The organism is Acidobacteriota bacterium (assembly GCA_016712445.1).
Classification (GTDB): domain Bacteria; phylum Pseudomonadota; class Alphaproteobacteria; order Caulobacterales; family Hyphomonadaceae; genus Hyphomonas.
In genome coordinates this window covers 2,219,496-2,275,357 of the sequence record JADJRB010000001.1, presented here as the reverse complement: position 1 = coordinate 2,275,357, position 55,862 = coordinate 2,219,496, and the positions used below count along the sequence as shown (strand labels likewise).

Annotated in this window: 55 protein-coding genes and 2 tRNA genes (2 of these 57 cut by a window edge); 23 read left to right on the top strand and 34 right to left on the bottom strand. The window is 63.7% G+C overall.

The features are described from left to right. The 4 genes in view from IPK75_11570 to IPK75_11555 are tightly spaced (at most 34 nt apart) and all read left to right on the top strand, a layout consistent with a single transcriptional unit that may run on beyond the window. Positions 1-841, top strand: the 3' portion of a protein-coding gene (locus IPK75_11570; GenBank protein ID MBK8198994.1) for a TrbI/VirB10 family protein. 404 nt of this gene lie to the left of the window's left edge; only the last 841 of its 1,245 coding nucleotides appear in the window; its start codon lies beyond the left edge, outside the window; its stop codon occupies positions 839-841. Beyond that, the gene (locus IPK75_11565) at positions 838-1,074 is read left to right on the top strand and encodes a DUF2274 domain-containing protein (GenBank protein ID MBK8198993.1); all 237 of its coding nucleotides are present in this window, start codon (positions 838-840) and stop codon (positions 1,072-1,074) included. Before IPK75_11570 ends, IPK75_11565 begins: the two co-directional genes overlap by 4 nt. A gap of 3 nt (positions 1,075-1,077) precedes the next feature. Next, complete coding sequence (locus IPK75_11560) at positions 1,078-1,398, top strand: DUF736 domain-containing protein (protein ID MBK8198992.1); 321 nt, start codon at positions 1,078-1,080, stop codon at positions 1,396-1,398. A gap of 34 nt (positions 1,399-1,432) precedes the next feature. Continuing rightward, positions 1,433-1,621, top strand: coding sequence for a hypothetical protein (locus tag IPK75_11555; GenBank protein ID MBK8198991.1), 189 nt, complete (start codon positions 1,433-1,435; stop codon positions 1,619-1,621). Positions 1,622-1,836: 215 nt separating this feature from the next. Here IPK75_11555 and IPK75_11550 read toward each other — a convergent pair whose 3' ends face one another. From IPK75_11550 to IPK75_11535, 4 genes are all read right to left on the bottom strand, one after another. Next, on the bottom strand, positions 1,837-5,505 hold the full coding sequence (locus IPK75_11550; GenBank protein MBK8198990.1) for a toll/interleukin-1 receptor domain-containing protein: 3,669 nt from the start codon (positions 5,503-5,505) through the stop codon (positions 1,837-1,839). A gap of 241 nt (positions 5,506-5,746) precedes the next feature. Next, positions 5,747-7,141 (bottom strand): integrase, encoded by a 1,395-nt coding sequence (locus IPK75_11545; protein MBK8198989.1) that lies wholly within the window; start codon positions 7,139-7,141, stop codon positions 5,747-5,749. A gap of 126 nt (positions 7,142-7,267) precedes the next feature. Next, positions 7,268-7,342: transfer RNA gene (locus IPK75_11540), tRNA-Gly, on the bottom strand. A 107-nt stretch (positions 7,343-7,449) separates the two neighbouring features. After that, positions 7,450-7,914, bottom strand: a complete 465-nt coding sequence (locus IPK75_11535; protein ID MBK8198988.1) for a helix-turn-helix transcriptional regulator — start codon at positions 7,912-7,914, stop codon at positions 7,450-7,452. A gap of 132 nt (positions 7,915-8,046) precedes the next feature. On the opposite strand from IPK75_11535, the gene IPK75_11530 reads away from it, so the two are divergent. From IPK75_11530 to IPK75_11520, 3 genes are all read left to right on the top strand, one after another. Continuing rightward, complete coding sequence (locus IPK75_11530; protein MBK8198987.1) at positions 8,047-9,141, top strand: esterase-like activity of phytase family protein; 1,095 nt, start codon at positions 8,047-8,049, stop codon at positions 9,139-9,141. 250 nt (positions 9,142-9,391) lie between these two features. Next, positions 9,392-10,015, top strand: a complete 624-nt coding sequence (locus IPK75_11525; protein MBK8198986.1) for a 5-formyltetrahydrofolate cyclo-ligase — start codon at positions 9,392-9,394, stop codon at positions 10,013-10,015. A gap of 64 nt (positions 10,016-10,079) precedes the next feature. Beyond that, the gene (locus tag IPK75_11520) at positions 10,080-11,072 is read left to right on the top strand and encodes a family 16 glycosylhydrolase (GenBank protein ID MBK8198985.1); all 993 of its coding nucleotides are present in this window, start codon (positions 10,080-10,082) and stop codon (positions 11,070-11,072) included. A gap of 11 nt (positions 11,073-11,083) precedes the next feature. On the opposite strand, the gene IPK75_11515 is transcribed toward IPK75_11520, so the two are convergent. Continuing rightward, positions 11,084-11,413, bottom strand: a complete 330-nt coding sequence (locus tag IPK75_11515; protein ID MBK8198984.1) for a DUF1476 domain-containing protein — start codon at positions 11,411-11,413, stop codon at positions 11,084-11,086. Between the two features lie 179 nt (positions 11,414-11,592). Here IPK75_11515 and IPK75_11510 point away from each other — a divergent pair, with 179 nt between their 5' ends. The 4 genes from IPK75_11510 to IPK75_11495 all read left to right on the top strand — a co-directional run bounded on the left by IPK75_11510 (position 11,593) and on the right by IPK75_11495 (position 14,246). After that, positions 11,593-12,369 (top strand): phosphoribosylaminoimidazolesuccinocarboxamide synthase, encoded by a 777-nt coding sequence (locus IPK75_11510; GenBank protein MBK8198983.1) that lies wholly within the window; start codon positions 11,593-11,595, stop codon positions 12,367-12,369. Next, on the top strand, positions 12,369-12,614 hold the full coding sequence (purS, locus tag IPK75_11505) for a phosphoribosylformylglycinamidine synthase subunit PurS (GenBank protein ID MBK8198982.1): 246 nt from the start codon (positions 12,369-12,371) through the stop codon (positions 12,612-12,614). Before IPK75_11510 ends, purS begins: the two co-directional genes overlap by 1 nt. Before the next feature lie 188 nt (positions 12,615-12,802). Beyond that, complete coding sequence (locus tag IPK75_11500) at positions 12,803-13,414, top strand: TetR/AcrR family transcriptional regulator (GenBank protein MBK8198981.1); 612 nt, start codon at positions 12,803-12,805, stop codon at positions 13,412-13,414. A 25-nt stretch (positions 13,415-13,439) separates the two neighbouring features. Next, the gene (locus IPK75_11495) at positions 13,440-14,246 is read left to right on the top strand and encodes a 1-acyl-sn-glycerol-3-phosphate acyltransferase (GenBank protein ID MBK8198980.1); all 807 of its coding nucleotides are present in this window, start codon (positions 13,440-13,442) and stop codon (positions 14,244-14,246) included. Here the strand turns inward: IPK75_11495 and IPK75_11490 are convergent. From IPK75_11490 to IPK75_11450, 9 genes are all read right to left on the bottom strand, one after another. After that, complete coding sequence (locus IPK75_11490; protein ID MBK8198979.1) at positions 14,231-14,731, bottom strand: DNA-deoxyinosine glycosylase; 501 nt, start codon at positions 14,729-14,731, stop codon at positions 14,231-14,233. The genes IPK75_11495 and IPK75_11490 overlap by 16 nt on opposite strands. Further along, the gene (locus tag IPK75_11485; GenBank protein MBK8198978.1) at positions 14,728-15,087 is read right to left on the bottom strand and encodes an iron-sulfur cluster assembly accessory protein; all 360 of its coding nucleotides are present in this window, start codon (positions 15,085-15,087) and stop codon (positions 14,728-14,730) included. The genes IPK75_11490 and IPK75_11485 overlap by 4 nt, the downstream gene beginning before the upstream one ends. A gap of 35 nt (positions 15,088-15,122) precedes the next feature. Continuing rightward, complete coding sequence (locus IPK75_11480) at positions 15,123-15,506, bottom strand: SUF system Fe-S cluster assembly protein (GenBank protein MBK8198977.1); 384 nt, start codon at positions 15,504-15,506, stop codon at positions 15,123-15,125. 8 nt (positions 15,507-15,514) lie between these two features. Further along, positions 15,515-16,738 carry a cysteine desulfurase gene (locus tag IPK75_11475; protein MBK8198976.1) on the bottom strand — a complete coding sequence of 408 codons (1,224 nt, stop codon included), beginning with the start codon at positions 16,736-16,738 and terminating at the stop codon, positions 15,515-15,517. Further along, positions 16,728-17,942 (bottom strand): SufD family Fe-S cluster assembly protein, encoded by a 1,215-nt coding sequence (locus IPK75_11470; GenBank protein MBK8198975.1) that lies wholly within the window; start codon positions 17,940-17,942, stop codon positions 16,728-16,730. The genes IPK75_11475 and IPK75_11470 overlap by 11 nt, the downstream gene beginning before the upstream one ends. Beyond that, positions 17,939-18,700: a Fe-S cluster assembly ATPase SufC gene (sufC, locus tag IPK75_11465; protein ID MBK8198974.1), complete on the bottom strand. Its 762-nt coding sequence runs from the start codon at positions 18,698-18,700 to the stop codon at positions 17,939-17,941. Before sufC ends, IPK75_11470 begins: the two co-directional genes overlap by 4 nt. Before the next feature lie 250 nt (positions 18,701-18,950). Continuing rightward, positions 18,951-20,495 carry a Fe-S cluster assembly protein SufB gene (gene sufB / locus IPK75_11460; protein ID MBK8198973.1) on the bottom strand — a complete coding sequence of 515 codons (1,545 nt, stop codon included), beginning with the start codon at positions 20,493-20,495 and terminating at the stop codon, positions 18,951-18,953. Positions 20,496-20,512: 17 nt separating this feature from the next. Continuing rightward, positions 20,513-20,737, bottom strand: coding sequence for a hypothetical protein (locus IPK75_11455; protein MBK8198972.1), 225 nt, complete (start codon positions 20,735-20,737; stop codon positions 20,513-20,515). After that, positions 20,737-21,882: a cysteine desulfurase gene (locus IPK75_11450; GenBank protein ID MBK8198971.1), complete on the bottom strand. Its 1,146-nt coding sequence runs from the start codon at positions 21,880-21,882 to the stop codon at positions 20,737-20,739. The genes IPK75_11455 and IPK75_11450 overlap by 1 nt, the downstream gene beginning before the upstream one ends. Positions 21,883-21,992: 110 nt before the next feature. Between IPK75_11450 and IPK75_11445 the strand changes: the two genes are divergently transcribed. After that, entirely contained in the window at positions 21,993-22,712 is a 720-nt protein-coding gene (locus IPK75_11445; GenBank protein ID MBK8198970.1) for an alpha/beta hydrolase, read from the top strand. Between the two features lie 4 nt (positions 22,713-22,716). Further along, entirely contained in the window at positions 22,717-23,193 is a 477-nt protein-coding gene (locus IPK75_11440; protein MBK8198969.1) for a GNAT family N-acetyltransferase, read from the top strand. On the opposite strand, the gene IPK75_11435 is transcribed toward IPK75_11440, so the two are convergent. Beyond that, positions 23,190-24,368, bottom strand: coding sequence for an anhydro-N-acetylmuramic acid kinase (locus tag IPK75_11435; GenBank protein ID MBK8198968.1), 1,179 nt, complete (start codon positions 24,366-24,368; stop codon positions 23,190-23,192). The two genes, IPK75_11440 and IPK75_11435, sit on opposite strands and share 4 nt — an antisense overlap. Between IPK75_11435 and IPK75_11430 the strand changes: the two genes are divergently transcribed. After that, positions 24,367-25,617, top strand: a complete 1,251-nt coding sequence (locus tag IPK75_11430) for a tyrosine--tRNA ligase (GenBank protein MBK8198967.1) — start codon at positions 24,367-24,369, stop codon at positions 25,615-25,617. The genes IPK75_11435 and IPK75_11430 overlap by 2 nt on opposite strands. A 3-nt stretch (positions 25,618-25,620) precedes the next feature. Here IPK75_11430 and IPK75_11425 read toward each other — a convergent pair whose 3' ends face one another. Beyond that, positions 25,621-29,007, bottom strand: a complete 3,387-nt coding sequence (locus IPK75_11425; GenBank protein ID MBK8198966.1) for an AsmA-like C-terminal domain-containing protein — start codon at positions 29,005-29,007, stop codon at positions 25,621-25,623. A gap of 94 nt (positions 29,008-29,101) precedes the next feature. Between IPK75_11425 and IPK75_11420 the strand changes: the two genes are divergently transcribed. The 3 genes from IPK75_11420 (at position 29,102) to IPK75_11410 (ending at position 31,480) form a co-directional block, all read left to right on the top strand. Beyond that, on the top strand, positions 29,102-29,581 hold the full coding sequence (locus tag IPK75_11420; protein MBK8198965.1) for a peroxiredoxin: 480 nt from the start codon (positions 29,102-29,104) through the stop codon (positions 29,579-29,581). Positions 29,582-29,775: 194 nt separating this feature from the next. Further along, positions 29,776-30,984 carry a peptidoglycan DD-metalloendopeptidase family protein gene (locus tag IPK75_11415; protein MBK8198964.1) on the top strand — a complete coding sequence of 403 codons (1,209 nt, stop codon included), beginning with the start codon at positions 29,776-29,778 and terminating at the stop codon, positions 30,982-30,984. Then, a complete protein-coding gene (locus tag IPK75_11410; GenBank protein MBK8198963.1) occupies positions 30,968-31,480 on the top strand; it encodes a polymer-forming cytoskeletal protein in 513 nt (170 codons plus the stop codon). The genes IPK75_11415 and IPK75_11410 overlap by 17 nt, the downstream gene beginning before the upstream one ends. A 176-nt stretch (positions 31,481-31,656) precedes the next feature. Here the strand turns inward: IPK75_11410 and IPK75_11405 are convergent, their stop codons facing one another. The 7 genes from IPK75_11405 to IPK75_11375 all read right to left on the bottom strand — a co-directional run bounded on the left by IPK75_11405 (position 31,657) and on the right by IPK75_11375 (position 37,431). Then, a complete protein-coding gene (locus IPK75_11405) occupies positions 31,657-33,066 on the bottom strand; it encodes a hypothetical protein (GenBank protein ID MBK8198962.1) in 1,410 nt (469 codons plus the stop codon). A 138-nt stretch (positions 33,067-33,204) separates the two neighbouring features. Then, positions 33,205-33,810: a TonB family protein gene (locus tag IPK75_11400; protein ID MBK8198961.1), complete on the bottom strand. Its 606-nt coding sequence runs from the start codon at positions 33,808-33,810 to the stop codon at positions 33,205-33,207. 29 nt (positions 33,811-33,839) lie between these two features. Further along, positions 33,840-34,250 carry a biopolymer transporter ExbD gene (locus tag IPK75_11395; protein MBK8198960.1) on the bottom strand — a complete coding sequence of 137 codons (411 nt, stop codon included), beginning with the start codon at positions 34,248-34,250 and terminating at the stop codon, positions 33,840-33,842. An 18-nt stretch (positions 34,251-34,268) separates the two neighbouring features. Beyond that, on the bottom strand, positions 34,269-34,685 hold the full coding sequence (locus tag IPK75_11390; GenBank protein ID MBK8198959.1) for a biopolymer transporter ExbD: 417 nt from the start codon (positions 34,683-34,685) through the stop codon (positions 34,269-34,271). Then, positions 34,685-35,194 carry a MotA/TolQ/ExbB proton channel family protein gene (locus IPK75_11385; GenBank protein MBK8198958.1) on the bottom strand — a complete coding sequence of 170 codons (510 nt, stop codon included), beginning with the start codon at positions 35,192-35,194 and terminating at the stop codon, positions 34,685-34,687. The genes IPK75_11390 and IPK75_11385 overlap by 1 nt, the downstream gene beginning before the upstream one ends. A 36-nt stretch (positions 35,195-35,230) precedes the next feature. Continuing rightward, positions 35,231-36,628, bottom strand: coding sequence for a MotA/TolQ/ExbB proton channel family protein (locus IPK75_11380; GenBank protein ID MBK8198957.1), 1,398 nt, complete (start codon positions 36,626-36,628; stop codon positions 35,231-35,233). A 35-nt stretch (positions 36,629-36,663) separates the two neighbouring features. Then, positions 36,664-37,431, bottom strand: a complete 768-nt coding sequence (locus IPK75_11375) for a DUF3450 domain-containing protein (GenBank protein MBK8198956.1) — start codon at positions 37,429-37,431, stop codon at positions 36,664-36,666. Positions 37,432-37,656: 225 nt separating this feature from the next. Between IPK75_11375 and IPK75_11370 the strand changes: the two genes are divergently transcribed. Next, positions 37,657-37,854, top strand: coding sequence for a hypothetical protein (locus IPK75_11370; protein MBK8198955.1), 198 nt, complete (start codon positions 37,657-37,659; stop codon positions 37,852-37,854). Between the two features lie 22 nt (positions 37,855-37,876). On the opposite strand, the gene IPK75_11365 is transcribed toward IPK75_11370, so the two are convergent. Beyond that, positions 37,877-37,950, bottom strand: a tRNA-Gln gene (locus IPK75_11365). A 215-nt stretch (positions 37,951-38,165) separates the two neighbouring features. Between IPK75_11365 and sppA the strand changes: the two genes are divergently transcribed. Together sppA and IPK75_11355 are read left to right on the top strand one after the other, a co-directional pair. Further along, positions 38,166-39,944, top strand: a complete 1,779-nt coding sequence (sppA, locus tag IPK75_11360) for a signal peptide peptidase SppA (GenBank protein ID MBK8198954.1) — start codon at positions 38,166-38,168, stop codon at positions 39,942-39,944. 155 nt (positions 39,945-40,099) lie between these two features. Further along, entirely contained in the window at positions 40,100-41,104 is a 1,005-nt protein-coding gene (locus IPK75_11355; protein ID MBK8198953.1) for an NAD-dependent epimerase/dehydratase family protein, read from the top strand. On the opposite strand, the gene IPK75_11350 is transcribed toward IPK75_11355, so the two are convergent. The 3 genes from IPK75_11350 to IPK75_11340 are packed head-to-tail and all read right to left on the bottom strand — an operon-like array spanning position 41,089 to position 44,004. Continuing rightward, entirely contained in the window at positions 41,089-41,820 is a 732-nt protein-coding gene (locus tag IPK75_11350; protein MBK8198952.1) for an RluA family pseudouridine synthase, read from the bottom strand. The genes IPK75_11355 and IPK75_11350 overlap by 16 nt on opposite strands. Then, complete coding sequence (locus IPK75_11345) at positions 41,817-42,704, bottom strand: aminoglycoside phosphotransferase family protein (GenBank protein MBK8198951.1); 888 nt, start codon at positions 42,702-42,704, stop codon at positions 41,817-41,819. Before IPK75_11345 ends, IPK75_11350 begins: the two co-directional genes overlap by 4 nt. Further along, the gene (locus IPK75_11340) at positions 42,694-44,004 is read right to left on the bottom strand and encodes a replication-associated recombination protein A (protein MBK8198950.1); all 1,311 of its coding nucleotides are present in this window, start codon (positions 44,002-44,004) and stop codon (positions 42,694-42,696) included. Before IPK75_11340 ends, IPK75_11345 begins: the two co-directional genes overlap by 11 nt. A gap of 62 nt (positions 44,005-44,066) precedes the next feature. On the opposite strand from IPK75_11340, the gene IPK75_11335 reads away from it, so the two are divergent. Continuing rightward, complete coding sequence (locus IPK75_11335; protein MBK8198949.1) at positions 44,067-44,909, top strand: TauD/TfdA family dioxygenase; 843 nt, start codon at positions 44,067-44,069, stop codon at positions 44,907-44,909. Positions 44,910-44,972: 63 nt separating this feature from the next. Next, complete coding sequence (locus IPK75_11330; GenBank protein ID MBK8198948.1) at positions 44,973-46,229, top strand: cytochrome P450; 1,257 nt, start codon at positions 44,973-44,975, stop codon at positions 46,227-46,229. On the opposite strand, the gene IPK75_11325 is transcribed toward IPK75_11330, so the two are convergent. The 3 genes from IPK75_11325 to IPK75_11315 all read right to left on the bottom strand — a co-directional run bounded on the left by IPK75_11325 (position 46,230) and on the right by IPK75_11315 (position 49,854). Next, positions 46,230-47,360 carry a hypothetical protein gene (locus tag IPK75_11325; GenBank protein MBK8198947.1) on the bottom strand — a complete coding sequence of 377 codons (1,131 nt, stop codon included), beginning with the start codon at positions 47,358-47,360 and terminating at the stop codon, positions 46,230-46,232. A 158-nt stretch (positions 47,361-47,518) separates the two neighbouring features. Further along, positions 47,519-47,905, bottom strand: a complete 387-nt coding sequence (locus IPK75_11320; GenBank protein ID MBK8198946.1) for a hypothetical protein — start codon at positions 47,903-47,905, stop codon at positions 47,519-47,521. Positions 47,906-48,105: 200 nt separating this feature from the next. Beyond that, positions 48,106-49,854 carry an NAD(P)/FAD-dependent oxidoreductase gene (locus IPK75_11315; GenBank protein MBK8198945.1) on the bottom strand — a complete coding sequence of 583 codons (1,749 nt, stop codon included), beginning with the start codon at positions 49,852-49,854 and terminating at the stop codon, positions 48,106-48,108. Positions 49,855-49,969: 115 nt separating this feature from the next. On the opposite strand from IPK75_11315, the gene IPK75_11310 reads away from it, so the two are divergent. Further along, positions 49,970-50,068, top strand: coding sequence for a hypothetical protein (locus IPK75_11310; protein ID MBK8198944.1), 99 nt, complete (start codon positions 49,970-49,972; stop codon positions 50,066-50,068). Here the strand turns inward: IPK75_11310 and IPK75_11305 are convergent. From IPK75_11305 to IPK75_11290, 4 genes are all read right to left on the bottom strand, one after another. Continuing rightward, a complete protein-coding gene (locus IPK75_11305) occupies positions 50,046-51,518 on the bottom strand; it encodes a Do family serine endopeptidase (GenBank protein ID MBK8198943.1) in 1,473 nt (490 codons plus the stop codon). The genes IPK75_11310 and IPK75_11305 overlap by 23 nt on opposite strands. 88 nt (positions 51,519-51,606) lie before the next feature. Next, positions 51,607-53,061 carry an MFS transporter gene (locus tag IPK75_11300; protein MBK8198942.1) on the bottom strand — a complete coding sequence of 485 codons (1,455 nt, stop codon included), beginning with the start codon at positions 53,059-53,061 and terminating at the stop codon, positions 51,607-51,609. Positions 53,062-53,129: 68 nt separating this feature from the next. Then, positions 53,130-54,578: an MFS transporter gene (locus tag IPK75_11295; protein ID MBK8198941.1), complete on the bottom strand. Its 1,449-nt coding sequence runs from the start codon at positions 54,576-54,578 to the stop codon at positions 53,130-53,132. A gap of 70 nt (positions 54,579-54,648) precedes the next feature. Continuing rightward, positions 54,649-55,862: the 3' portion of an acyl-CoA dehydrogenase family protein gene (locus IPK75_11290; protein MBK8198940.1), read on the bottom strand. Its footprint extends 10 nt past the window's final position; only the last 1,214 of its 1,224 coding nucleotides appear in the window; its start codon lies off the right edge, out of view — the gene reads right to left on this strand; its stop codon occupies positions 54,649-54,651.

The following is a 55,862-nucleotide window of genomic DNA, read 5'->3' as shown; positions in this document are numbered from 1 at the left end:
CGCGCGGCTTGAAGCCGCCGTCCAGGCCGACGAAGCCGCTCGCGCACCGCTCCAGTTCCGCCTGAGCGGCGCCGCGGCGCTGCAAGCCCCGGCGCAGCCTGCAGCCGAGGCCAGCTTCGACCTGTCGTCCGAACTCCTTGCGCTTACAAGGGGTTCACCCAATGCGGACACCAGCCTTGAGCCTGACCCCAATCTCCAGTCCCGCAAGACCGCATTCGCCAGTGAGCAGAAATCAAACCCCGTCTACAATCCCGACCGGGTGCAGGACCCGCTTTCGCCTTACCAGCTGATGGCAGGCTCCCTCATCCCGGCAAGCCTGATCACCGGCATCAATTCCGATCTTCCGGGTACGGTTATCGCGCAGGTCACAGAGAGTGTTTACGACACGGTGCGCGGCCAACATCTGCTGATCCCCCAGGGCAGCCGCCTCATCGGTCGCTACCAGTCGGAAGTCTCCTTCGGCCAGGACCGCACCCTCGTTGTCTGGGACCGGATCCTGATGCCGGATGGCAGCTCGGTCACCATTTCCGAGCCCGGCACTGACGCGTCCGGTTACGCTGGCCTGGAGGACCGGACCGACCACCACTGGGACAAGGTGTTCGCGGCCGCGGGTCTCGCAACCCTTCTTGGGATCGGCGCCGAGCTAGGCCCTGACGAAGACGACGACATCGAGCGCGCGATCCGCCGCGGCACTACGGACACGGTCAACGAAGCGGGCCAGCGGGCGGTTGATCGCAGCCTCGGCGTACAGCCCTCGATCAAGGTGCGTCCCGGCTGGCCGGTGCGCGTGATCGTGACCAAGGATCTCGTCCTTCGTCCCTTTCAGGAGACAGCCCCATGAACCTTCGCCTTGGAAAACTCGCCGATCGCACTCCGGTACGGCTCACCCTTGCGCTTGATCCTGAGATCGCAGCCGCGCTGCAGGATTACGCCGCCATCTACCAAAGAACTTATGGCGAAGCCGAGCGCAGCGAAACGCTCGCCGCTGCCATGATCGACATGTTCCTGGCGTCAGACGCCGGGTTCAGACGGGCCAGGAGAGCCTTGCCCAGCAATGCCAGCAAAGGAGACTGACCCGTGGCACATATCGGCGCATTTACCCTCAAGGATGGGACCTGGACAGGAACCATCCGTACCATGACGATCAATGTCAAAGCCCAACTCGTCCCGAACAAGGAAAAGGGAAAAAGCAAGGAGGCACCCGACTACCGCCTCTATGCCGGGGGCGCAGAACTTGGCGCTGCCTGGCGCCAGGCCGCGAAAGATGGCGAGACGCCTTACCTTGCCGTAAAGCTCGATGATCCGAGTTTTGTCCAACCGATGCGCGCTGCCTTCTTCGAAAACGAACAGGAAGGCACCGGCATCCTGGTCTGGAACCGGGCCAAGGCGCAGACCTGACCTCGAAACCGAAGACAAGGCGAGACGAACGCTCATGGACAAGGGCCAGCAGGTCACTGAACAGGACATCGAGAACTGCCTGAGCAGCCTTGCCCGTCTGATTGACCGGTACGGCGACGCCTACTGGCCCGTCTTTGAGCGCCTCGAGAAAGAGCTGCACCTGCGCAGGGAGCGCAAGAGACGTGTCTCGGCCCAGTTACGTGGCCGCCAACACTACCCCTGACGGAGGAGGCCGTATCAGCTACAGTGGGGCTGATTCACACAGTCACCCGAGATTGATACCGACCCACCCTCCTGGTCCGGGCCGTTCATTTGGAGACTCCGTTGCCGTTGCACTTAGACCCAAGTCTGGACCATTCCAGATTAGAGCTTTCCGACGAATTTCTACAGAAAGACCCTTCAGGACGAAAAGATACTCTCGCCAGAAATATGCAGCTATCATTTCTCAGTTGGCATCGCAGGTTGGTCGAACCCTTCCCACCTGCGCCCTGTACAGACGTCTGTATCTCTCTTCCAAGTCTGCTTCACCAAGGTGTCTCCCCCGAATTCCCTGAGGTTCAAGATACGGTCAAGGCCGACAAGACGCGAGGCGCATGCTTCTCGCTTCAAAGCCTCAAAATCCCTCGCCGGAGTTGGGACACTCCAGCTGTATCCACGATACCCAAAATCTTCACCTTGGGTAAGCCAGGCGACTGTGGTGCCATCAGAGGAGAAATCGAGAGCGCCGACGGGAGGAAGGGGCCGTCCAATACTGAAATGATAGCCCGGTCGGATTTCAGGCATCAGATACTGCGCTATCGGCTTTCCAGTATCAGAATTCACTACAATCAATGTGAAGTGTAGGTTGGTGAGGTTCCCATCTAAGTCGGACTCCGACAATCGTGGCTGTTGCTGCAACTGGCTAACGAGGACAGCAGCTCTTTGGCCTGCCGGGGATGGATGAACAGAGACCAGCTGCGTATCGCCGTCGAACAGTGATCGCACATCGAAAATGTACTCAAACTCATTGGCTAAGACATTGAAAGCACCGAACCTGTAATTGTCGGAAAATGTACCGAGCAGCATTCGGCTGTCAGAACTGAAGCCAGTCGCTTCAAATCTGATCCCTCTGCCTCGCTCATCCGCATCGAGGTCCAACAGCGCAGCAACGACATCTGGTGTTGCTACGGGAACAATAAAAGTCCCACGTCCGTAGACTGTCATTTGAAGGTATCGGCCGTCCGGAGAAAAACTGATGAAAGGCATCGAGTGCGCATCTCGCGCTCCGAAGCCATTAGCTACTTCTTTGCTTTTCGGAATCTCCCGGGAAAAATCGACCAGGTATCCGAGCCCCTCACCCCCTGAAAGGACGAACATGCGCGAACGCCGGAAATCTACCGCGGCGACCAGCGGGTCTTCAAATCCGCTATCCCAATGTAAGCTGCGCTCACCCGTCTGCATATTCCAGACTTCGATAACGCCACCCGGATAAGATAACGCCATCCCTCCGCCTTCGCGGTCGATTGCTTGTGAACCGCCGTCAGGCACCTGGAGGAGCACGGACTTTAGTTCAGTCTCGGTATTGCCATTGCGGATCGAGAAGGTGGCAGGCCCGATACGAAGTAGCCCGTCCGATCCATGGACATTTACCCTTCCTTTTCCTGTTGACCACCAGCCGCCAGTACCACTGCCCGCATTCTGTTGCGCATCAGTCTGACTGATGGCGGCCACGATCCATTTGGGAAGACTTTGGGTTGGCCAACCTAAGATGATTAAGGCATAGTCCTTCATCGAGTCGAGCTCTCCGCAGCCTTTTGCATCCCACGCCAGAAAATGCGGACCACTCCAGTAGCCGTAATACCTGCCATCAGGTGAAACCTCGAAACCATCGATGCGGTATCGTTTGTCGGTTAGAGTACACCGCTTCGGGCCCGCCGGTTGCGGATCGAAAACAGTCACACGGCCAACTCGGTCCAAGTACGCTACTTTGCCGCTGCCGAGCTCCAGAAAAAATCCTTCGCGGTCCAGCAGGACGTTCAGTCGGGACACGGATTCTGGAGCCCTTCTCGACCAGGTATACAGTCTGTCGTCAATCTTCATCAGCACACGGCCAGATGGCCACGCCGAAAGATAGGTTACAGACGAAGACTCCCTTGCAAATTTCCGGAAGACGCCATCGACCTCTGCCCGGAACTCTATGGACTGCAAGGCCCAGTAGACAGCGCGTTGGCGGCCGTAGTCCAACTCAAAGGGTTCGTCCCAATCGAAAAGGGAGTATGTATTTTCCCAATCCTCTACCCGGTAGCTCGATGCTTCTTCAAGTGGCGGCGGGTCCACCTTGGAAACCTGCAGGTATGAGGACTTATCCTCATAATGTTCACTGGCTTGCCAGATTTCTCCGGATTCATCAAAGAAAGCGCCGCCTTCGAACCAATCGTCAGCCTCATCTTCAATACCGTTTATAATGCGGAAGCTTGCCGCATGCAGGTCCACCAGCGTGGAGGTTCTGATTTGCCTTGGTGCAGCGCCAGCTTCGCCGCTCAAGATCGTTTCTGTCCCTATCAGAACTCTTTTTTTGTCGGGTGACACAAGAAAGTTCTGCCACGTCGAGAACTCGTAAATGGACGTTTTCAAACGGTTTAATACAGTCCCGGTCTTTGCATCAATGATCTCAATCTCGCTGTTTGCCGGATCACCAGACCTCGGCTCATCCGGAATCCCTCGGATTGAGAGGATACGGTCGGGTTGAGGCCACAAGAGCTTGAGCGTCCCGGGTTTGTTTGCCGCGATGAGGCTGGACCAAACGGTTGCGCCGCTTGCAATGTCTACCAGCCTCCTCTGCGCGCTGGTCTGCAAAAGTATCTGATCTCCCGCAGGGGAGATTTGAGCCGCGATGACCTGGTCGGCATCTGCCGCAGCGAAGCTGCCGGTTTCCTGCCCAGTCTCCACACTGAGAAGCGTGATTTTTTGTGGTCTCGAAAGAGCAATCTGTCTGTTGGGACCGTGGCTCGCAACGGCAACAATTGCGCCCTTGCCGATCAACGAGTAGGATTTCGCGCTCCCTCCGGCGGCATCCATCGCTTGATTGAGAATGGCAATATGGTCCTGTGTTGGTCGACCCGCCACCTGAGCGCCTACGATAGCGAGTCGCATCGCACTCAGAGGCTCAAGAGCCCTTACTGCAGCCCACCCCCGCTCGGCATACATGTCGCCAAGGGTACGCTTGGCAGCGTCGCGTTGCTCTTCGGCGACGGCTTCGGCAGCTTCAGCGGCGAGCTTCTGGATCTTCTCTTCTTCTCGGGCCAGAGCCTCGGCTTCGCGCGCAGCAGACTCTGCGGTCCGGGCAAGGGCCTCCCGATCTCGGGCGGCAATCGCTTCATTGCGTTGCTGTTCGGCAACGGCCGTCTGAACGTTTGCACGTGCCTCTGCGATCGTCGCCCGATAGGCAAACCACGTTGCCGCGACCGCCACACCAGCAAAGAGTAAAGCTACTGAGGTGAGGCTTGCCAGAAGCAGACGGAGACGTTGACGTTCACGGCGGATCAAGGCGTCCAGGGGGACCTTCAGAAGCCCGGCGATCAGCTTCAGACGTCCGGTTTCTTTCCCGTCTCCGACAGACTTACCCGATGGACCCTTGCCCTCCCTAAGGTCAGCAGCCAGCAGTCCAAGTCCGCGAATGGCGGGCGGAAAGAATTCGGCTTCCGGATTGGCGGAGTTCCCGAGGCCGCTTGCGATGACCGGAAACACATTCTCCGGTCCATGCTGTTTCATGAACAGTTGGCACTCACGGTCGACCCATTCGCTTGCGGCGGCGGCTGGACTGCAGAGAACTATCAGGACTTCGCTGTCCGACAGTGCTGCCTCAATGCGATTTGAAAGCCGTCCGCCGCCCGACAGGTCAGTGCGGTCCCTGAAAATTGGGCCGAGCCTTGCCGGAACGCTTGCTGCAAGTTCGCCTGACGTTCGGAGTGCACGAGGCGTTCTGAATTGTTCGAGGGCGGTGTGAAGCCACTGTGCGCAACGATGATCCTTTCGCGCATAGCTTAGGAAAGCGCGATACCTCAACGTCTCCCCCCGGCAAGCCTCAACAACCGAACCGAGTTTATGCCACTCCGGTCCGTCGGACAATGATTTGGCCTATGCCATTCCGGATCGGTGATGGTTTGATTGCCGGACACCGGGAAGGCGTCCGCGAAAACCTGCGCGAAAGCGCATTTCTTCGGGAGAAGGCACGTGTATCGTTCAAGTGAACGAAACGGCGCCGCCGCTCAACCATTCGTCCGGATAAGTGTGTCGCGCTCCATTGCTGATCTTTCTGAACGCGCTTGGTGCATACGCTGGACAGCGTGGCCCGCATACGAGCAAAATCTCAGGCTTGAAGTCCTTTCCCCCACACTTCCGGCACCGGATGCGCAATCTTCATCAGCTGATCACGCCGGTACTCCATGGATCCCCCATCCCCGTAAGCCGGCCTTGAGTTCGCATGCCCCATGATCATGCAGCGGAAACCATAATCGAGCTCGGCCTCCTGCATGCGCTTCTCGAACGAATGGCGCAGCGAGTAGACCTTATGCGCCGGCGTCGGAAACAGGCCGCGTGATTTCAGCGCCGTCATCAGGTTTGCAGACAGAAGATCCGGTTTGTCGCGGTAGTGCGGGAACCCTTTCGGCGCGCGCCGCATCGCCTCGAAGGCAACCCCGACAAGCGGGATGTCGCGGATCGAGGAGACGGTCTTGATCTCCCGGTCCTTCTTCGGCCGGATCGAAATGTAAGGCACATTGGCCTTGAGGTGGATATCCTCTTCCAGGAGGTTTGCGATTTCACCGGGCCGGCAACCGGTCTCGATCAACGTATAGAGGATAAGGTCTGCGCCGCCGACAAGGCCCGAAAGTGCGCCCGGTGCGAGGATCCGTGAGCGCACCCAGGCATCCTCGAACGGCGGCACATCTGTGGACGGACGGTCCTTGAATGCAAGGTTGCGGAACGGGTTCGGCCGGTCTTCTTCGCCGATGTACTTGAAGTAGGCGCTGTATAAGAGACGCATATTGCCGACGTCGCGGTTCGCCGTCTTGGTACTCAGCGCTTCGCGGCCCGGATTCGGCACGACGCGGTCTTTCCACCAATTGTAATACTGCTGGGCGTCATGGCGGGAGATGTCGCGCATGTTCCGGTCGCCGACGACATCGATGAAGTACTGGATGCCCCGCCGTTTGGTCTTCTTCCAGGCCCGGATCTGGGCTTCGGATTTGCCGATGAGTTCGCTGGCGGCGATGTCCGAGCAATAGATCTCGAACGCGCCGGAGACGGTGACCGGCGGCGGCGGGACAGTCCCCAGGAGGGCGTCCGCCTCAGCCTTCTCGGCGGGGCTCGGCCGGCCTTTGTCAGCCGTGTCGATCCGCCGGACACGGGCCATGAGTTCAGCAAGGTCTGCCTCGGTCGCCAGCTGCTCGACCGGGGCATAGACGAACCCGCGGGCGAGCGCGCGCGTCTGGGCTGCCTTGTAGCGGCGCTGGGCCTGGTCCAGCTGGGCAGCGAGGGTTTCAGGGGAGCTGGCATCTCCGGCAGTGCCCGCCAGCATCCGCCAGTAGAGGTCATCGGACTCTTCCATGGCGTCGCGCCGCATCCGCGCGATCTCGAGGGATCTGGTATGCAGGGAACATTCGATCACGCCGCGCGGATCGAAGGGCGCGAAGCGTTTCGGGACGCGGCGCTGGTAGTGCCAGTGCCCACCTTTTTGCTTCAAATGCCGGTTAACTCTGTCCACCACCCAAGCCTACTTGTAGGAAATTTCGTAGGCATTTTTGTAGGGAAAAAATCAGGAAAAGTCAAACCAACGCAAGTCAAAAGCCCCGAAGGGCTTTGATTTTGTTTATCTTTTCGTGAGTTGTTCTGGAGCGGGCGAAGAGATTCGAACTCTCGACCCCAACCTTGGCAAGGTTGTGCTCTACCACTGAGCTACGCCCGCATCCGGAAGAATTTTGCTGCCGCCAGCGGCAGAGCGGTCGGAATAATCGGAAGGCTGCCGCTTTGCAAGGGCGAAAAACAAGTCAGCCTGCATGCAGGCGCCAGGCCCTATCCGCGCAGCACCGCGCGGATCTGGTCCGGGCGCACTTCCCGGCCCTCGGCATCCACGAATCCGGCGCGGATCGCCGCTTTCGAACCCGCCTTGGTGAAACTGATCGGCGGTGGCTCGCCCTTGCCCAGCCACACATCGCCCCATTGCGTCAGGCCGATCAGGATCGGGCGCAGCGACAGGCCCATGGCCGACAGCACGTATTCGGGCCGCGCGCGCTTGCCCGGCACCTTGTAGGCCTTGCGGGTCAGGAGCCCCTCATCGACGAGCAGCTTGAGGCGGCCGGACAGCACGGTACGCGGGCAGCCCAGCTCCGCCTGGAAATCGTCAAACCGGCGCACGCCATACAGCGCTGCACGCAGAATCAGCAGCGTCCAGCGGTCGCCGACGATCTCGATCGTGCGGGCAAGGTTGCAATTCTCGGGCGGAATTGGCGAACGGCGGGCGAGAGGAATCTGACTCATGCGTAAGTTTTGAAAGAGTTCGGATTCTAAATCCAGCGCCCCTTTCACGAAAACGTCAGGACTTTGCCTTTCAGTGGTCGCGGTCGAGTGCGAAGCGGCAGGCTGCTTTTCTCCGTAAAACAAGGACATCCGATGAACCGCGCGCTGCTGCTGCTGACCGTCTCACTGCTCACCGGGCTGCCCGGCTGCGCCGCGCCCGGCGAAGACACGCGGCCAGCCGCGGCGAGCGCGTCCGTGACGGCGCCCCCGGCGCAAGACCTGTGGAATTTCGACACGTCAGCCGATGCCATCCGCGCCGCCTCTTGCGGCGACAGCACCGATCCGGCGAGCGGTCTCGCGCCGCTCGATTTCTCGGCACAGCCGCTGAACGCCAAACAGACCGAAGTCCTTTCCGGCCGGCTTCCCGAAGGCGCAGACCTTGCGGGCGCCTGGGTGCTCGGTGCCACGGATCCCAATTTTGGTGGCCTGTCGGGCATCAGTGTCGTCGACGACAACACCTTGCTGGCCATTTCCGATTCGGGCGGCTGGGTGTCGCTTTCGCTTGAGAACGGCGCCCCTTCTGGCGCCAGCCTCGGTTACATGCGCGGCGCCGACGGAAAATTCCTCAACGGCAAGTTCGAGAACGATGCCGAGGATGTCGCCTATCGGGACGGCATCGCTCTCGTCAGTTTCGAGCGCGACTTCCGCATCGAAGCCTTCGCGACCGGCACATGCGGGGCGGCGGCAAAGGCCGTCAGGGTCGCCAAGCTGCCGGTTTCGAACGATGGCCGCGCCATCGACCAGAATGAAGGCCCGGAAGCGATGGCGCTGACGCCAAGCGGCACTTTGCGGTTCGGTTATGAGGGGGCATCCGACAGCCTGTCACCGCTGGGCCGCGTGCTCGCCAACGGTGCAGGTGAGTGGTCCGGCGGGGCAGCCCCCAATCCCGAAGGCTTTGCGCTGGTCTCGATGGCCACGGTCAGCCTGCCCTCGCTCAGCGAACCGGAGCGCACCGTGTATCTCTACCGCGCCTTCGATCCCCTGCGCGGCGCCCGCTCGGTGCTGGTCTGGGGCGACGGCGCAACCCAGAAGCTCACGCTGTCGCGTCCCGTGATGACCGACAATTTCGAAGGCATGGCGGTTCAGCCGACCGGGCCCGATACCGCCCGCATCTGGCTCGTCTCCGACGACAATTTCACCAAACTGCAGCGCACCCTGCTTTACGCCGTCGATGTGACCTTCGACTGAACGCCTCTTCCCAGCAGCCCCGCGGCCCCTTACATAGGGGGTTCACAAGGGCTGCGACGCGCGCAGGGACTGATCTCCAGCGACCTTACTTACCGTCCGGGAGCTGGCATCCTGGTCGGGGCCGTGGCCCCGGCTCATCCGGCACCCACCTAGTCTCTAGGTCGACGGGAGTGAAATGTGCCCGGCGGCGATTGCGGTTCTTGTGTCCCTTCTTCGGTGACGGCGGCGGAAAGCCTCGCTAGAAGGCGCCATGAGCATCGAAGACGACAAGACGAACCTGCGCCACCGCATGCGCACCCTGCGCGCCGAAGCGGCCGCGCGTGATCCGGACGGCGCCGAAAAGCTCGCGGCCATCTTCCCCATGAAGCTGCTGGAGCGGTACGGCCCGGTCGTGTCAGCCTATGTGCCGATCAACGAAGAACTCAACCCCATGCCGCTGCTGGAACGCCTCTCGCGTGCAGGCGCCGAGACCTGCCTGCCCCGGATGACGAGCAAGGGCATCAGCTGGCGCCTCTGGTCGCCGGGCGAGCCGCTGGAGCGGCGCGGCTTCGGCCTGTCCGAGCCTCCGGAAGATGCGCCCGAAGCCGTGCCCACCCTGGTGCTCACCCCGCTGCTGGCGTTCGACACGCAGGGCAATCGCCTCGGCTACGGCCGCGGGCATTACGATCAGGCGCTGTCGGTCCTGCGCGCCAAGGGCCGCGCATTTGCCTGCGCCATCGCCTATGCGGCGCAGCAGATCGACAAGGTGCCGGCCGAAGCCCACGACCAGCCGCTCGACTGGGCCGTCACCCCGATCGGCTCCGTGCCACTGTTCATGATGCGCAATCGCGCCGCCCTGACCGCGCCGGCGCCGGATGACGGCTCGGCCGCCTGAATTTCTCCCTCCCGTTGGCGCGGAATTTGCTGGTTAGCGAAGCGTTAACACGAGGGTACCGGGCTTGCCGGAGCATCAACCATCTTTTCCGGCTGGCCCGCAGACCGCCGATCGCAGCGTCGATTTGCTGGTGATCGGCAGCTGGCTGGCTGTGCTCGTGGTTACTTTCGCGCTGCTTCGCCCGCCGGCGCCGCCGAAAGCCCCGCTGCCTGCACCTGTTCCAATTGTGGCCATCGCCGCCGCGCCGGACTTTTACCCCTGGGTGCGCCCCGGCCAGGCCGCAACCACGCGCGCCGGTGTGTTGCCCTGGCAGGCCCCGCCCAAGCCCCGCACCGGCGGCTTCCTGACCCGGCTGGCAAATCCGCAGCAAGACCCGGTTTTCAATGCCTCCAACTACGGCAATGCAAACAGCTTCTACGGCGGCGACTGGCTGCCGGAGAACATCGCCCCCCGCGGTGGCGGCGCCTTCCTCGAAGTCAAACGCGAGCAGCATGGCGGCCTGCCCTATACCGCTGCCGAGATGCAGTCCGGCGGCAAGTATCATTACGGGCGCTACGAAGCCGTGCTGCAGCCCGCGCGCGGGTCGGGCGTCGTGACGGCATTCTTCACCTATACGGGCCCGTGGTTCGGCGATCCGCATGACGAGATCGACATCGAATTCCTCGGCGCTGACACGACCAAGATCCACTTCAACTATTTCCGGAACGGCAAGAGCATCAAGCCCGCCTCGTTCGACCTGCCGTTCGACGCCTCCGCGGCGCCGCACCTCTATGCGTTCGAATGGCGCCCGGAAGGCGTCACCTGGTTCGTTGACGGCGTACCCTATTACGCAACGCCGGTGGGGGATCCGTCATTGCCGGTGTCTGCGGGCAAGGTGATGTTCAGCGCCTGGACCGGCAAGCCTTCGATGGAAGGCTGGCACGGCAAGGCGCTATTCAGGGATGGCACGGGTGCACAATTCAACTGTGTGTCGTTCACCCCGCTGGGCCACGACACACCTTCCTGCGGCACCACCTACCGCAGCGGCGGCAGCGGCGCGGCCTCCAGCGCCAACTGACAGGCGGGCTGTCAGCCCTTGGCTTCGCGGTTGATTTCGTCGCGCGCGACCGGCAGCAGGCGGGCGAGTTCTTCCTTCACCAGCAGTTCCGTGGCGCTGACGCCAGCCGCGGAAAGGTCCGCAAGCACCTTGCGGATCACGTCATTGTCGCCGGCTTCCTCGAGATCGGCGATCACGACCGACTTGGCGTAGGCCTCGGCCTGGTCGCCGCTGATGCCCATCAGGCCGGCTGCCCAGAGCCCAAGCAGCTTGTTGCGACGCGCGGTAACGCGCATCTGCGTTTGCTGGTCGAGAGCATAGCGGGCTTCCTCGGCACGTTCACGATCATCGAAGGAGCTCATGGAAATACCCTTTTCTGCGGCAGGAGTTAGCGATTCCGGGGTCATATAGGTCTGCGGGGGCTGTGTTCGCAATAATTGTTTCTGCCCGCGACTTGGCGTAACAGTCGCGCCTTCAGGGGCGTCGGCTGGTGATTCCGCCGGGACAGGTCGCCCCATTGCTGCAGGAAGGGCCGGTCACAATGAGCAAACGGCGCATCGTCTATGAGGGAAAAGCCAAGATCCTCTACGAGGGTCCGGAGCCGGGCACCCTGATCCAGTATTTCAAGGACGACACGACCGCCTTCGACGCGCAGAAGAAAGCCGTGCTTGACGGCAAGGGCGTGCTGAACAACCGCATCAGCGAGTTCATCATGACCCAGCTGAGCGCCATCGGCATCCCGACGCACTTCATCCGCCGCCTCAACATGCGCGAGCAGCTGATCCGCAAGGTCGAGATCATCCCGCTGGAAGTGGTCGTGCGCAACATCGCCGCCGGTTCTCTGTCGACCCGTCTTGGCATGCCGGAAGGCCAGCAGCTGCCGCGCCCGCTGGTCGAATTCTACTACAAGAGCGACGCCCTGCATGACCCGATGGTTTCGGAAGAACACATCGCCGCGTTCGGCTGGGCCACGCCGCAGGAATATGACGACATCATCGCGCTCGCCCTGCGCGTGAACGATTACATGTCCGGCCTGTTCGCAGGGGCCGGCATCCGGCTGGTCGACTTCAAGATCGAGTTCGGCCGCTATTTCGAGAACGATCACGACATGCCGCGCATCCTGCTGGCTGACGAGATCAGCCCGGACAGCTGCCGCCTCTGGGACTACAAGACCGGCGAGAAGCTGGACAAGGACCGCTTCCGCCGCGATCTCGGCGGCGTGACGGAAGCCTACGCGGAAGTGGCACGGCGCCTTGGGATCATCAAGGAATCGGGCGACACGGACAATGTCGTCAGCTTCACCGGGGGCAGCAAGTGATGAAGGCCGTTGTACACGTCTCGCTGAAGTCCGGCGTGCTCGACCCGCAAGGCAAGGCGGTCGCCGATACGCTCGCGCGCATGGGATACGGCGAAGTCGCCGCTGCCCGGGTCGGCAAGGTGATCGAGCTTGAGCTGGAAGACGGCCTCGCGAAGGCCGATGCCGAGAAGCGCGTGAAAGAAATGTGCGAGAAGCTGCTCGCGAACACCGTGATCGAAAGCTACCGGATCGACGTGCTGGCCTGAGCGAGAGGCATTTCGTGACAAGACAGGAAGCGCCGCTTGCGGCGCTTTTTTGTTTCGCAGAACCCGCCGCCGCGAACGGACATGGTTTACCGGGGATTCACAAAAAACCAATTTAGTGAGCGAATGATCACTTGCAAAATCCGGCTGCCTGCATTAATTTGACGGTGCAGAACCTGGAGACCAGCCCGATGGCAAAGCCTGCCGCCACCCCGCGCGCCGAACCTGACAAGAAGCCGCGCGTGCGCAATGCCAAGCCGAAGATCGAGCGGGCGGCGCTCAAGCTGTTCATCCATGAAGGCGTCGACGCCGCTACGACGCGCGAAATTGCCGACAAGGCCGGCGTGTCCGAAGGCGCGCTGTATCGCCATTACAAAGGCAAGGACGAGTTGGCCCTGGCCCTGTTCCAGGCGACCCATGACAGGCTGTCGAAGCTGTTGGCCGAAGCACTGTCAGGCAAGGGCAGCCTCGAGACGAAGGCGCATGCGGCGGTCCTCGCCTACTGCACGCTCGCCGACGAAGACTTCCTGCTGTTCTCGTTCCACCTCGTCTCGATGAATCGCTACCTGCCCTATGACAAGCGCCGCGAGGACGACCCGGTCTCGATCACCGAGCGGATCATCAGCGGGCTGATGGACGCCGGTGCGATCCCGAAAGGCGATCCGGCGTTGAAAGCGGCGATGGCGCTCGGCGTCGTCATGCAGGCCGGCCAGAACAAGATCTACAACCGCCTGCCCGGCCCCCTGTCGCAACACGCCCCGGCCATGGCGCGCGCCATCCTCGCCGTTCTCAAGTCAACCTGATCCTTCGTTCACGGAGCGTCTTCCAATGCGTGGCACTCTCTTCCAGTTCGCCTACTGGCTGCTGTCGGTCCTCTACGTGCTCGTTTCGCTACCTTTCCTCGCCTGGCCGGGCCACGGTCCGGTGCGGGCGATCATCAAGAGCTACACGCGCGCCATGAACTGGGCGCTGCGCCTGATCGCGGGCATCCGCAAGGAAGTGCGAGGCCGCGAACGGCTGCCGGACGGCGCCTTTGTGATCGCCTCCAAGCACCAGAGCTGGGGCGACGGGTTCCTGGTCTATCCCGAAGTGACGAACCTCGCCTTCGTGACCGGCGACCACCTAGAGCGCTTCCCGCTCGTCTCGGGTATCCTGAAAAAGCTCGGCGCCATCGTCATCGACACTTGCGGCGGCGGTGAGAAGAAGGCGTCTTCGCTGGCCGAAGGGATGCAGAAGGCCAAGGACGACGGCCGGCGCGTGCTGATATATCCGGAAGGCCACCTCGCTCCGGTCGGCTATCATTTCCGCTACAAATCAGGCGTGTGGCACATGGCCGAGGCGATGGGCGTGCCGGTCGTGCCGGTCGCCACCAATATCGGCGTCTTCTGGCAGCAGCAGGAATCGCCGCGCCGCACCGGCAAGGCAATCATTGAGTTCCTCGAACCGATCCCGCCCGGCCTGCCGAAGGATGAGTTCATCGCGCGCCTGACGGAGGCCGTGGAATCGCGCTCCGCCGAACTGGTCGCCGAGGCCACCGGCGAACCGGTGAAGCGCGCGATCCTGATCCCCGACCCGCCGAACGGCATGGAAGCCAAGCCCACGCCCGACAACCTGGCCGCCTACGGCAAGGCGTGATCCAGCAAGGCTGCGCGCCACAGCGCGCACTTCTGCTCGAAGCTACGCGCGGCATGCGCCGGACTGGTGGATGGCAACGGGTGCACACGCGCCTGCTCCAACAGGAATTTGGCGCCATGCTTGCGGAAACTGGCCGCCGCCTTCCCGCCATTCAGGCCTATGATCCGGATACCTGGATGGGCGGCGAGGAAGGCCGGGAAGTCATTCGGCACTTCGGCGCGGATCGCGGTGTCGAGGCTGCCTTCGCGCTCGCAGGATTGCAGTACATCCCAGACCGCGACCTTGCGCTCCTTGAGACGGCCGACTCGCTCCGCATACGGCAGGTCCGGACCGGCGCCGAACAGGTCTCCCATGATCGGCCAGAACGCATTGCGCGGGTGCGCGTAATACTCGCCCGCCGCAAGGGAGGCGACACTCGGCATGCTTCCAAGGATGAGGATTTTCGCGTCCGGCGCCGCAATCGGCGCGAAACTGCGGACGATCATTCCGCCGCAGCGGGTACGATGGTGACGCTCTCGCCGCAGCCGCAAGCGTCGGTCTGGTTCGGGTTCCGGAACACGAACTTCTCGTGCAGGGGCGTCACTTCATAGTCGAGCTCGCTGCCCAGCAGGAACAGCACCGCCTTGGCATCGATCACGATGGTCACGCCGTTGTCCTCGACCACCTCGTCCAGCGCTTCCGGCGCCGACGCATAGTCCATGACATATTCCATGCCCGCGCAGCCGCCGTTCTTGACGCCCACGCGCAGGTAACCGAGCCCGCGCTCTTCCATGATCTCCCGCACACGCGCCGCAGCAGCGTCGGAGAGGCGAACTGGTTTCGGTCGGGGACGTCTGGCCATGGCTTGTAGATAGGGGCGCCGCCCCACTCCTGCAATCAGAGCATGTTCAGCGCGAGGCGCGCTTCATCGGACATGCGGGCGGGGGTCCAGGGCGGGTCGAAGGTGAGGCGCACTTCGACATCGTTCACGCCTTCGACGCCGCGGGCGGCATTCTCGACCCAGCCTGGCATATCGCCGGCGACCGGGCAGCCCGGCGCGGTCAGCGTCATCTCGATATCGACCTTGCGGTCATCGTCGAGGTCGACCTTGTAGATCAGGCCAAGCTCGTAGATGTCGACCGGTATTTCAGGGTCGAACACGGTCTTGAAGGCCGCGATCAGGTCGTCCGTGATCCGGTCCATCTCCGCCTGCGGAATCGCCGAAGACGCGGGCGAATCGGCCGCGTTCAAGAGGTCCCGGGAGGCAAGATCGTCAGCCATGAGCCTTCCTATACCAGCATTTTCCGCGCCTTGGCGAGCGCTTCGGCGAAGGCGTCGACCTCCGCTACCGTGTTATATAGGGCGAAACTGGCCCGCGCTGTAGCCGGGACGCCCAGATGCTGCATCAGCGGCTGCGCGCAGTGGTGCCCCGCCCGGATCGCCACGCCGTACTGGTCGAGGATCTGGGCGATATCGTGGGGATGCGCGCCCTCAAGGCTGAACGACAGGACGGCTCCCTTCCCGGGCGCCTCGCCATGCACCTTCAGGCCATTGATGCCGCGCAGCGACTCACGCGCGCGCGCATAAAGGGCATGCTCGTGCGCGGCGACTTCGGCAGCCTCGAACTGGCCCATCCAGCTTAGCGCTGCGGCGAGGCCGACGGCCTCGAGGATCGGCGGCGTGCCGGCTTCGAACTTGTGCGGGGCGGTGTTGTAGGTGACACGGTCGGTGGTGACGATCTCGATCATCTCGCCGCCGCCCTGATAGGGCCGCGCGCGGTCCAGCGCTTCGGCCGTGCCATAGAGCGCGCCGATTCCGGTCGGACCGTAGACCTTGTGTCCGGTGAAGACGTACCAGTCGCAGCCGAGCGCCTGTACGTCGACCGGCATGTGCACAGCGGCCTGGCTGCCATCGACGAGCACTTCGGCGCCGGCGGCATGGGCCAGTTTCGTGATTGCCGCGATATCAGTCACCGTGCCGAGCACGTTGCTCATCTGTGTGATGGCGACCATCTTCGTCTTCGGACCGAGCGCCGCAGCGAAGGCTCCCATGTCGAGCGAGCCGTCTTCGGTCAGCCCCACCCAGCGCAGCACGGCGCCGTGCCGTTCGCGCAGGAAGTGCCAGGGCACGATGTTGGAATGGTGCTCCATGATCGAGAGCACGATCTCGTCGCCGGGCTGGATGCGGCCTGCCAGCGCCGAGGCGACGAGGTTGATGCCCTCGGTCGATCCCTTGGTGAAGATGATATTGTCCGTGGACGGCGCATTCAGGAAGCCGCGCACGGTTTCACGCGCGCCCTCGAAGGCCGCCGTCGCCTCGTTCGCCAGCGTGTGCAGGCCGCGGTGAACGTTAGCATAGGCCGTGCGCGCCTGCTTCGCCATCGCATCGAGCACAGCATCCGGCTTCTGCGCGCTGGCGGCGTTGTCGAGATAGACGAGCGGATGGCCATTCACGTCCCGGGCGAGGATCGGGAATTCGGCGCGGATGGCGGCTAGATCGAACTTACGGGGCATTGGCCAACCAGCCGCTTGCCTGCGCGCGCAGCGCCTCTTCATGCACGCCTGCGTGCTCAAGCGCTTCGGCAATGAATGCTTCCGTCAGCATGGCGCGGGCCTGCACCAGCGGAATGCCGCGCTGGCGCAGATAGAACAACTGGCCCGCATCCAGCGCGCCGGACGTGTTGCCATGCGCGCACTGGACATCGTCGGCGTGGATTTCCAGTTCGGGCTTGGCGAACACTTCCGCGCCTTCCTCCAGCAGCAGCGCATTGTGCTGCATCGACGCGTCGGTCTGCTGGCCAGACGTGCGCGGCACGAGGAACTTGCCCTGGAATACGCCGCGCCCGCCATCAAGCACGGCGCCCTTGGTCGACTGGCGCGTGATGCAGGCAGTCGCGCCGTGACGCACGTGCGTCGTGATGTCGGCATGCCGGCCGCCGCCGGCGAGATAGGCGGCGTTCAGCGTCGCCCTGGAACCCCTGCCTTGATGCACGAGGCGCGTCTCAATACGGGCGAGCTTGCCGCCCATCGCCAGCACCGTCTGCGTGCTTTCGGCACCCTCTTCCTGTTCGACGAGCGCGGTCACAGCTTGCGCTTCTGCTGCGCCAGCGGACTGGTAAACCACCCGGCTCAGGCGTGCGCTCTTCTGCAAGGTGAATTCCAGCAAAGCTGCCGACAGCGCCGCACCGCCAAGATGGCTCTCAGACAGGCGAAGCTCCGCCCCCGGACGAACCAGAAATACGATGCGCGCGGCATTGATCGCGCCCGGACCAGAAAAAACCATGTGCAACTGGACCGGCGCGCCAGCGCTGACATCCGCCAGCAGCGTGCCCGGGGAAAGCGCAGCCGCGAGCGCGCCGAGCGGAGCATCCTCAGCGCCGCCCATGGCCTGCACATCGTCCTTCGCCAGAAGGCGCAGGCCGGGCGGCAAGGATTGGGGCGGCGTGTAGCCGGCGGGCGTGAACCGCAAGGTGACCGTGTCGTCCCGCGCCAGCGGATCAGCCGCTTGCGGCCCCTTCGAAGCCTCGAGCGAGGTGACGCCCGCCTTGAAGTCGCTCCAGCGCCAGCCTTCGATGCGCCGTCCGGGCAATCCGGTCTGCGCGAAGGCCTCGAACAGGCGTTCGCGGCGCGGATCTGCCTTCAGGGCAGCATAGCGGGCGACCAGTTCGAGTTCCGCAACCGTCGGATTACGGATGATATCCTTGAGCGCGGTGGTCACACCGCCTCCGCCAGCACGCCGTCATAGCCTTCAGCTTCCAGCCTGTGGGCCAGCTCCGGCCCGCCGGTCTTGATGATGCGGCCCTTGGCCAGCACGTGCACCTTGTCCGGTTTGATATAGTCGAGCAGGCGCTGGTAATGCGTGATCACCAACATGCCGCGCTCTGGCGCGCGCAGCGCGTTGACGCCCTCCGCGACGGTGCGCAGGGCGTCGATGTCGAGCCCGCTATCGGTTTCGTCCAGCACCATGAAACGCGGCTCCAGCATCATCATCTGGTAGATCTCGAGCCGCTTCTTCTCGCCGCCCGAGAAGCCGACATTCACCGGACGCTTCAGCATTTCAGGATCAAGGCTCAGCACCTTGGCGATCTCGCGCGATTTCTTGATGAACTCCGGGGCCGAAATCTCGGCTTCGCCGCGCGCCTTGCGCTGGGCATTCATGGCGGCGCGCACAAACGTCATCACCGGCACGCCCGGAATTTCGACCGGATACTGGAAGGACAGGAACACGCCCCTGGCGGCCCGGTCTTCCGGATCGAGCGCGAGCAGGTCATCGCCGTCGAGCGTCGCGGTGCCGCCGGTCACCGTGTACCCCTCGCGGCCGGTCAAAACGTAGGAGAGCGTCGACTTGCCCGCCCCGTTCGGGCCCATGATGGCGTGGACTTCGCCCGCAGGCACGGCCAGCGACAGGCCATTCAGGATGGTTTTCGCATCCTCGCCTTCGCCGACAGTCGCGGTCAGGTTTTCAATCTTCAACATGGCCCGCATTTAGGGCCCATCAGGCGTCAGGGAAAGCCCCTGCGACAGGATAGGAGCGTTCAGCCCAGCTATACCGGAATGCGTGTTTCCGGCTCAGCCGGCGGCGGCCACCAGCGGCACAACGAACAAAACGGCACAAATCACGGCCAGACCAATGGATTGTTTCAACATGTTGTCCTCTCGGACGGCCCCCTGTGGCCGTTTGAGGATCAACGCAGCAAGTTCCGAGCCGGTTGCCGGCTAACGCAAATTAACCAACGCTACCTTCAAGGCTCACTTCCAGCAGCTTCTGGGCCTCCACGGCGAACTCCATCGGCAGCTCCTGGAGCACTTCGCGCACGAAGCCGTTGACCAGCAGGGCAACCGCCTGCTCTTCGCCGATGCCGCGTTGGCGCACGTAGAACAGCTGGTCTTCGGACAGCTTGGTCGTCGTCGCTTCATGCTCCAGCTGCGCATCGGCGCGGCGGTTCTCGACATAGGGCACGGTATGTGCGCCGCAGGTCTGACCGATCAGCAGACTGTCGCACTGCGTGAAGTTGCGCGCCTTCTCGGCGCGTTTGTTGATGGAGACGAGGCCCCGGTAAGTATTGTCGGACCGGCCGGCGGAGATGCCCTTCGAGATGATCCGGCTCTTCGTGCGCTTGCCGAGGTGGATCATCTTGGTGCCGGTATCGGCCTGCTGGCGACCGTTGGTCACCGCGATGGAATAAAACTCGCCGACCGAGTCGTCGCCGCGCAGGATGCAGGACGGATATTTCCAGGTGATCGCCGATCCGGTCTCCACCTGCGTCCAGGAAATCTTGGAGCGCGCGCCGCGGCAGTCGCCGCGCTTGGTGACAAAGTTATAGATGCCGCCCTTGCCGTCCTCGTCGCCCGGCCACCAGTTCTGCACGGTTGAGTACTTGATCTCGGCATCGTCCAGCGCGACCAGTTCGACCACGGCCGCATGCAGCTGGTTTTCGTCGCGCATCGGCGCCGTGCAGCCTTCGAGGTAGGATACGTACGCCCCCTCGTCGCAAACGATCAACGTGCGCTCGAACTGGCCGGTGCTTTCCGCGTTCATGCGGAAATAGGTCGACAGCTCCATCGGGCAGCGCACGCCCTTGGGCACATACACGAACGTGCCGTCCGAAAACACGGCGGCGTTGAGCGTGGCAAAGAAATTGTCCGTCGACGGAACGACTGTGCCGAGATACTTGCGCACAAGCTCCGGATATTCCTGCACGGCCTCGGAGATCGACATGAAGATCACGCCGGCCTTCTTCAGCTCTTCGCGGAACGTCGTGGCAACCGACACGGAATCGAACACGGCATCCACCGCCACGCGCGGTTTCTCTCGCGCGGTCGCGGCCGTCTCGGCCGCACCCTCGACGCCGAGCAGCACTTCCGCCTCGCGCAGCGGGATGCCGAGCTTGGCGTAGGTATCGAGGATTTCTTTCGGCACTTCATCAATGGACTTGTACTTCGCCGCATCCTTCGGCGCGGCGTAGTAATAGTAGGCTTGGTAGTCGATCTTCGGGTAGTTCACCCGCGCCCACACAGGCTCTTCCATCGTCAGCCAGCGGCGGTAGGCGTCCAGCCGGTATTCGAGCAGCCACTCCGGTTCGCCCTTCTTCGCGGAGATGAACCGCACGGTATCTTCGTTCAGGCCTTTCGGCGCAAAATCCATTTCGATATCGGTGACGAAACCGGCCGAATAGTTCTCCGACTCGAGGCGCTTCGCCGCCTCGACCGTCTTTGCATCGATGCCGTCCTTCACCTTCACTTCGGTGCAGGTTTCGTCGTGCTCATCCATTCCGCCGCAGCAATCCATTACGTCTCGTTTCCATTCCTGGAGGCGTCTCTCTCGCGAGCCGCTTCTTCGGCCTTGTTGTAGCAATCAAGCCGGGTTTTCGCGTCGAGTTCCTTGTCGCACGCGCGCCGGGCGGCGCTGTCATAGCTGCCACTGCCCATGTCCGTGAGCACGGAACACCCCGAAAGCGCCAGTGTGCTCGCAAGCAACAGCCCCGGCAGCATCTTGAACTTCCGTCGAGGCATCACGCAGTCTCCTTCAACACGGTTCGCCGGGCCGCTTCGAGCCAGGCGTCGGCGACGCGCTCGAAGTCTTCCGCCTGGCTGTTCCAGCCAAAGCTGGTGCGGATCGCCGATTCCGCAAGCGCGTCATCCGCTCCCATGGCCAGCAGCACAAGCGATCTCTTCACCTTGCCGGACGAGCAGGCCGATCCCGCCGAGACGCAGACACCTGCAAGGTCCAGCGCCATCACCTGCGTTTCCGCCCGGAAACCGGGCCGCGCGAAATTGGACGTCCCGGCAAGCCGGAGCGAGCCTTCACCGATCACGGTCACGCCGCCCTCAGCCTTCAGGCGCGATTCCATTGCGTCCCGCAGCTTCGCAAGCGCGGCATATTTCGGCAGATCGCGCACGGCGGCTTCCGCCGCTGCGCCAAATCCGGCAATCCCGGCGACGTTCTCAGTTCCCGACCGCAGGCCACGTTCCTGTCCGCCGCCATACTGCAGCGCCTTCAGCGGCGCACCCGCCCGGTGCCATAGTGCGCCGACGCCCTGCGGCCCGCCGATCTTGTGCGCCGACAGCGCAATATAGTCAGCGCCCAGCAGCGCTGCGTTGACTTGCACCTTGCCCAGCGCCTGCACAGCGTCGCACACGACGAGGCCGCCCGCCGCGCGCACCAGCGCGGCCGCCTCCGCCACGGGCTGGAGTATCCCGGTTTCATTGTTCGCCAGCATCAGCACAAGCACAGGCGTGCCTTTCGCGGCCGTGTCCCAGCCCTTGAGGCGGTCGCCCAGATCGCCAAGATCGACCCGCCCGTCCGGGCCCACATAGGCCGTCTCGACCGGCACCCCGGCATGCGCCGCCGCCTTGGTCGCCGCCTCGTGCTCGATGGCCGAAACGATCAGGGTTGCCTTGCCGTCCAGCGCCAGCACGGCGCCCTGTATGGCCAGGAGCAGCGATTCCGTGCCGCCGCTGGTGAAGATGATGTCGCTCGCCCGCGAGCCAATCGCCCCGCCGATCTGCGCCCGCGCCCGCTCAACCACCGCGCGCGCCGCCCGCCCGGCCTGGTGGACCGATGACGGGTTTGCCGCCCCCAGCGCCAGCGCCGCCATCACGGCGTCGCGGGCTTCCGGCCGCATCGGGGCGGTGGCGTTGTAGTCGGCGTAGATCATGCCCCTATATATAGACGTTTCCGGCCTCTGCCGCACCCTGCAGAAAAATTTGCATTTTGCGGTCGATTTGGCCTATCTCGCCCCCTTCACTGACAAAAACCGAGGATCAGATGGCAGAAATCATCATTCCGGGCCCCCAAGGGCGGATCGAAGCACGCTATACTGAGCCGCCATATCCGGGCGCGCCGATTGCGCTGATCCTTCATCCGCACCCGAAAGCCGGCGGAACGATGCAGGATCCGGTCACGATCATGCTCTACCAGCTGTTCGAGAAGCACGGTTTCGGCGTGCTGCGCTACAACTCGCGCGGCGTGGGCCGTTCGCAGGGCGTGTACGATCAGGGCATCGGCGAACTGGAAGATGCGGCCTACGTCCTCGACTATCTGGAAAACCTGTCGGAAAGCCCGCGCCTTGTCTGGTGTGCCGGCTATTCCTTCGGCGCATGGATCACGCTCCAGCTGCTGATGCGCCGCCCGGAGATCGACGGCTTCCTCGCCATCTCGCCGCCGGCCAACCACTACGACCTCTCCTTCCTCGCGCCCTGCCCGGCCTCGGGCCTGATCGTCGCCGGCGACGCCGACTCGATCGCCTCGCCGGAAGATGTCGAGCGCGCCCTGTCGAAAGTGCGCGTCCAAAAGGGCCACAAGGTCGAGCGCGCGAAGGTCAAAGGCGCCAACCACTTCTACGTCGACAAGCGCGAAGAGCTGATCGCCCTGTGCGAATCCTACCTGCTGCGCCGCCTCGACGAAGCTGAGCAACAGCTGCGCCTCGAAGCAGAAGACGGCGTGGATGCCGACATCGTCGAAGAAGACGAAGATTTCGAAGACTAGGCCGATGGCGGACATCCGGTTTGCCACCGAAGCCGACACGCCGGTCATTCTCGGTTTCATCCGCGCGCTCGCCGACTACGAGAAGCTCACGCATGCCTGCGTGGCGGACGAAACGCTGCTGCGGGCAAACCTGTTCGGCGCGAAGCCCTTCGCCGAAGTGTTGCTGATTGAAGAGGCGGGCGCCGCGACCGGCTTTGCCCTCTTCTTCCATAACTTCTCGACCTTCCTCGGAAAGCCCGGCATCTATCTGGAAGACCTGTTCGTCGATCCCGCCCAGCGCGGAAAGGGGCACGGCAAGGCGCTGCTGAAGCGGCTGGCGGCGCTCGCCGTCGAGCGCGGCTGCGGACGGCTTGAATGGTCCGTGCTCGACTGGAACAAGCCGTCGATCGACTTCTATCTCTCCCTCGGCGCAGCGCCGATGGACGAATGGACGATCTACCGGCTTGAGGGCAAAGCCCTCGGCGAACTCGCCCGCGCCTAGGTCAGCAACTGGCCGCCGGTCATCGGCGCCGGCACGCCGGTCGTCATCGGCCAGCTGATAGGCAATTGGCGCATCCGCCGCGCGGCGAGGAAGGCGAAGGCCTCGGCCTCGATGGAATCGCCGCGCCAGCCGGCTTCTTCTGCGCTCATCAGCGGGCACGGCAACGCGCCCTTCAGCGCCGCCATCAGCGCCGGATTGTGCCGCCCGCCGCCGCACGCGATCACGCGGCTCGGGCGTTGCGGCAACTGGTCGATGCCCGCCGCGACGGCAGCGGCCGAGAAGGCCGTCAGCGTGGCGGCGCCGTCCTGCAGCGACAGGCCGCGTGCGACGCTCGCATTGAAGTCGTACCGGTCGAGCGATTTCGGCGGCTTCTCGCTGAACCAGTCATGGCTCATCAGCTGCGCCAGCAAGCCGGTGTGCACCGTGCCGGCAGCGGCGAGGCGTCCGCCCACGTCATGCGTCCCCGCGCCATTGCCCTCGACCCATTCGTCAATCGGGCCGTTGGCCGGGCCGGTATCAAACGCGATCAGGCTGCCATCTGCGAGGCGCGCCGTGATGTTGGCGACCCCGCCAAGGTTCAGCACGCAGGCCGGCTCATCGCCCAGCCGGTTCAGCAGCGCGGCATGATAGGCCGGCGCCAGCGGCGCGCCCTGCCCGCCCGCCTCGACATCGGCCGACCGGAAGTCACACACCAGCGGCACGCCCAGCGCCGCGCGCAGAGCGAACGGGTCAACCAGTTGCAGCGTCGCGCCCTTGGCGCCGCCCCGCGCGCGCCGGTGCAGCACGGTCTGGCCGTGGATGCCCGCCAGTAGTGGCTGCGGCGCCCGCTCTTCCCTCGTCAGCCGGAACCAGGCGTCGGCGTGCGTTTCGGTAATCACGTCCAGGGCCGCCTTGAACGGACCTTCCGGGATTGGCCCCTCCCAGTTCCAGGCCCGGGCCGCTTCAGTCGCCGCCTGCAGGACCGACCGCTCGGCCGGGGTATATTTGCGTTCAATGGCAGGTCCGAACTCGGTCACCCGCTCGCCGTCGGTCAGGATCATCGCGGCGTCCACGGCGTCCAGCGAGGTGCCGGACATGAAGCCGGCGACCCAGACAGGCGTGGTTTTTTCCGTAGCAGTGTTCAAGCCTTGCCCTTTCCGTGTTAGGCGCGCGCGTCCACGGAGACACAAGAACATGAGCGATTACAAGTCGGAATTCCTGCGCGAGCTCAGCTGGCGCGGCTTCATCAAGCAGATGACGCATGAGGCAGAGCTCGACGCTTACTGCGCCTCGGGAAATCCGGTGGCGTATATCGGCTTTGATGCGACGGCTGACAGCCTGCATGTCGGCTCGCTATTGCAGATCATGATGTTGCGCATCCTGCAGCGCCACGGCGGCAAGCCAGTGGCGCTGATGGGCGGCGGCACAACCAAGATCGGCGACCCGACCGACAAGGAAAAGTCGCGCCCCCTGCTCACCGACGACCAGATCAACGCCAACATCGCCGGCATCAAGAAAGCTTTCCAGCCCTTCCTGAAGTTCGGCGACGGCCCGTCTGACGCGGTCATGGTCAACAACGCGGACTGGCTGGACAAGCTCGGTTACATCCAGCTGCTGCGCGAAGTGGGCGTGCACTTCACCATCAACACGATGGTGAAGCAGGACACGGTCGCCCGCCGCCTGGCGGCAGAGCAGCCCTACACCTTCCTCGAATTCAACTACCTGCTGATGCAGTCCTACGACTTCCTCGAACTGTTCAAGCGCATCGGCTGCCGGATCCAGCTGGGCGGCTCGGACCAGTGGGGCAACATCGTGGGCGGCGTCGACCTCGTCCACAAGGTCGAGGGCGGCAAGGCGTTCGGCATCACCGCGCACCTGATCACCACCGCGTCTGGCGGCAAGATGGGCAAGACCGCCGACGGCGCCGTCTGGCTCAACGCCGACAAGCGCACGCCCTACGAATACTGGCAGTTCTGGCGCAACACGGAGGATGCCGATGTCGGCCGCTTCATGCGCCTGTTCACCGACCTGTCACAGGCCGAGATCGAGAAGCTGGAAGCCCTCGAAGGCGCCGCAATCAACGATGCAAAGGTTGCGCTGGCCAACGCCACCACGACGCTGCTGCACGGCGAGACGGCCGCCCGGGAAGCCGAGGCCGCCGCGAAAGCGGTGTTCAGCGACGGCGCCTCTTCGGCCGGGTTGCCGACCGCGCTTGTTCCGCAGGCGGAGCTTGACGCCGGGATGCTAGTCGCTGCTGCCTGCACAGCGGCCGGCCTTTCGAAGTCCAACGGCGAAGCGCGCCGCCTGATCGAACAGGGCGCCATCCGCGTCAACGACGAAGCGGTGACTGACCCGAATGCGAAAGTGTCGGCGGCGGACCTGCAGGACGGCGCGATCAAGCTCTCGGCGGGCAAGAAGCGTCACGCGCTGATCAAGGCCGGCTAGGCGTCAGAACGTCTCGTTCTTGATCGCGGGCAGTTCCTTCGGCAAGGGCGCGTCCGGCGCGCGCGGCTTGGCTTCCGGAATCTTGGTATCCGACGGGTTCTCGAAGATTCGCCGGATCACCCCCGGCGCAATTGCCGAGAGCGGGTTCACCGATACGCTGGCTTTTTCCAGCTTGCCGCTCACCCCGTAGGTCAGCGAGAACACGCCTTCCCCGTCGCGACCGACCACAAGATCGCCGATGATCGGAATGCCGCCCAGCGCGGAGTTCACCCCGAAGCTCGGCACGAGCACGCCGTCGATCTCGATGTCGGTCGACTTGGAATCGATGAATCCACTCGCCGTCAGTCCGAGCGCCGGCCCCTGCGCCTTTGCGCCGGCAATGATGTAGCGCCCGCCGGAAATCTTGAGCGGCAGGTCAATCCGGCTGAACATTACCCCTTCGCCGGACAGCGTGTCAGACAGCCCGCGCAGCGAGGCGAGCGACAGGATCTGCGTCAGGAACGGCGCATTGCTCATCCGCGCATTGCTGATTTCGACCAGAAGTTCGGCCGGCTTGTTGCCTTGCTCCAGCGTTCCGTTCAGTTCCAGCGCGCCCCCGGAAATGAAGTCGGCGTCAAGGAAAGCCGCAGCCAGGAAGCCCGCATCGCCGGACGAGACCTTGATACGCGGGGCACCATCGCCGCGCGCGTCAATCGAGGCCGACAGCGGCGCCGCGCCGCCGGCGACGCCCGTCGCCGTGAAGGTCTCGAGACCCGACTTGCCGGTCACCAGCGCCAGCTTGGCCTTGCGAAGGTCCAGCCCCGTGCGCAGCGTCAGCCGGTCGACTGCTGCATCGATCGTCATCGGTGATCCGTCCTTGGTCGACTCGCCGCCGAGACCGCCGAGGCCGGGGATCAGCCCGGAAATGTCGAGGTGCTTCCCGCCAAGCTCCATCACCAGCTGGTCGTTCGGCCCGCGCCCCAGACGCCCGTTCACATCCGCGACATTGCGGAAATAGGCGCGTCGGAGGTCTGCCGAGATCAGCCGCATGGAGTCCGCGCCGAGCGTGAAGTCTCCGTCCAGCACGGCGCCGTCAGCATCGAAGCGCACCTTCGACGTCGCCTTGTCACCCGTCCGGGTATAGTCGACCGTCGCATTCGATGCGCCGCCGCGCGGCTTGAGCCAGCCGATCTCCGCGATGTCGAGACGGGCATCCGAGAAGTCGATCTTGGCGTTGGCTGTCTTCAGGTCCGCCCCGTCGAGCGTCGCCTTCAGGTCGAGCGGCGCCTCGCCTGTCATGTAGGCGCGGCCCAGCATGCCAAAGCCGTTGAGGAAATCCGCCGTCACGAAACTCTTGGCCGTCAGCATTGCCGGCTTGTCGGCGTCGGCGAAGGTGTCCTTCCAGACGAAATCCACCGGTGACGGCCCGAGGCTTGCCTGGCCCGCCATCATCATTCCGTTCTGGTCGAGGTCCACCTTGATCGTGCCGCCCGTCATGTCGAAGTCAAAGGCGGCGGCCTTGAGGCCCGCATTGCGCAAGGTTCCGAAGCCCGTGAAGCGAAGGTCCTCATACGGAACATCGCTGAGTGCCGGCCGGAACAGCTCATAGGTAAATTCCGCATCGCCCGAGATCCGGGCCGGATCGAGATCGAAAGCGAGCCGGGACTCGGCCAGCGTCTTCACGATGTTGCGGGCCGGTCCATGTCCCTTGGCGAACACCCGGAACTCCGTGCCCCTCGGATTGAAAGCCGGAAAGTCGATCAGACCCTCATCGACCACCCAACCGGCATAGGCGCCGCTGTCCAGCACCGCCTTGAAGCTGTTGCCGGTCAGCCTGCCTGTGCCCACCCCGTCCTCGACCGGCGGCAGGTCCTCGAGGAACTTCACGCGCGCGCCTTCCACCGCGAAGGTCACTTCGAGGTCGGTGTCGCGCAGGAAGCCTTCGGCGAAGCTGTCGCGCTGCAAGGTCACATGGCCTTTCGCATCGCGCGCAACGCCGGCCTCGATCTGCGTGGCGCCGAACTCGCGCGCGCTTGTGGCAAGGGAGACCGGCCAGAGCGCAACCACAGTCTCGGCGGGCAAGGGTCCGGGCGCCGTGACATCAAGCGTCGCAATGACGGGCGACTCGCCCGGCTGGCGGTCAGGGGTCAGCGCAGCGTCTCCTTTGATCTCGAAGGCTGATCCACCGAGCACAAACCGTATCGTCGCGGCGCGCACGGCGAGCGCGTCGAGGTCGGCCTCGCCGGATGCGTCCACGCTGGCAAAGTCGACCGGCGCGGCGAGGAACGGCATCAGGCTGGCGGTCAGCGCCGGGCTCGTGAGGCGGAAGGGCCTGAAGCCCTTGCCGGCCATCGCCTGCTCGACCTCCAGGTCAGCGCGCCCCTTGAACACGCCGGTCCCGCTCGACTCCAGCGTCAACGCCAGCTTGTCGTCCGCGCGCGCATAGGCGCCGGCGATGCGGAGGTCGGTCACCGGATGCGCCGTGTCGCCGAGTTTCAGGATGCCGTCACCGCTGCGCGCGTTGAGGCGAATATCTTCAATGCCTGAGGCCTGCGAGAATCCGGCCGAAACCTCGAAGTGCGAATTCAGCCCTTCCGAGCCTTCCGCGCCGAGACCGGTGCGGCGGAGCAGTTCGCCCAGCGGCCAATCGGCCACGCCAAGTTCGGCCAGCATCCGGGTGCCGCCCTCACTCGTCTGCATGCGGATGGCAATGCCGCGCGGCAGCCCCTGGCCAAGGCCGCTGCCCGACAGCGTCAGGCTGAGCCCATCCGCCGTGCGCGTCAGGTCTCCCGTCGTCTGCTGCACGGTGCCCAGCTGGGCCAGCTCGGCCGTGCGCACGCGCAGCTCGAACTTGTCGAAGCGCACCGACTCGAAGGTCAGCGATTCATCCGTCTCCCTCAGCGCAGCGAGCCACTCCGGCAAAACGGTGTTGGCATAGTCGAGCCACCCTTGCGGCGTGGTCGGCAATTCGCGCGCCTTCAGCTCCGGCAGCGGATCGCCGCCCAGCGTCCACAGGTTGCCCTCAACATGGTCGAGCCCGATCCATCCGTCGCTCAGCCTGAGGCGCAGCACTTCCACATTGCCGACCAGCAGCGCGGAAGCCGACACGACGATTTCCGCATCCGCCGCTTCAGCCGCCTTGCGCCCGGCCGCGTCGAGCAGGTGGACGTCCTGCGCCGTGACTTGCACGCGCTTGGATTCCGGTGACCATTCGAGTTGCAGCGCGCCGATAGAAACCCCGCGCCCGCTGCGCGCGTCCGACAGGGCATTCTCCACATCGTCGCGGAACGCGCTGAGATCGATCGGGCCGCTCGACAGGCGAAGCAGGAGCAGGCCGCTGGCCGCCATCAGCACCAGGACGAGCGCGCCCAGGATCTCCATGATGACGATGGACGCGGTCTGGCGGACCAATCTTCAGCTCCTCAGGAATTTCGGTATTGCCGCACGTCCTCTCGCACATAGAAACTATAATTACGTGAACGGGTTGAGACCATAGGAGCTTTGCATGGCCACTGCGTTGAAAGAGGGGGACAAGGCGCCCGCCTTCAGCCTTGAAACGACCGCAGGCCCCCGGCGCCTGAAGGACTTCGCCGGCAAGTACCTGGTGCTCTACTTCTACCCGAAGGACGACACGCCCGGTTGCACCCAGGAAGCGCTCGATTTCACCGCCCACGCCGACGCCTTCGCAGAAGCTGGAGGGATCGTAATGGGCGTGTCACGCGATCCCCTGACACGTCACGAGAAGTTCGCTGGTAAATACCGGCTCAACGTGTTGCTCGGCAGCGATGAGGCCGGCGACGTGTCAGAGGCCTTCGGCACCTGGGAAGAGAAGTCGATGTACGGCCGCACTTACATGGGCGTGGCCCGGCGGACCTTCCTCATCGGGCCGACAGGAAAAATCGTCCGGATCTGGCCTAAAGTGAAGGTCAAGGGGCATGCGGACGAAGTGCTTGCGGCGGTGCAACAAAAGCGCTCCGCCGCTTGAAATCGGGAAGGTCTTGCTGAAACTTTCAGCAAGTTAATGAGAAGTTTACGGTCAACTGCGAACATTGCCTAAAAATATGACATGCGGGGCTTTCACCCCCGGTCGAATTGGGTATGTATGACGCGGGGAATGGGAAGCCGGCTGTAGGGAAACCTGCAGCTTCATAAGAAGTTTCCAGCTTACAGGTAGCTTGAATGGCCAAGTGGAGTTCGAACCTCAAGGCGACGTTCGATCGCGCGTTTCCTGAGCGTCAGATCTACCACCGCAGCGGCGGAACCGTCCGCTATATTTCCATATCACCCTGGCAGCAGGCCATGATGGCCGCAGGCGTTACCGCCATTGCCGGCTGGACCGTGTTCGCAACTGCGAGCTTCGTGTTCGGCGGCGGCGAGACCACCCTGGCCGGCGGCGAAGGCAAGGAGCTCGCGAAGTACGAGCGCTGGGTCCAGGACCTGCGCGCCCGCGAATCTCTCCAGCGCACCCTCCTCGAGGAGCGCTCCAAGGAAACCGCCGACCTTGAGAAGAAGCAGAAGGCGCTCGAGGAACTGCTCAACGACATGCGCGAGGATGACGGACAGAAGCTGTCCGCCCTCGAAGGCGACGGCGCCTCCCTGCTGGTCGAGGCGTCCATCGAGGAAGCCGACCGCCGCCAGTCCCGTGACGAATACCTGATGACCGCCGGCCTCAGCGTGCCGGCCGCTCGCGGCACCACCAAGGCCATCGAGCAGGACATCTACCGCCTGTTCGACCGCATGGAAGACCACGCAGCCGAGCGCGCCGAACGCGCCCGCGGCGTGCTGATGCTCACCGCCGTCGGCACCGACGCCCTGTTCGCTTCGGAAAACATGGGCGGCCCGGAAGTCTCGATGGGCTCGCTCACCTCTTCGGCCTCCGAATGGTCGATCGGCGATGAGAGCTTCATGACCCGCATCTTCCAGGCGCGGGCCCGCATCGCGGAAATGAAATACTACGAGAAAGTGGTCAACAGCCTGCCGTTCGGCGACCCGGTGGCGGTGCCCTACCGCTATACCAGCCCCTACGGCATCCGCGTCGACCCCTTCACCAAGCGGCCGCAGCCGCACATGGGCGTCGACCTGGCAGCCTATCGCGACGCGCCGATCATCACCACCGGCCCCGGCACGATCAGCTATGCCGGCGCCCGCTCCGGCTACGGCCTGCTGGTCGAGGTCGACCACGGCCACGGCTTCAAGTCGCGTTACGGACACTTAAGGTCGATCACCGTGTCCAAAGGTGATACAGTGAAAATCGGCGATCTGGTCGGCCGCATGGGTTCGACCGGTCGCAGCACCGGCGACCACCTTCACTACGAAGTGTGGTACAATGGCAAACCTTACGACCCCAACAAGTTCCTGAAAGCAGGCCGACATGTTCACAAAGAATAGCAAAACCCCGGAAACCGCCCCGATCGAGCCGCCGAAGGTGGTTTCGGCGCAAGAGGCCGTCCGGGGTGCAGCGACGAAGTCCGCTGCGCGCGCCGCTTCCATCATTTGCGCCGACATGAAGATCAATGGCTCGGTCATCTCTGAAGGTTCGCTTCAGATTGACGGCGTCGTCGACGGCGACGTGTCGGCCACCGACATCACCATCGGCGCCTCGGGCCAGATCACCGGCGAAGTGAAAGCCGAAGTCGTCAAGGTGAAGGGCAAGATCAAGGGCTCCATCCGCGCCCGCAAGGTCGAACTCGAGACCGGCGCCCACGTGAAGGGCGACATCGTCCACTCGTCCCTGCAGATCCAGTCGAACGCCGTGTTCGAAGGCCAGGTGAAGCATGCCGACGATCCGCTGCGCGAAACCGGCCCGATGGCCGCCAGCGAGTCCAAGCCGATGAGCGCCTCCAGCTCCGTCGGCACCTTCGGGATTTCCTCGCAGCCGAGCTGATCGCGCGGAGAACCAAGCCAGATACAGACAACGCCGGCCTCATCCGCCGGCGTTTTCTTTTGCGTGCGCAGCCACTGGGCGCCCTTCGCCTTACACACAGAGGCAAAAGCAAAAGCCCCGGACCGCGAGGTCCGGGGCTTTCAGGTTGAGCGCTCGCGCGCCCGGATCAGATCGGATCAGACCGGATCGGAGTTGCGGCATTCCGGCGTGTTGTCGAACTGCTCGCGGCCGGCCTTCAGGCGGGCGGCGACGGTCTTGCAGCCTTCCGGCTGGTTGTCGCCAAGGCCTGCCAGCTTCTTGCAGATCTTGTCTTCGTTCACGAGGTTGAGCACGGCGGACTGGACCTTGAAGCACTCGAGCGCGTCCTTCGTGTCCTCTTCCGACTGCATGAACTCGAGCCAGCTGCGGCCGCCCGCATTGCCAGCCTGGCGGAAGGCTTCCCGGGCGCCGGCGCGGTCACCGCGCTCGAAGCGCGACTGGCCGATCCGTACCCAGATGGTGCCCTTGTCCTTCACGCCGCCCTTCGACAGCGCCGTTTGCAGCGCGTCTTCGGTCTCTTTCCACTTCTGCAGCTCGCTGTACGACGCGCCGAGACGCTCATACATCGCGCCACCGCCGCCCATTTCAGCGGCCTGGCGGATCACCGGGATGGCTTTCTCGTGCTCACGAGCGACCTGGTAGAAGTCGGCGAGCAGCGACATCTTCTCGACCGTTTTCTTGATCCGGCCGGCGTTCATTTCCTTCTCCAGGATCTTCGCGGCGTAATACGGCGCGTTGAACTGGTTGTAGAAGTTCACGATGCGCATGATCTCGTCTTCGGACTTAAGCAGCCCGGCGAGGTACATGGCTTTCTGGACTTCGAACGCCTTGTGCTGTTCGTTCGCCTGGAAGTAGTTGCCGGCGATCGCGTCCCAGTACTTGCGTTCCTGCGGATTGCGGTCGACGAGCACTTCCAGCACTTCGGCCAGCTTCGCCTTCTCGCCCGCGTCGTTGTAGAGGAACACGAGCAGGTCATACAGCTGTTGGTCAAACTTGGCGCCGTCATCGCGGCGGACTTCTTCAGCCCAGCGGATCGCTTCCTTGAAGTTGTCGACGCGCTGATACAGCACGGCGAGCTGCCATTTCTGCTGACGGTCCGGCTTGCCGCCAGCGGCTTGCCACTTCTTCATGTAGTCGAGCGCCGACTTGATATCTTCCATCTGCAGGTAGATCTGCGCGATGTTGTAGTAAGTTTGCGGCACGTCGGCCGGCGGGACATAGCCCTTGTTCACCGCATCGAGCAGGTCCTTGATGGCGCCCTGGCGGTCGCCCTTCTCGATCTTGATGTACGCCGAGATGCGGATGATCGCGCTCTCTTCGTAGCAGTTCAGCGTCATCCCGCGCAGCTGGTTCAGCTTGGCGAGCGCCGTGTCGAAGTCCTTGTTGGTGATGGCCGCCTGCTCGGCTTCGAGGTAGATCTGGCCGGTCTTCGAGCTGAACTGCGTCTCGGTGCAGCTGCCGCCGGCCTGCGCCAGCGCGGCACCGGCGCCCATCATACCGAGGAGTCCTGCGGTCACAGCGCCTTTGAGGAAAACTTTCAGTCGCATCATTCTCTCTCCTGACCGCCTTGCAGCGGCAAACACTTTCACTTGCCAGTCTGCCGCCGCCGATCTTCGCCGGTCCGGGCAGAGGAGGCAGGCGGGCGGCGGATCAGATCAGAGCGCCGCCCGGCCTGCGAAGGGGACCTACTGGATGTTGAATTCCAGCGGGTAGACGACGTTCCGGCGTTCAACCGCCTTGCCGCGCACGATCTTGGGCGCGAACTCGACGCGGCCCACGGCCCGCTCGGCTTCCGCCTTGAAGACCGCGTCCGTGCAGGTGGCCGAGACGTTGTACGGCTTGCCGCGGGTATCCACGTCAAAGCGCACGTCGCAGCTGCCCGACAGGCCACGCTCCTGGGCGCGCTGCGGATAGGACGGCGTCGGCGGACGGATCGGCTGCGCGTCGCGGTCCGACACGGCCACCGGGTCGATTGCCAGCGACTTCATCCGGCCAAGGTCGAGGTTCTGCGGAACAGCACCCTCGATCTTCGGAGTCGGCAGGTTGATGCTCGACTTCGTGGCGGACTGTTTCGGCGGCGGCGGCGGCTTGGCCGCCGAGTCGATCCGCTGCGGTTTCGACCGCTGGCGGGTCCGCACGTCGGAGTCCTGCTTCTGCGGCGTGATGGCGGCCAGCACACGCTGCTCGCCACTCGCAAGCTTCAGCTCTTTCACGGAGATGAGGGCATTCATCAGCATGAAGATCGCCAGGACGATCGGAATCGCAATCGCCGTAGCGGCCAGGATGCGCATGAAGGGACTGTTGAACATAACCTGTCTCCTTAACCGTTCGTCTTCGCCGAGATGTTGATCACCGTCTCGCCGTCGATCTTGTTGATGGCTTCCATCACGTCGACCATCACGCCGGCATCAGCGTTCACGTCGGTCTGGACCACGATCTCGCCACGCGGGTTGTCGAGACGCATGTCCTTGATGGTGAACGCCACTTCCGCCGGCGCGATCTTCTTCTTGTCGATATAGACATCGCTGTTGGCATCGATGGCGATCAGGATCGCCAGCGGTTTCGCCGAGGCCTTGTTGTCCACTTCCGGACGGACGATTGCCACGCCCGGCTCCTTGATGAACTGCGCCGTCACGATGAAGAAGATCAGCAGGATGAACACGACATCCAGCATCGGGGTCAGGTCGATCTCGCTGCCTGTTTCGGCATATTCACGTCTTGCACGTGCCATGTGTATCGGCTCCCGCGATCAGGTCTGAGTGACGAGGATGTTGACGCGGTCGGTAAAGCCCGCGTTGTAGGCCTCATCCCGGATTGCAACCACCACGCCGCTCTTCGCCTTGGGGTGAACCTGGATGATAACCGCACTATTGGGCGATTCTGCGACAACCCGTTCGATGTTGGCACGCACCGAGCTGATGTCGGTAGGGCGGCCATTGACCGTGATCAGGTTAGACTCTTCCACAAGGATGAGGATGGCCGGAACCTGTTCCTGCTGTTCCTCGTCTGGCGGCGCCGGCGGCGGCGGCGGCTCGAGGCCGATGGCCTCTTCCCGCGCAAACGTCGACGTCACGATGAAGAAGATCAGCAGGATGAACACGACATCCAGCATCGGTGTCAGATCGACCTCGGCCGAATCCGGCTTTCTGCTTCTACGTCCGCGCATCAGTCGATCTCCATCGAATCTTCGACCTGCTGGACCGAGCGATTGACGCGGCGGTCCATACCGGACGTGAAGAGGATACCCGAGAGTGACGCCACCATGCCCGCCATCGTCGGGATGGTTGCCCGCGACACGCCCGCCGACATGGCTTTCGCATCCGCACCGGCCGTGATGGCCATGATGTCGAACACGGCCACCATGCCCGTCACCGTGCCGAGCAGGCCGAGCAGCGGCGCAAGCGCCACCATCGCCTTGGTCAGCTGGACGTTCTGTTCGGCTTTCGCACGAACTTCAGACACGAGCTTGCTGCGCACCCAGTGTGCAAGTTTGGACTTCCGGTCGGAGCGCGAACGCCACTCCGCAATCGCCTCAGCGGCAATCTGCTTGTGCGCGAACCGGAAGTAGAACAACCGCTCCAGGATCAGGGCCCACATGACGAACGTCGCCGCCATGATGACCAGCAGCACCGGGCCGCCACGATCCAGAAAGGCCTGTAGGTCTTGAAAACCCATGCGGGCTACTCCTCCAGGGGGTTAAAGAGGTCAGGCTTACGCCCGACCCCCGTGAACGGATTCCATCTTCTCGGCGATCAGGCCGGCAGCCTGTTCGTCAAGCATTTGCTGGTTGCTGCGGGCCATGGACGACACGACAGCGTGGGACAGCAGCAGCGGAATAGCAGCAACGAGACCGAAAACGGTGGTCATGAGAGCGACCGAGATACCGCCAGCCATCAGCTTCGGATCGCCGGCACCGTAGATGGTGATGGCGGTGAAGGTGATGATCATACCGATAACCGTACCGAGCAGGCCGAGCAGCGGAGCGACCGAAGCGAACACCTTGATGATGTCGTTGAAGCGCTCGATGGCCGGGGATTCCTGCAGGATCTTCTCGTCGAGCTTGAGCTCGAGCGTTTCGATGTCGCGGCTGCGGTTGTTCTCGTACACTTCGAACACGCGGGCGAGCGGGTTGCCCGTGCCGGCCTGGCGCGTCTTGGCGGTGTTGCGCATGGCTGCGCCCATCGTGAAGAGGGTGAACATCTTGTAGAAGGCGAGCAGCAGGCCGATCGCGGCGAGGAACACGATCACGTAGCCGACCGTGCCGCCTTGCTGGAAGCGATCCGACAGTTTCGGCAGTTCGCCGAGGATGCCGAACAGGTTGCCTTTCGACGGGTCGACCGGAGCGTTCACGATGTCGCCTTCGGCGGCACGTGCGACTTTCGTCATGGCGCCGGCGTACGGGCCCGACGGCTGGGTCTTGAAGACTTCGAGGAAGGTCTCGCCGCGCTCGCCGCGTTTCACTTCGACGAACTTGCCGCCGTTGACGGTGGCTGCGGTGAACACGCCCACGCGGACGAGTTCGGCGTCGGCAATCGAGCCGCCATCACCGATGCCGTTGATCGGCGCGGTGAAGGTTTTGACTTCCGACTGGGCGATCATTTCCTGCAGCATGGCTTTCGGAAGGCGCTCAAGCTGGCCACGGTTCGGCAGCACGCGGGCCTCTGCGATCTCGGCAATGCCGGCCACGCGGTCCTTGTAGTCGAAGTTCGCGAACGAGTTCGCGATTTCCGGCATCGTTGCACCGGCTGCCGAACGGAACTGGCCAAGCAGTTCCTGGAAGTCGCCGGCCTGTTGCGAGACCTGCTCTTCGAGGGCCGAAAGCGCCGCTTCGTTGGCGTCGAACTCGGCGCTCAGGGTGCGGGCCTTGCCTTCAGCGACGGCGAGCGCGTTGCGGGCGGACTCCATGCTGGCAGCCTGGCTGTTCTTGTCAGCCTGGAACTGCTTCAGGCGGGCGGCATCTTCTGCCGACATCTGGTTGGCGTCCTGGCGGACCTTGGCGAGCACGTCGCTGAGCGACTGGGCCGAGGCCGGGGCGGCAGCAACGAGCGTGACCGATCCGAAAAGGACTGCGGCGCCCAGTGCCTTGAGTGAGGATTTGAAGTTTTTCATGACTCTGTAAACCTTCGTTTCTGGGTACTGGCCGCTTACTGGACCGAGAATTTCTGGACAGGGGCGAACAGGACGACCTGCTGGGCTTTACCCTGGGCGACGCGGATCGCCTGCTGGATGTCCGGGACGTAGCTGCCCGGCAGCGCGACCCACTCGCCGGTGGCGCGGTCGAAGCGGGCAGCCTTGCCGTTCGGCGTCACGTAGACGTAGGCCACGCGGCCATACAGGAACATGTCGACGTTGGTCGGGTTGCCATCGATCGTGATGGCTTCCTGCCAGGTGGCAACGGTGCGGCCGTATTCCATTTCAGCCGAGTAGGCTTCCATGATCAGGCGGTACTGTTCCGAGGCCGGCACGTTCGGCGCCTTCATGATGCCATCGAGGGCTTCAAGACGGGCGTCGCGGATGTCTTTCTTGAACGGCAGGTCAGCGGCGACGAACATTTTCAGGTCTTCGATCATGCTGAGCAGCATCGGCACCGTCTGCGCCGTGATGTCGTCGATCGAGCCGAGCTGTTCAGTCAGCGAGGCGATCTCTTCGCGCTGGCTCGCCACAACCAGCTCTTGCTGCTTGGCGAACAGTTCAGCGGCGTCGCGGCGCTGCAGGAGCGTGCGGTATTCGCGCACCATGTCCGAGCGCTGGTCGTCCAGCTGGTTGATCTGGTCCTGGACCTGCTCGGCCTTACGGGTTGCTTGCTCGCCAGTGGCCAGGGCCTCGCGAAGCTGGGCATGAGCCGGAATGGCCAGGCCCGCGATCAACGCTGCAGCGATCAAGCTGCGGGCGGGTGACAGAATTTTCTTCATGAGGTTTGCCTCTCACTCTCCAAACGGTCGCGCACAGCCGCGCGTAAATTCCTGGGTCTTGGGCGCACCTGCTGACGAGGGCGTCCCGATGATCTTCGGCTCAAACACACACGAGCCGGGAGTGAATCTGGGAAAGTCGAAGGCGCTCGCCTTCACCATCTCCCCGAACGTTTCTGGAGCGTTGACCACTCTCTCTATATAGACCTGTCCGTCCAGTCATCTTCTGTGACTGATCGCGAAGAGCCCTTAGCGATGAACCTCAACGGTAACAATCCTCTAATTGCGGATCAATCGCGCTTTACGATTCGTTTAGAAAATAACCGGGCGCTTCACGAACGCAATCAGCGCTGCGCAGTGATTGACATTGTGCAAGCGCGAACATTTCGCGACAGCGCGCACGAAAACGCGTCGGCAAAAACCTGACGCACGAGTCATTATGGGAAGGTGGCTGGGGTGCTAGGATTCGAACCTAGGGTGGCGGTACCAAAAACCGCTGCCTTACCACTTGGCGACACCCCAACAGTGGAGCGCGCGAAATAGCTACTCTTTGCGGTGCTGGCAACTCCCGAAACGCGCTTCACCTGCGTCGCGCCCCCACCTTTCTGCAACGGCGTGCCTGACAGCCCGAATCCCGTACCTTGCGCACACCGCCCCTTTACTTTTTATCGTTTATCAACAATATCGAATATCGTGAAGTCCCGGACTCCCAAATCAGCAAAGGAATTGCCCCGGTCATGAAAACCTTCTTCCTGTCGATGGCAGGTGCGTTCGTCGCGATGATCCTGTTCGTGGTCGTCGGCTTTTTCGGATTGATCGCGCTGTTCGTCAGCGCGGCCAGCGCGAAACCGCCGCGCGCGCATACGGTCGTCCTGTCGCTCGATCTCAATTCCCAGTTTCCCGACCAGGCCCCGCTCGGCGGCCTCGCAGCCTTCTCCGGCGTTCCGGGGTTCACGGACATTCTGGTCAAGCTGCGCGCCGCGGAAGACGACAAGGCCGTGAAAGGCCTCTACCTGCGCGGCTCGTTCACCGGCATCGGCACCTCGCGCGCCGAAGAGCTGCGCGACGCGCTGAAGGAATTCCGCGCCTCCGGCAAGTTCGTCATCGCCCACTCGCAAGGCATGATCGCGATGGGTGGTCCGTCTGCGTATCATTCGATCACGGCCTCCGATGAGATCTGGATGCAGCCCGGCGCTGACTTCATGATCAACGGCGTCACGTTCGAAACCGAATTCCTGAAAGGTCTCTTCGACAAGATCGGCCTGACCCCGCAGATCTATGCGCTCTACGAATACAAGAACGCGCCGAACTCCTACAACGAGACCGAATACACCGCGCCGCACCGCGAAGCGCTTGAAGGTCTCGCCAACTCGATCTGGAATACGGCGCTCACGGACATTTCGGCCGACCGCGGCATGGAAGTGCCCGCCATGAAAGCCCTGCTCGAAGCCGGCCCGAAATCGGCCGAGGAAGCGCTCGACGCGAAACTGGTCGACAAGCTCGGCTGGCCGGAAGATGCCGAAGCCTCCGCGCTCGAGCGGGCCGGCGAAGATGCCGAGCTGATCGACGTCGTCTACTACGAACCGCTGCCGACCAAGGCGAAAACCAAGGACGGCGTCATCGCCATCGTTGGCGGTGAAGGCGCGGTCGTCACGGGCGGCGGCGGCAGCGAGTCGCCCTTCTCCGAACCGGCCGCCTTCGCGTCGGACGCAATCGCCCGCGCCATCCTCGATGCCTCGGAAGATGAAGACGTGAAAGCCATCGTCTTCCGCGTCGACAGCCCCGGCGGCTCGCCCACCGCGTCCGACCAGATCTGGCGCGCCGTCGAACGCGCCAAGGAAAAAGGCAAGCCGGTCGTCGTCTCGATGGGCTCGGTGGCTGCGTCCGGCGGCTACTATGTCTCCACCGGCGCCGACGCGATCGTCGCCAACCGTGGCACCATCACCGGCTCGATCGGCATCTTCGGCGGCAAGTTCGCCCTGGATGGCACGTTCAACAAGGTCGGCGTCACGTTCGACTCGGTCACCGTGGGCGGCGAGTTTGCCAATGCCTATGGCGTCGCCCCCTTCAACCAGGCCCAGGAAGCCGAAGTCCGCGCCATGCTGAAGCGCGGCTATGACCGCTTCCTCACCCTGGTCGGCGAAGGTCGCGGCATGACCTATGACGAGGTCCACAACATCGCCCGCGGACGGGTCTGGAGCGGCGCGGACGCCGTCAAGATCGGTCTCGTGGACGAGCTGGGCGGCTTCATGACGGCCATCCGCAAGGCGCAGGAACTGGCAGGCATGGACACCTCGGTCCTCCCGCCGCTGGCCTACTACCCGCAGCGCAAGACGGGCCTGGAGGCCTTCGAAAGCCTGTTCGGCGTCTCGGCCGAAACGGCCCGCGCCGCCGCTGTCCTCGGCAAACTGGCCGGCGACGAGCGCACCCAGGCGCTGATCGAGGAACTGGCCGTGGCCGACGCGGTCAACTCCGGCCAGTCGATGGCCATGGGCCCGCGCATCCGCGAGCGCTAGCCGCGCCCGCCTTCCCCTGTTGCGGCCCGCCAGTCCTGCTGGCGGGCCGTTTCATTGACGCCGTCCGGAATTCGCCTACGCCTGTCGCAGCAGCTACGCTTGTGAAGGCCGCGCAGATCGTTTAGCCCGCCTGTGAAAAGGTTCAGCAGACGCCCATGAACATCATCGTCACCGGAGCGGCCGGCTTCATCGGCAGCGAAATCGCGCTCAGGCTGCTGCGCGAAGGCCATTCGGTCACCGGCATCGATTCCTTCACGGCCTACTATGACGTGAAACTCAAGGAAGACCGGGCCGCACGCCTCACCGCTTTCCCGAACTTCCGTCTCGCCCGGTCCAGCGTCGAAGACACCGCCACGATGGAGCGCGTGTTCGACCGCGTGAAGCCGGACGTGATCCTGCATTTCGCCGCCCAGGCCGGCGTACGCTACAGCCTCGAGCATCCGCGCGATTACATCGACGCGAACGTCGTCGGCTCGTTCAACATCATCGACCTCGCGCGGCGCCACAAGGCGCGCCACCTGATCCTCGCCTCGACAAGTTCCGCCTACGGCGCGAACCAGAAGTTCCCCTTCGAGGAGCGAGACTCGGCGCCCTATCCGCTGACCATCTACGCCGCGACAAAGCTCGCCGCCGAACTCATCGCACACAGCCACGCCCACCTTTACGGCGTACCAACCACGGCGCTGCGCTTCTTCAGCGTCTACGGTCCCTGGGGCCGGCCTGACATGGCCTTCTTCCTGTTCACCGACAAGATCTTCAAGGGCCAGCCGATCGACGTGTTCAACAACGGCGACCTGCTGCGCGACTTCACCTATATCGACGACCTCGTTGAATCGATCCGCCGGCTGATGGATGTCCCGCCCCAGCAGGGCAGCCACCTGATCCGCGGCGACTCGCTTTCCCCGGTCGCGCCCTACCGCCTCGTCAATATCGGCCACGCCGCACCCGTGCGCCTGATGGACTATATCGAGGCCATCGAGTCCTCCATCGGCCGCACCGCCGTGAAACGCATGCTGGGCATGCAGCCGGGCGATGTGCAGCAGACCTATGCCGATGTGCGCCTTCTGAAGGCCCTCACCGGATATACGCCGAACACGGACTACCGCGACGGCATCGCGGCTTTCGTCGACTGGTACAAGAGCTACTACAAGCCCGCCTGAAGACCGGCCGCTTCGGCCGCTGCCCGGAAATCATCCGGCACGGGGGCTTCGAGTGTCAGCATCCCGCCTTCCGGATGTGGCAGCACCAGCTTTGCCGCATGCAGCATCAGGCGCGGCGCTGTCGTGCGCCCTTCGCCGTAAAGCGCATCGCCGAGGATCGGACAGCCGAGCGAGAGAAGATGCACGCGGATCTGGTGCATCCGCCCCGTCTCCGGCGCGAGCTCCAGCAAGGCCGCATCGCCCGCGCGCGCCTTCACGCACCAACCGGTCCGCGCCGCCTGCGCGCCCTTCCGGTCCGGTCGCGCGAGGATCATGCGCAGCTTGCCTCCTTCCTCGACCTTCACCAGCGCCGCATCGACCACGCCGCTATCCGCCGCCGGCAACCGGCCTTTCACCAGCGCAATATAAGTTTTCTGCACGTCGCGCCCGGCAAAGGCTTCCGACAGGCGCGCGGCAACCGGCTGCGTCTTCGCCGCCACGATGACGCCGGACGTGCCCTGATCCAGCCGGTGGACCAGCCGGGGCCGTTTGCCGTTCGACTTCGCAAACGCCGCCATCAAGTCGTCCAGCGACTGCACAATCCCGCTGCCCGACTGGACGGCGAGCCCGGCGGGCTTGTTGAACGCAATCAGCGAGTTGTCCTCATGAATCACCAGGCTGCGCGCAAAGGCGATGTCCTGCGGCGACAGGCTGGGCACAGGCCGGTTGCGGGTCATGCGAAGGCTTCCTTCAGTCGCGCGATCATTGTCTCTGACATATCGCTCCGAAGACCGTGTTCGTAGGCGTAAGGCAAGTAGATCACTGCCATCGACAAGGCCCAGCCCGCGCCGCGCAGCCACTCGGCTTCGTCCGCGCCGATTGCGCTGCGGAATACACTGCGCGCTTCCTGCCCGAACATTGCCCAGGCGGTGAGCAGATCGCATGCGCCGTCGCCGACACCGCACAGGCCCCAATCGATCACACCACAAATGCGGCCATTCTCGACCAGCACATTGCCCGGATGCACATCGCCGTGCAGCCAGACCGGCGTATCCGGTGCACGGACAGCAAGCGCCTCGCGCCAGAGCCGCCTCGCCCAGTCGCCGTTCACCGCAGGCAAGCGCGCGAGCGCAGCCTCAAAAGCGGGCGTGCGATCCGCAAGCGGGCCGCCGCGACCATTGTTGGCCTTGCCGGGCCGGAAGGCATTGTCGGGCGGACGGCTGCGCACAAACCGGAAGAAACCGGCGAAGCGTTCGGCCTCATCGCGTTCATTCACCACGGCCCCGTCTTCGAGCGCCTCACCGGGAAGCCAACCCAACACAGACCACGCATTGGGAAAGCCTTCGCCCGGCGCGCCCAATCCGTACACGGCCGGAACCGCGATTGGCGCCCCTGCGAACACAGGCAACGCGTCCGCCTCGCGTTTCGCCGTTTCGCTCGCCCACGGCGCCTTCGGAAAGCGCGCACACAGGTTGTCGCCTATCAGGAAGATATGATTGTCCGTGCCCTTCGCCCGAAGCGCCCTGACCGGCCGGTTCGCCAGCTCAGGAAACTGAAGCGCAATCAGGCGTGATGCGGCAGCTGCATCCATCGGGTCCATTGCCGCTGTTTCAACCGTCACGGCGGGCTTTCCGCATCGCGGTCAGCTGCTTCAGTTTCTCTGCAATCGGCTGCTCGCGCCCCTGCCCTTTCGGATCATAGAAGACCGGCCGATTCATCCCTTCCGGGAAATAGTCCTGTCCGGAAAAACCTTCTTCCGTATCGTGATCATACTGGTAGCCCGAGCCATAGCCCTGGTCTTTCATCATCGAAGTCGGCGCGTTCAGGATATGCTTGGGCGGCATCAGGCTGCCCGTCTCCGCCGCCGCGCGCCGCGCCGCCTTGTAGGCCACATAAGCCGCATTGGATTTCGGCGCAGTGGCCAGATGGATCACCGCATGGGCGAGCGCAAGTTCGCCTTCCGGCGAGCCGAGCCGCTCGTAGGTGCGCGCCGCCTCGCCGGCAATCATCAGCGCTGTCGGATCAGCGAGCCCGATGTCCTCGCTCGCCATCCGCACCAGCCGGCGCGCGAGGAACAGCGGATCTTCGCCGCCCTCCAGCATCCGGCAGAACCAGTAGAGCGCTGCATCCGGATCCGATCCGCGTACGGACTTATGCAATGCTGAGATGAGGTTGTAGTGTTCTTCACGGTCCTTGTCATAGGCCGTCGCCCGCTTGGACAAGGATTTCGCGAGTTCTTCGGCCGAGAGCAACCCGGGCTCGCCCATCATCGCGAAGGCCTGCTCGGCGAGGTTCAGCAGGTAGCGGCCGTCGCCGTCCGCCATGCTCAGCATCATCTCGCGCGCTTCCTTGGTCACCGGGAGGCGGCGTTTTTCGAGGTTCTCGGCCCTCTGCAACAGCTTCTCGAGCGCCTTCTCGTCGAGCCGCTTGAGGACCAGCACCTGGCAACGCGAGAGCAAGGCGCCGTTCAGCTCGAAGCTCGGGTTCTCGGTCGTCGCGCCGACCAATGTGACGACGCCGCTCTCCACGAAGGGCAGGAAACCGTCCTGCTGCGCGCGGTTGAACCGGTGAATCTCGTCGACGAAGAGCAAGGTGCCCTTGCCCATCTTGCGCCGGTCGGCTGCCCGGTCGAACGCCGCGCGAAGGTCCTTCACGCCCGAGAAGATCGCGCTGATCGCTTCGAACTCGAGCCCGGTGCCTTCCGCAAGCAGCCGCGCAATCGTGGTCTTCCCGGTTCCCGGCGGCCCCCAGAGGATGATCGAGGACAGCCGTTTGGCGAGCAGCATCCGCGACAGCGCGCCTTCCGGCCCGATCAGGTGGTCCTGGCCGACCACGTCCGGAAGGGTCTTCGGCCGAAGCCGGTCGGCCAGCGGCCTAGGCGCCTCGTCGGAGAGGCCGGCGGAATCGAACAGGTCGCTCATGCGAGGCTTTCTAGGCGAGTGCGGGCTTTATGGTAAGGTCTGCAAAAAGCCGGGAGGAAATCATGAAGCTGGAGATCACGCCGTCGGGCCAGGCCTGCGGGGCAAGCGTGCGCGGGGTGGACCTGTCGAAACCGCTGGCGCCGGAAACCGTGGCGGCCATTCGCGCGGCCTGGCTGGCGCATCAGGTGCTCGCCTTTCCGGACCAGAAATTGACAGACGACCAGCTGGAAGCCTTCACCCTGAACTTCGGCCCGTTCGGAGACGACCCGTTCATCGCGCCCATCCCCGGCCATCCGCACATCATCGCCGTCAAACGCGCCGCAGCCGAAACCTCGCCGATCTTCGCAGAGAGCTGGCACTCGGACTGGAGCTTCCAGGCCCGTCCTCCGCAGGGCACGTGCCTCTATGGCAAGACCATCCCGCCGGTTGGCGGCGACACGCTTTTTACCAACCAATACCTCGCGCTGGAACAGATGCCGGCGGACCTGCGCGCCCGGATCGAAGGCCGCAAGGCCGTGCATTCGGCCCGCAATGCGTACGCACCGGCAGGTTTCTACGGCAAGGCCGACCAGGCGCAGGGCCGCAGCATGGATATCCGCCCTTCGGACGATGCCGAGGCGACCCAGCTGCACGACATCATCCGTGTGCATCCCGAAACCGGCCGCAAGAGCCTGTTTGGCACGGCGGGCTATATCGTGGCGATCGACGGCCTGCCGGCCGAGGAGAGCGCCGCCCTGATCGGCGAACTCTATCGCTGGCAGACCCGGCCGGAATTCCAGTACCGGCACAAATGGTCGCCCGACATGCTGGTGATGTGGGACAACCGTTGCACCCTGCACATGGCGACCGGCGGCTATGCCGGGCATGATCGCCTGCTGCACCGCACCACGATCGGCGCCGCCTAGGCCGTTCCTGAAACGCCGTTTCCGTGGCATGCTCCGGCAAAAGAATACCCGGAGGAGACATCGATGGCTGATACTTGGCACGGCGCAAGCGCCGGCATCCCTGACCCGTGGACCTTGCCGCTCGAGACGTTTGACGTCTCGAAGGCAGAGCTTTTCGAACAGGATCTGCATTGGGAATACTTCCGCCGGCTGAGGAAGGAAGCCCCGGTGCATTACTGCCCGCAAAGCGCGGTCGGCGCTTATTGGTCGATCACCAAGTACAACGACATTGTCGCCGTCGACACCAATCACAAGGTCTTCTCCTCCATGCCGGCCATCGGCATCGGCGAGCCGAGCGACGGCATCAATCCGCCGATGTTCATCGCCATGGATCCGCCGATCCACGACGTGCAGCGCAAGGCCGCCCAGCCGGCGGTGGCGCCGACGCAGCTGGCCGAGCTGGAAGCGCTGATCCGGACGCGGGTGGTGTCGATCCTCGACGGCCTGCCGGTCGGCGAGCCGTTCAACTGGGTGGAGCGGGTCTCGATCGAGCTGACGACCCAGATGCTGGCGACGCTGTTCGACTTCCCGTTCGAGGAGCGCCACAAGCTGCCCTTCTGGTCGGACGTGGCCACGACGACAGACGCCGCCGGGATCGTGGGCGCCGACATGGAATGGCGGATGAAACACCTGACCGAATGCGTGACCTACTTCACGCGGCTCTGGCATGAACGGGCGGCGAGCCCGCCAAAGATGGATTTCATCTCGCTGCTGGCGCACAATCCGGACACTAGGGACATGGTCAACAATCCGATGGAGCTGATGGGAAACCTGATGCTGCTGATTGTTGGCGGGAACGATACGACGCGCAATTCGATCTCCGGAGGCGTGTACTATCTCAATCAGTTCCCGGATGAATATGCCAAGCTGAAGGCCGATCCGACGCTGATCCCCAACATGGTGTCAGAGATCATCCGCTACCAGACGCCGCTACCGCACATGCGGCGCGTCGCGACGGAAGATCTCGAACTGGGCGGAAAGCTGATCCGCAAGGGCGACAAGGTGGTCATGTGGTATGTCTCCGGCAACCGGGATGAAGAGGTGATCGAGCGGGCCGACGAATTCCTGATCGACCGGCCGAATGCGCGCCGGCACATTTCATTCGGCTTCGGCATCCACCGCTGCATGGGCAACCGCGTGGCGGAGATGCAGCTGCGCATCCTCTGGGAAGAAATCCTGAAACGCTTTGAACACATCGAAGTGGTCGGGCCGCCGAAGCGTGTGCATTCGAATTTTGTGCGCGGTTACGAGGAGTTGCCGGTGGTGCTGCATGCGCGCTGACTAGCGCAGCACCTCTTCGGCATCGACAATTTTGACGTCCAGCATCTGGCCAAGGTAGGCGTCGAACCACGGCTTGTGGGACGAGCCGACGATCACGAGCACGCGCCCGCCCGGTACGCTGGCCATCGCTTCGCGGATGTGGGCGACCTGGCGCAGGTTGCGGGCTTCCCATTCGGCGAGGCGTACCCGGCCGACATCATTCGGCGTCTGGTTTTCTATGAGCCACACCCATTGCAGTTCCGCGTCCTGCAACGCGGCTTCTGCAGAGTTCAGGTAGCGATACGTCTCCAGTGCCTCGTCAGGTGTGGTCAGGTGCTGGGCTGCATTCCGGATCCGGTCGTTTTCGGGCGCGGTGAGCAGCGCCTGGAACTCTTCGGTCGAGTACAAGGCGCCGATGTCTTCCTCAATGGCATACATGATGTCGACGCCGGTCTGGTCGTCGGTCGGATAGACGCGCTCCAGGCCAAGCCGGGCGCCGAGGCGCGAGGCGATCTGATGGCTCTCGTTCTTGCGCGTGTCGTATTGGCGCAAATAGGCGACCAGCTCTTCAGAAATGCCGTCACCGGCCTGCTGTTCCTCTTCAGGAAGACGCCACCACTGGACCAGCGCCGATTGCGGATCGCCGGACGCAAGGAAAAGCGCGGCGAGATGCCGGCGCGCGGCGGCGTCCGGTTCGGCTGGCCAGTCCGCAAGCGTGCGGCGCACTTCGGCCTCTGCCGCCGGCATGTCGAGACCGGTTTCGGCCTTTGCCATGGCCGCGCCCTTGACGAAGCGGCCGCCGAAGTCGGAGGCCGTTTCGCCGTAGACGCTGCTGTAGCCCTGCAAGGCCGTGAGGCTTTCGCCTGACAGGTTCTCGATCGCGATCAGGTCCGGCCCGAAGGCCGCGAGGCGTTCGAGCAGCGGCTCAAGGACGGCCGGATCGAATTCGTCCGGGGCGCCGGAGAGGTGCGGGGAGCCGAGGACGAGCACCTCCGTCGGCTTGCCGGCGAGGCGCGACTGGAAGCCGGAAAGACGGAAGGCCGGCATTTCCACGGGCAGCACGGCCGCAGCTTCCGGCGCCGGAGACGCAGGCACGGACGAACACGCCGCGAGCAGGATGGCGCCGAGCGCGGGAAAAAGAGGATTGCGCATGTAGACTCCCGAATCGTTACCTTGACCAGATGCACCAGAGACTGCCCCAGGATGCAGGGGAGATGGAATTTTTTCGCAGCACGTGCGGCCGGACGCGGGGTGAGCCGGCCGGTGATTGAGGACGCGCTGGGTCCCGGCTTTCGCCGGGGTGACAGGGGCTAGGACGTGTTGGGCGAGGGGTGAGCTAAGGCCCCCTCCGTCACCTGCGGTGACACCTCCCCCGCCAGGCGGGGGAGGAAGAGGGCGCAGGGCAAGTCGAGCGCGAGGTTCGCTGGCACCGAGGTTGACCAGACGGGATCATCAAAGCGCGGCTTGGTCAGCGCGAACGGATTCGGTTTCGGAATCTCAATCCGGTCGCCGCGGTGGACGATGGTCACGCCGCCCCACCAGGTGATGGCGAGGAGGACCGAGGTGAGCTTCTCGCGCTGAAGCACGATCCACGCCGTCTTCAGCTGCCAGTAGAGCACCGGCCAGAAGAACGGATGGACCGCGTCGAAATAGCGGCGGAAGTTCACATCGTTCCGGATACTGAGGAAAGCGGACATGGGGCGGAGCATACCCCCGCTGCAGACCCTGCCGGATTGGCGCGGGTGAAAAAAGTTTGGATTCTTGCGCTCAGGCGGAGACCGGGACCCGGAGAGTTCTGTTCTGGCTGGGATTTTGCGGCCCGGCTTTCGCCGGGGTAACAGGCAGGAGAAGGCGGATTTTGTTGCGCAAGGCGAAACTTGTGCAACGAAATCCGGGCCTATTCTGCGGGCATCAGGCCGGCGGCGGTGAGGCGTTCGACGATGATCGGCAGGAGTTTTTCCGGGATCTCGCCTTGCGGCGGATGGCTGGTGAACTGCCGCGAGTCGGACAGCACGCGGTCGCCCTGGCGGATGATGAAGCCTTCATAATCCTTGGCGGCCACCTGGTTGCAGATTTCGGTATAGGTGTTGAGCCCGCCGGCATAGGGCATGAACATGCGCGGTTTGCCCGGCACGTTGGCGCCCATGTACCAGCTGTTGGCCTGCGGCAGCAGCGACGGCGTGACCGCTTCGGCAACGTGACGGCACCAGGCGGCCTCAGCTTCCTCGGACGCTTCGATGCTGGTCTGCTGGCGCTGCTTCAGCGAAACGAGACAGTCGGCGATCCATTCAACGTGCTGCTCGATCGAGTTGATCATGTTGGTGAGCACGGACGGGCTGCCGGGGCCGGTGATCGTGAACAGGTTCGGGAAACCGGCGACCATCAGGCCGAGATAGGTGCGCGGGCCTTCGGCCCAGTGGTCCTTGATCCGGCGGCCGCCGACGCCGCGCAGGTCGATGCGGTCGATTGCGCCGGTCATGGCGTCAAATCCGGTGGCGAGCACCACGGCGTCAAACTCGTATTTCTTCGCCGAGGTTTCGATGCCATCCGGCGTGAAGCCGACCAGCGGCTCGGCGCGCAGGTTCACGAGCTCGACGTTGGGGCGGTTGAAGGTGGCGTAATAGCCGGTGTCGACACACGGGCGCTTGGTGCCGAAGGGGTGGTCCTTCGGCGTCAGGAGGTCAGCGACGGCCGGATCGGAGACCTGTTCGCGGATTTTGCCGGCGACGAATTCCTGCACAATGCGATTGGCTTCGGGATCGATCGACGTGTCGGCAAACGCGCCGAGGATGCGGAAGCCGCCCCAGGCCCAGCGGCGCTCGAGCTCGGCCTTGATCTCTTCGGGCGCTGTGTCCGTGGCGAGGGCGTCGTTGGCTTCGTTCTGGAAACCGCCGACGGTGTCTTTCGAGGCGGCGCGATAGGCGCGCGGGTCTTTCGACCAGGCTTCGAAATCGGCGTCCGGGATCGGGCCGTTATGCGCCGGCATCGAATAGTTCGGCGTGCGCTGGAACACGGTGAGGTGGTCGGCCTGCGATGCAATGATCGGGATCGACTGGATGGCAGACGAGCCGGTGCCGATGATGCCGACACGCATGCCGGAGAAATCCACGCCTTCATGCGGCCAGCGCGAGGTGCGGTAGATGTCGCCCTTGTAGGTGTCGATGCCCGGGAAGGTGACGTCGGTCGGGATGGAGAGGCAGCCGGTGGCGAGGATGAGATGGCGGCAGCGCATCGCGTCGCCCTGCTCTGTCTTCACGTTCCAGACTTGCGCGGCGTCATCCCAGTGGGCCGCGGCGACGCGGGTGTTGAAGGTGATGTCGCGCTTCAGATCGAAGCGGTCGGCGACGTGTTCGGCATAACGCAGCAGTTCCGGCTGCGGCGCATAGCGCTCCGACCAGCGCCATTCGGACTCGAGGCCCTCGTCGAAGCCGAAACTGTATTCGAGGCTCTGGATGTCGACACGAGCGCCCGGATAGCGGTTCCAGTACCAGGTGCCGCCAACGCCGCTGCCGGCCTCGACGACCTTTGAATTGAGGCCGAGACCTCTCAGCTTGTGCAGCATGTACATGCCGGCGAAACCTGCCCCGACAATCAGGGCGTCGATCGGCTGGGAATCCTGACCCGTGAGCGCAGACGAAGCGGCCATCGTGTTGTCCTTGTTCCTGCGGCGGCACTGGTGCGCGCCTGAGGGGACATTGATGCCTCAAGAAATCGCGCCGGTATAGTCAGCGGCGGGCGACCTTGCGCGACGGAAACGGCAGATTTGCGCTGCGCAAAACGGCCAGACGGCATCCGCATTTTCTTTCGCACTGCAACATTTGCAGGGTGCGACAAGTGTCAGGTGCGCACGGTGCCCTTGACGGTGCGGCCGTTGCGCTCGATCTCGATCTGCCACTCGTTGCCACCCTTCGCGAGGATGTTCTCGAGGTCCTTCACCGTCCTGGTCGACTTTCCGTTCACGGAGCGGATGATGTCGCCCGGCTTGAAATAGTTGCGCGAGATGGTGCCGCGCGTGACCGAGTGGACATAGATGCCCGAGCCTTTCGAGAACGGGTCGAGGCCGTTTTCCTCGGCGAGGCGCGGCGAGAGTTCGATGACGCGGGCGCCGTTGAAGATGGAGGCATCGGCGAGCAGCACGACGTCGGCTTCGGTGGCGCCCGGCGGCGGCTCGACCTTGACGCCGATGGTCTGCGCTTCACCGGCGCGCAGCACGGTGAGCTGGGCCTGTTCGCCCGGATTGCGCACGGCGGCGAGGAATTTCAGGCCCTTCTCATCGAACACTTCGCGGCCGTCGATGGCGGTGACGAGATCGCCGCGGCGCAGGCCGGACTTGGCGGCCGGGCCGCCCGGATAGACCTCGGTGACGATCACGCCCACAGGGCGGTCGAGGCCCTGCGTCTTCGCGATGTCGAAACTGACCGCCTGCGCGGCGAGACCGAGCCAGGGGCGCACGAAGGTGCCGCCATTGACCGCGGCGTCGACAACGCGCTTGACCATTTCGGACGGGATGGCGAAGCCGATGCCGACCGAGCCGCCGGTGCGCGAGTAGATCGCGGTGTTGACGCCGACGAGTTCGCCCTTGGTATTGATCAGGGCGCCGCCCGAGTTGCCGGGGTTCACGGCCGCGTCGGTCTGCAGGAAGAAGGAGTAGTCGGAGACGCCGACATCGGTGCGGGCGGTGGCGGAGATGATGCCGTTGGTGACGGTCTGGCCGACGCCGAACGGGTTGCCGATGGCGAGAACGAGATCGCCGACCTGCACGGCGCGGGTGTCGGCGAAGCCGAGGGTCGGCAGGCGTTCGCCGCCCGTGTCGATCTTCAGGACTGCGAGGTCGGTGCGCTCGTCGGCGAGCAGCAGTTCGGCGGGGTATTCACGCCGGTCGCTGAGCACGACGCGGAAGCTGTCGGCGCCCTGGATGACATGGTTGTTGGTGACCACGATGCCTTCAGCGCCGACTATGACGCCGGAGCCGAGCGAGTTCTGGACGGCGCCCTGGGCGGGCACGCCGTAGAGCAGCTGCTCCATCGGCGTGACGCGGCTCTGCACGGTCTTGGCGGTGTAGACGTTGACCACCGCGGGCGAGGCCTGTTTCACAAGCGGCGCGAAGCTGAGATAGATTTGCTCCTGCGACTGGGGAACCTGCGGCGCCGGAGCGATGACTTTTCCCGATTCGGTCGCGGCGGCAGCGGTCTGGACGATCTCACCGGGCTGGCGCTCGGCCTGCGAGAACATCGGCGCCAGCGCCACGGTCAGCAGCATGAGGACGGCCACGCTGAGGAAGGCCAGCAGTTTGGAAACGTGTTTGGTCATGGTGCGGGGATCGGTCATGAACAAGGCTCTATTGCGGCGCGAAATGTGGCGCAATTCGTACTTCATGACATTTCAGTCACGCCCGCTGTCAGTCGGCTCCCGTGGCGGTTGCGGCGGCGTCCCGTTCGCTCAGGGAGCGCAGGTTTTCGGCGTGTGATTCGCGGCTGATCCGGTAGAAGCTGACGCAGACCAGCATCAGCGTCCAGGCGCTGAGCAGCGAGATGGCGTAGCCCCAGCCGAGGTTGCGGATCGACTCCTCGGTGGCCCCTGCCCCGCCGCCGCCCTGCGACATGCCGGCCACGGCGAGCACCATCGAGGCGGTCATCACGCCGGCGCCCTGCGAGAGCTTCCGGATGAAGCTGATGCCGGCGAAGAAGATGCCTTCCGAGCGCCGCCCGGTCTGCAGTTCGCTGTCCTCGACGATGTCGGCCACCATCGACCCCATCAGCATCTGGGTGACGATGATCAGGGCGAGATCGAAGATCGTGATCGAGATGATGATGTTGAACAGCTCCGGGGTGCCGTTGGGCGGCAGGAACCCGAGGAGGCGCAGGAAGACCGGTAGTGGCGCGATGGTGAAGGCGAGGACACCGATGACGATGGCGCCGCGCTTCTTGCCGAACGCCTTGCCGATCATCGGCGCGATGATCAGGGCAAGGACGGCCGAGATATAGACGGCGCCGGTGATCTTCGCGATCTGTTCGTTGTCGAAGCCCCAGAAGATCGTGTTGATGTACTGGTTGAGCGTTGCGGAAATCCCGCTGGCGACGAGGCCGAACAGGGTGGCGAGGAACAGCGCCCGGAAGGACGGGTTGGAGATCGTCTCGAAGATTTCGCGGAACACCGTGCCGAGGGTGAGCTTGCGGGCAGCCGGCGGCGCCTTCAGGTGCGGGATGTGGCTGTGGGTGCCAACCGTGCAGATCAGCACGGCGAGGAAGATGCACGCTGCAGAGACGGCGCCGTAGGTATTCCAGCCGGCGATGTTGAAAACGCCAACGGGCGTTTCCGGCGTGGGCACGAGGAGGAACCAGAACAGCAGGATCTGGATCGACAGACCTCCGAACCAGCCGAAGAAGTAGCGGATCGACATGAGCGAGGTGCGGGCGTCGTAGTCCTGCGTCAGCTCAGCCGCGAGCGCGGTCGAGGGCACTTCGTAGAAGGTGAAGGAGAGGCGCACCAGGATCGTGCAGGCAAACAGCCAGACGAAGAGTTCATTGCCCGACAGGCCCGGCAGCGGGTTCCATGTGAAGTAATAGGTGATCGCGACCGGAATCAGCGCGGCGTACATGAACGGGTGGCGGCGGCCATACTTGGTGCGCAGGTTGTCCGACCAGTAGCCGACGACGGGGTCGGAGACCGCATCGATGATCAACGCAAACAGCAGCGCGACCGCGACCAGTCCCGCCTCGACGCCGAGGATGTTGGAATAGAAGAACAGGAGGACGTATTCGAACCCGTTGTTCTTGATGCCCTCGGCAGCGCCGCCGATGCCGAAGGCGATGCGTGTGAAGAGGCTCGGTTTCGAAGCGGTGGACGTCGTCATTCAGGAGCACTCTCTGAGGGGGGCAAGGTGGGAGTCACGATCGGCTGGCGGAGAGGCCGCGGGAGTTTTCAGGGCGCGCCGCTGGCGGCCGCTGCTTCCCGGCGCTCGGCGAGCAGGCGCAGGTTTTCGACGTGCTGCTGGCGGCTGATCCGGTAGAAGAACAGGCTGGTGATCATCAATGTCCAGACGCCGAGCATGACCGGGGCATAGATTGCACCGAGCGTACGCACCGCTTCGTCCGGCACCGAGCCGGGCTGCGCCCCTTCCGGGAACTTCGCGAGCTCCAGCACCATCGATGCGATGAAAACGCCCATCGCCGCGGTGACCTTGCGGATGAAGGTGATCGACGCGAAGAAGATGCCCTCGGAGCGCCGGCCGGTCTTCAGCTCGCTCTGCTCGACGAGATCGGCGACCATCGAGGCCGTGAGTATCTGCACGGCGATGATCAGCGCGACATCGAAGATGATGATGAACAGCATGATGTTGAAAAGGGCGGGATCGCCGTTGGGCGGCATCAGGCCGGCGAGGCGCAGGAAGTATGGCGCCGGCGCGACGGTGAACGCGATCGCGCCGAGGCCGATGGCGGCGTTGCGCTTGCCCCACAGCTTTCCCGCGAGCGGCGCAATGATGAGCGACATCGGCGCGGAGAGGTAAATCGACAGCGTGAGCACAGAGACCTGCTCGGTCGTGAACTCCCAGAAGAAGCCATTGAGATAATGGTTGAGCGCAGCTGAAAGACCTCCGGCGACGAAGCCGAAGAGCGTTGCGAGGAACAGCGCCATGAACGACCGGTCGGCAAGCGACTCGAATATCTCGCCGAAGATGCTCCGGACCGTCTGCTTTCGTTGCGGCGGAGGTTGCCGCAGATATTTGATCCGGTTGTGAGTGCCCGCCGTGCAGACAAGGATCGAAAGGAAGATCATGCCCGCGGCGAGGAGGCCGTAGGTTCCATAGCCCGGGATGTTGAAATAGCCGTTCGGCACTTCCGCTGTCGGCACGAGGAAGTAGCGCAAGGCGATGACCGCCAGTGTCACGCCGCCGATCCACGTGAAGAAACTGCGCAGGCCCATCAGCGAGGTGCGCGCGTCGTAGTCGTCGGTCAGTTCCGCGCCGAGGGCGTAACTCGGAATTTCGTAGAAGGTGATGCAGACACGGACCGTCACCGTCAGCGCGAGGAGGTAGAGCCAGAGCTGGCCATCGGTGAGGCCGGCGGGCGGGTTCCAGACGAAATAGAAGGCAATCGTGACGGGGATCGCGGCGGCGTACATCATGGGATGCCGCCGGCCGAGTTTTGAGCTGAAATTGTCGGACCAGTAGCCGACGATCGGATCGAGGATGGCATCGATGACGAGCGCGATACCCAGCGCCAGCGCGACGAGCTGAGCGTTCAGCCCGAGCACCTGACTGTAGAAGAGGAGGAGGAAGTACGCGAAGGCGTTGTCCTTGGCGCCAAAGGCAACGCCGCCAAAACCGTAGGCCAGCCTCGTGAGTAGTCCTGGCTTGGGAACCGCACTCATCCAGTCATCTCCTCCGGCCCGCGCCGGAATTGCCATCGGGGAACGTCACATCCGGACCGGGCGCCGGCCTTCACAGGCCGAGCACCGCCTTCGCCATGATGTTGCGCTGGATTTCGTTCGAACCCGCATAGATCGAGGTCTTGCGGTAGTTGAAGTAGCTCGGCGCCGCCGTGAGTGCATAATCGGGCGTCGGCGACTTCGCGTTCGAGCCGGGATCGGCCAGGGCGACAGTGTCCTGCACGAACGGATTCGCATAGAGGCCGGCGGCTTCGAGCGTCAGTTCGGTGATCGCCTGCTGGGCTTCGGAGCCTGCGCATTTGAGCATCGAACTTTCGGGCCCGACGTTCTGACCGGCGGACAGCGACGAGAGCACGCGCCGCTCCGTGGCATCGAGGGTTTCGATGCGCATTTCGAGCAGCGCCAGCTTGCGGGCGAAGTCAGGGTTGCGGATCACCGGCTCGTCGCCATCGATTTCCTTCGAGGCGATCTTCTTCGTCTTCTTGAGCATGTGGCGCAGGCCGGGCGCGTAGGCGTTGCCGCGCTCGAACTCGAGCAGGTATTTCGCGTAGGTCCAGCCTTCGTTTTCCTTGCCGATCAGCGCGTCCTTGATCGGTACGCGGACGTTTTCGAAGAAGACCTGGTTGATCTCGTGCTGGCCTTCCGCCGGCCCATCGAGCGTCGGCAGCGGGCGGATCGTGATGCCGGGGAGCCTCATGGAGAAGACGATGAAGCTGATGCCTTCCTGCGGCTTGCCTTCTTTCGAGGTGCGCACAAGACAGAAGATCATGTCGGCCCATTGGGCGAGCGTGGTCCAGATCTTGGAGCCGTTGAGGACATAGTCGTCGCCGTCGCGCACTGCGCTCATCTGGAGCGAGGCAAGGTCGGAGCCGGCGCCCGGCTCGGAATAGCCCTGGCACCACCAGACGTCCGACGAGAGGATGGATGGCAGGTGTTTCTTCTTCTGCTCGTCGTTGCCGAAGGCCATGATGACCGGGGCCACCATCGACACGCCGAAAGGCGCAACGCTGGGTGTGCCGGCGCTCGAGAGTTCCGAATGGAGGATATAGCGCTCGGTCGTGGACAGGCCCGGGCCGCCATACTGTTTCGGCCAGTTCGGCGCGATCCAGCCTTTGGAGGCGAGCTTCTTCTGCCAGGCCACCTGGCTCGCCTTGTCGACATAGCCGTTCTTGGACAGCGCCATGCGGGCGCGCAGGCCCTCATCGAAATTGGCGCCGATCCAGTCGCGCACCTCTTTCTGGAATTTCAGGTCGGCCGGCGAAAGGG

Bases quoted from the DNA above. Each gene is read 5' to 3' on its own strand.
- IPK75_11480 (MBK8198977.1), bottom strand. From the start codon at position 15,506: ATGGCTGACGATCTTGCCTCCCGGGACCTCTTGAACGCGGCCGATTCG.
- IPK75_11405 (MBK8198962.1), bottom strand. From the start codon at position 33,066: ATGCGACTGAAAGTTTTCCTCAAAGGCGCTGTGACCGCAGGACTCCTC.
- IPK75_11530 (MBK8198987.1), top strand. From the start codon at position 8,047: ATGAACCGCGCGCTGCTGCTGCTGACCGTCTCACTGCTCACCGGGCTG.
- IPK75_11400 (MBK8198961.1), bottom strand. From the start codon at position 33,810: ATGCGCATCCTGGCCGCTACGGCGATTGCGATTCCGATCGTCCTGGCG.
- IPK75_11430 (MBK8198967.1), top strand. From the start codon at position 24,367: ATGAGCGATTACAAGTCGGAATTCCTGCGCGAGCTCAGCTGGCGCGGC.
- IPK75_11525 (MBK8198986.1), top strand. From the start codon at position 9,392: ATGAGCATCGAAGACGACAAGACGAACCTGCGCCACCGCATGCGCACC.
- IPK75_11350 (MBK8198952.1), bottom strand. From the start codon at position 41,820: ATGACCCGCAACCGGCCTGTGCCCAGCCTGTCGCCGCAGGACATCGCC.
- IPK75_11355 (MBK8198953.1), top strand. From the start codon at position 40,100: ATGAACATCATCGTCACCGGAGCGGCCGGCTTCATCGGCAGCGAAATC.
- IPK75_11450 (MBK8198971.1), bottom strand. From the start codon at position 21,882: ATGATCTACGCCGACTACAACGCCACCGCCCCGATGCGGCCGGAAGCC.
- IPK75_11445 (MBK8198970.1), top strand. From the start codon at position 21,993: ATGGCAGAAATCATCATTCCGGGCCCCCAAGGGCGGATCGAAGCACGC.
- IPK75_11330 (MBK8198948.1), top strand. From the start codon at position 44,973: ATGGCTGATACTTGGCACGGCGCAAGCGCCGGCATCCCTGACCCGTGG.
- sufB (MBK8198973.1), bottom strand. From the start codon at position 20,495: ATGGATGAGCACGACGAAACCTGCACCGAAGTGAAGGTGAAGGACGGC.
- IPK75_11495 (MBK8198980.1), top strand. From the start codon at position 13,440: ATGCGTGGCACTCTCTTCCAGTTCGCCTACTGGCTGCTGTCGGTCCTC.
- IPK75_11555 (MBK8198991.1), top strand. From the start codon at position 1,433: ATGGACAAGGGCCAGCAGGTCACTGAACAGGACATCGAGAACTGCCTG.
- IPK75_11390 (MBK8198959.1), bottom strand. From the start codon at position 34,685: ATGCGCGGACGTAGAAGCAGAAAGCCGGATTCGGCCGAGGTCGATCTG.
- IPK75_11515 (MBK8198984.1), bottom strand. From the start codon at position 11,413: ATGAGCTCCTTCGATGATCGTGAACGTGCCGAGGAAGCCCGCTATGCT.
- IPK75_11385 (MBK8198958.1), bottom strand. From the start codon at position 35,194: ATGGGTTTTCAAGACCTACAGGCCTTTCTGGATCGTGGCGGCCCGGTG.
- IPK75_11535 (MBK8198988.1), bottom strand. From the start codon at position 7,914: ATGAGTCAGATTCCTCTCGCCCGCCGTTCGCCAATTCCGCCCGAGAAT.
- IPK75_11340 (MBK8198950.1), bottom strand. From the start codon at position 44,004: ATGAGCGACCTGTTCGATTCCGCCGGCCTCTCCGACGAGGCGCCTAGG.
- IPK75_11380 (MBK8198957.1), bottom strand. From the start codon at position 36,628: ATGAAAAACTTCAAATCCTCACTCAAGGCACTGGGCGCCGCAGTCCTT.
- IPK75_11415 (MBK8198964.1), top strand. From the start codon at position 29,776: ATGGCCAAGTGGAGTTCGAACCTCAAGGCGACGTTCGATCGCGCGTTT.
- IPK75_11395 (MBK8198960.1), bottom strand. From the start codon at position 34,250: ATGGCACGTGCAAGACGTGAATATGCCGAAACAGGCAGCGAGATCGAC.
- IPK75_11295 (MBK8198941.1), bottom strand. From the start codon at position 54,578: ATGAGTGCGGTTCCCAAGCCAGGACTACTCACGAGGCTGGCCTACGGT.
- purS (MBK8198982.1), top strand. From the start codon at position 12,369: ATGAAGGCCGTTGTACACGTCTCGCTGAAGTCCGGCGTGCTCGACCCG.
- IPK75_11510 (MBK8198983.1), top strand. From the start codon at position 11,593: ATGAGCAAACGGCGCATCGTCTATGAGGGAAAAGCCAAGATCCTCTAC.
- IPK75_11320 (MBK8198946.1), bottom strand. From the start codon at position 47,905: ATGTCCGCTTTCCTCAGTATCCGGAACGATGTGAACTTCCGCCGCTAT.
- IPK75_11315 (MBK8198945.1), bottom strand. From the start codon at position 49,854: ATGGCCGCTTCGTCTGCGCTCACGGGTCAGGATTCCCAGCCGATCGAC.
- IPK75_11375 (MBK8198956.1), bottom strand. From the start codon at position 37,431: ATGAAGAAAATTCTGTCACCCGCCCGCAGCTTGATCGCTGCAGCGTTG.
- IPK75_11410 (MBK8198963.1), top strand. From the start codon at position 30,968: ATGTTCACAAAGAATAGCAAAACCCCGGAAACCGCCCCGATCGAGCCG.
- IPK75_11300 (MBK8198942.1), bottom strand. From the start codon at position 53,061: ATGACGACGTCCACCGCTTCGAAACCGAGCCTCTTCACACGCATCGCC.
- IPK75_11435 (MBK8198968.1), bottom strand. From the start codon at position 24,368: ATGTTCTTGTGTCTCCGTGGACGCGCGCGCCTAACACGGAAAGGGCAA.
- IPK75_11485 (MBK8198978.1), bottom strand. From the start codon at position 15,087: ATGGCCAGACGTCCCCGACCGAAACCAGTTCGCCTCTCCGACGCTGCT.
- IPK75_11440 (MBK8198969.1), top strand. From the start codon at position 22,717: ATGGCGGACATCCGGTTTGCCACCGAAGCCGACACGCCGGTCATTCTC.
- sufC (MBK8198974.1), bottom strand. From the start codon at position 18,700: ATGTTGAAGATTGAAAACCTGACCGCGACTGTCGGCGAAGGCGAGGAT.
- IPK75_11565 (MBK8198993.1), top strand. From the start codon at position 838: ATGAACCTTCGCCTTGGAAAACTCGCCGATCGCACTCCGGTACGGCTC.
- IPK75_11325 (MBK8198947.1), bottom strand. From the start codon at position 47,360: ATGCGCAATCCTCTTTTTCCCGCGCTCGGCGCCATCCTGCTCGCGGCG.
- IPK75_11475 (MBK8198976.1), bottom strand. From the start codon at position 16,738: ATGCCCCGTAAGTTCGATCTAGCCGCCATCCGCGCCGAATTCCCGATC.
- IPK75_11420 (MBK8198965.1), top strand. From the start codon at position 29,102: ATGGCCACTGCGTTGAAAGAGGGGGACAAGGCGCCCGCCTTCAGCCTT.
- sppA (MBK8198954.1), top strand. From the start codon at position 38,166: ATGAAAACCTTCTTCCTGTCGATGGCAGGTGCGTTCGTCGCGATGATC.
- IPK75_11500 (MBK8198981.1), top strand. From the start codon at position 12,803: ATGGCAAAGCCTGCCGCCACCCCGCGCGCCGAACCTGACAAGAAGCCG.
- IPK75_11305 (MBK8198943.1), bottom strand. From the start codon at position 51,518: ATGACCAAACACGTTTCCAAACTGCTGGCCTTCCTCAGCGTGGCCGTC.
- IPK75_11455 (MBK8198972.1), bottom strand. From the start codon at position 20,737: ATGCCTCGACGGAAGTTCAAGATGCTGCCGGGGCTGTTGCTTGCGAGC.
- IPK75_11490 (MBK8198979.1), bottom strand. From the start codon at position 14,731: ATGATCGTCCGCAGTTTCGCGCCGATTGCGGCGCCGGACGCGAAAATC.
- IPK75_11335 (MBK8198949.1), top strand. From the start codon at position 44,067: ATGAAGCTGGAGATCACGCCGTCGGGCCAGGCCTGCGGGGCAAGCGTG.